59 protein-coding genes and 1 tRNA gene (1 of these 60 cut by a window edge) are annotated in these 57,671 nt (G+C 39.6%); 48 read left to right on the forward strand and 12 right to left on the reverse strand.

From position 1 onward, the window contains the following. On the forward strand, positions 1–750 hold the 3' portion of the coding sequence (gene fabI, locus AA980_RS01275; RefSeq protein WP_024030348.1) for an enoyl-ACP reductase FabI. 21 nt of this gene lie to the left of the window's left edge; 750 of the gene's 771 nt are visible here — the last part of the coding sequence; its start codon lies off the left edge, out of view; the stop codon is at positions 748–750. Positions 751–873: 123 nt separating this feature from the next. After that, positions 874–1,359 carry a CotO family spore coat protein gene (locus AA980_RS01280; protein WP_024030349.1) on the forward strand — a complete coding sequence of 162 codons (486 nt, stop codon included), beginning with the start codon at positions 874–876 and terminating at the stop codon, positions 1,357–1,359. Between the two features lie 43 nt (positions 1,360–1,402). Here the strand turns inward: AA980_RS01280 and AA980_RS01285 are convergent, their stop codons facing one another. After that, the gene (locus AA980_RS01285; RefSeq protein WP_024030350.1) at positions 1,403–1,912 is read right to left on the reverse strand and encodes a CotY/CotZ family spore coat protein; all 510 of its coding nucleotides are present in this window, start codon (positions 1,910–1,912) and stop codon (positions 1,403–1,405) included. 142 nt (positions 1,913–2,054) lie between these two features. Here AA980_RS01285 and AA980_RS01290 point away from each other — a divergent pair, with 142 nt between their 5' ends. The 7 genes from AA980_RS01290 to AA980_RS01320 all read left to right on the forward strand — a co-directional run bounded on the left by AA980_RS01290 (position 2,055) and on the right by AA980_RS01320 (position 5,708). Beyond that, entirely contained in the window at positions 2,055–2,411 is a 357-nt protein-coding gene (locus AA980_RS01290; RefSeq protein WP_024030351.1) for a DUF1360 domain-containing protein, read from the forward strand. Between the two features lie 320 nt (positions 2,412–2,731). Beyond that, a complete protein-coding gene (locus AA980_RS01295; RefSeq protein WP_034724820.1) occupies positions 2,732–3,199 on the forward strand; it encodes a YhcN/YlaJ family sporulation lipoprotein in 468 nt (155 codons plus the stop codon). Between the two features lie 16 nt (positions 3,200–3,215). After that, positions 3,216–3,698, forward strand: a complete 483-nt coding sequence (gene spoVAC / locus AA980_RS01300) for a stage V sporulation protein AC (protein ID WP_024030353.1) — start codon at positions 3,216–3,218, stop codon at positions 3,696–3,698. Continuing rightward, positions 3,699–4,724, forward strand: coding sequence for a stage V sporulation protein AD (gene spoVAD / locus AA980_RS01305; protein WP_024030354.1), 1,026 nt, complete (start codon positions 3,699–3,701; stop codon positions 4,722–4,724). Between the two features lie 4 nt (positions 4,725–4,728). Further along, positions 4,729–5,085, forward strand: coding sequence for a stage V sporulation protein AE (spoVAE, locus tag AA980_RS01310; protein ID WP_024030355.1), 357 nt, complete (start codon positions 4,729–4,731; stop codon positions 5,083–5,085). A 107-nt stretch (positions 5,086–5,192) separates the two neighbouring features. Further along, positions 5,193–5,321 carry a YjcZ family sporulation protein gene (locus tag AA980_RS26010; protein ID WP_034724821.1) on the forward strand — a complete coding sequence of 43 codons (129 nt, stop codon included), beginning with the start codon at positions 5,193–5,195 and terminating at the stop codon, positions 5,319–5,321. A 132-nt stretch (positions 5,322–5,453) separates the two neighbouring features. Next, complete coding sequence (locus AA980_RS01320) at positions 5,454–5,708, forward strand: stage VI sporulation protein F (protein ID WP_024030356.1); 255 nt, start codon at positions 5,454–5,456, stop codon at positions 5,706–5,708. A 24-nt stretch (positions 5,709–5,732) separates the two neighbouring features. Here the strand turns inward: AA980_RS01320 and AA980_RS01325 are convergent, their stop codons facing one another. From AA980_RS01325 to AA980_RS01345, 5 genes are all read right to left on the reverse strand, one after another. Further along, positions 5,733–8,033 carry a UvrD-helicase domain-containing protein gene (locus AA980_RS01325; protein ID WP_024030357.1) on the reverse strand — a complete coding sequence of 767 codons (2,301 nt, stop codon included), beginning with the start codon at positions 8,031–8,033 and terminating at the stop codon, positions 5,733–5,735. Positions 8,034–8,157: 124 nt separating this feature from the next. Beyond that, positions 8,158–8,586 carry a GNAT family N-acetyltransferase gene (locus AA980_RS01330; RefSeq protein ID WP_024030358.1) on the reverse strand — a complete coding sequence of 143 codons (429 nt, stop codon included), beginning with the start codon at positions 8,584–8,586 and terminating at the stop codon, positions 8,158–8,160. Between the two features lie 6 nt (positions 8,587–8,592). Next, on the reverse strand, positions 8,593–9,105 hold the full coding sequence (locus tag AA980_RS01335; protein ID WP_024030359.1) for a YjcG family protein: 513 nt from the start codon (positions 9,103–9,105) through the stop codon (positions 8,593–8,595). Positions 9,106–9,245: 140 nt separating this feature from the next. Beyond that, positions 9,246–9,968, reverse strand: coding sequence for an alpha/beta hydrolase (locus tag AA980_RS01340; protein WP_024030360.1), 723 nt, complete (start codon positions 9,966–9,968; stop codon positions 9,246–9,248). 339 nt (positions 9,969–10,307) lie between these two features. Next, the gene (locus tag AA980_RS01345; protein WP_024027654.1) at positions 10,308–10,532 is read right to left on the reverse strand and encodes a hypothetical protein; all 225 of its coding nucleotides are present in this window, start codon (positions 10,530–10,532) and stop codon (positions 10,308–10,310) included. 203 nt (positions 10,533–10,735) lie between these two features. Here AA980_RS01345 and AA980_RS01350 point away from each other — a divergent pair. Continuing rightward, positions 10,736–10,807, forward strand: a tRNA-Val gene (locus AA980_RS01350). Positions 10,808–10,974: 167 nt separating this feature from the next. Then, positions 10,975–11,583, forward strand: coding sequence for a flavin reductase family protein (locus AA980_RS01355; RefSeq protein WP_024027655.1), 609 nt, complete (start codon positions 10,975–10,977; stop codon positions 11,581–11,583). 106 nt (positions 11,584–11,689) lie between these two features. On the opposite strand, the gene AA980_RS01360 is transcribed toward AA980_RS01355, so the two are convergent. Next, on the reverse strand, positions 11,690–12,331 hold the full coding sequence (locus AA980_RS01360) for an endonuclease III domain-containing protein (protein WP_034723667.1): 642 nt from the start codon (positions 12,329–12,331) through the stop codon (positions 11,690–11,692). 16 nt (positions 12,332–12,347) lie between these two features. Then, positions 12,348–13,286 carry a DNA-3-methyladenine glycosylase family protein gene (locus AA980_RS01365; RefSeq protein WP_024027657.1) on the reverse strand — a complete coding sequence of 313 codons (939 nt, stop codon included), beginning with the start codon at positions 13,284–13,286 and terminating at the stop codon, positions 12,348–12,350. A gap of 210 nt (positions 13,287–13,496) precedes the next feature. On the opposite strand from AA980_RS01365, the gene AA980_RS01370 reads away from it, so the two are divergent. The 5 genes from AA980_RS01370 (at position 13,497) to AA980_RS01390 (ending at position 17,517) form a co-directional block, all read left to right on the forward strand. Then, positions 13,497–14,069 carry a bifunctional transcriptional activator/DNA repair enzyme AdaA gene (locus AA980_RS01370; RefSeq protein WP_024027658.1) on the forward strand — a complete coding sequence of 191 codons (573 nt, stop codon included), beginning with the start codon at positions 13,497–13,499 and terminating at the stop codon, positions 14,067–14,069. Then, complete coding sequence (locus tag AA980_RS01375) at positions 14,066–14,605, forward strand: methylated-DNA--[protein]-cysteine S-methyltransferase (protein WP_024027659.1); 540 nt, start codon at positions 14,066–14,068, stop codon at positions 14,603–14,605. Before AA980_RS01370 ends, AA980_RS01375 begins: the two co-directional genes overlap by 4 nt. 180 nt (positions 14,606–14,785) lie before the next feature. Beyond that, positions 14,786–15,586, forward strand: a complete 801-nt coding sequence (locus tag AA980_RS01380) for an ABC transporter ATP-binding protein (RefSeq protein ID WP_024027660.1) — start codon at positions 14,786–14,788, stop codon at positions 15,584–15,586. A gap of 94 nt (positions 15,587–15,680) precedes the next feature. After that, the gene (locus AA980_RS01385) at positions 15,681–16,607 is read left to right on the forward strand and encodes an aldo/keto reductase (RefSeq protein WP_024027661.1); all 927 of its coding nucleotides are present in this window, start codon (positions 15,681–15,683) and stop codon (positions 16,605–16,607) included. A gap of 37 nt (positions 16,608–16,644) precedes the next feature. Further along, positions 16,645–17,517: a GNAT family N-acetyltransferase gene (locus AA980_RS01390; protein WP_024027662.1), complete on the forward strand. Its 873-nt coding sequence runs from the start codon at positions 16,645–16,647 to the stop codon at positions 17,515–17,517. A gap of 56 nt (positions 17,518–17,573) precedes the next feature. Here the strand turns inward: AA980_RS01390 and AA980_RS01395 are convergent, their stop codons facing one another. Next, complete coding sequence (locus AA980_RS01395) at positions 17,574–19,148, reverse strand: MDR family MFS transporter (RefSeq protein WP_024027663.1); 1,575 nt, start codon at positions 19,146–19,148, stop codon at positions 17,574–17,576. A 261-nt stretch (positions 19,149–19,409) separates the two neighbouring features. Here AA980_RS01395 and AA980_RS01400 point away from each other — a divergent pair, with 261 nt between their 5' ends. From AA980_RS01400 to AA980_RS01425, 6 genes are all read left to right on the forward strand, one after another. After that, positions 19,410–20,081: a Yip1 family protein gene (locus tag AA980_RS01400; protein WP_024027664.1), complete on the forward strand. Its 672-nt coding sequence runs from the start codon at positions 19,410–19,412 to the stop codon at positions 20,079–20,081. After that, positions 20,081–21,208 carry an efflux RND transporter periplasmic adaptor subunit gene (locus AA980_RS01405; RefSeq protein WP_024027665.1) on the forward strand — a complete coding sequence of 376 codons (1,128 nt, stop codon included), beginning with the start codon at positions 20,081–20,083 and terminating at the stop codon, positions 21,206–21,208. Before AA980_RS01400 ends, AA980_RS01405 begins: the two co-directional genes overlap by 1 nt. Next, positions 21,205–21,897, forward strand: a complete 693-nt coding sequence (locus tag AA980_RS01410) for an ABC transporter ATP-binding protein (RefSeq protein WP_024027666.1) — start codon at positions 21,205–21,207, stop codon at positions 21,895–21,897. The genes AA980_RS01405 and AA980_RS01410 overlap by 4 nt, the downstream gene beginning before the upstream one ends. Further along, a complete protein-coding gene (locus AA980_RS01415) occupies positions 21,894–23,087 on the forward strand; it encodes an ABC transporter permease (RefSeq protein ID WP_024027667.1) in 1,194 nt (397 codons plus the stop codon). Before AA980_RS01410 ends, AA980_RS01415 begins: the two co-directional genes overlap by 4 nt. A 177-nt stretch (positions 23,088–23,264) precedes the next feature. Continuing rightward, entirely contained in the window at positions 23,265–24,434 is a 1,170-nt protein-coding gene (gene trpB / locus AA980_RS01420) for a tryptophan synthase subunit beta (protein WP_024027668.1), read from the forward strand. Between the two features lie 74 nt (positions 24,435–24,508). Beyond that, positions 24,509–25,132, forward strand: a complete 624-nt coding sequence (locus tag AA980_RS01425; RefSeq protein WP_034723665.1) for a YitT family protein — start codon at positions 24,509–24,511, stop codon at positions 25,130–25,132. Positions 25,133–25,226: 94 nt separating this feature from the next. Here the strand turns inward: AA980_RS01425 and AA980_RS01430 are convergent, their stop codons facing one another. After that, a complete protein-coding gene (locus tag AA980_RS01430; protein ID WP_024027670.1) occupies positions 25,227–26,030 on the reverse strand; it encodes an alpha/beta fold hydrolase in 804 nt (267 codons plus the stop codon). Between the two features lie 312 nt (positions 26,031–26,342). Between AA980_RS01430 and AA980_RS01435 the strand changes: the two genes are divergently transcribed. From AA980_RS01435 to AA980_RS01460, 6 genes are all read left to right on the forward strand, one after another. Further along, positions 26,343–26,783 (forward strand): hypothetical protein, encoded by a 441-nt coding sequence (locus AA980_RS01435; RefSeq protein ID WP_024027671.1) that lies wholly within the window; start codon positions 26,343–26,345, stop codon positions 26,781–26,783. Between the two features lie 26 nt (positions 26,784–26,809). Further along, on the forward strand, positions 26,810–27,433 hold the full coding sequence (locus tag AA980_RS01440; RefSeq protein WP_024027672.1) for a hypothetical protein: 624 nt from the start codon (positions 26,810–26,812) through the stop codon (positions 27,431–27,433). A gap of 14 nt (positions 27,434–27,447) precedes the next feature. Further along, entirely contained in the window at positions 27,448–27,855 is a 408-nt protein-coding gene (locus AA980_RS01445) for a poly(R)-hydroxyalkanoic acid synthase subunit PhaR (RefSeq protein ID WP_024027673.1), read from the forward strand. Positions 27,856–28,035: 180 nt separating this feature from the next. Beyond that, positions 28,036–29,103 (forward strand): alpha/beta fold hydrolase, encoded by a 1,068-nt coding sequence (locus tag AA980_RS01450; RefSeq protein WP_024027674.1) that lies wholly within the window; start codon positions 28,036–28,038, stop codon positions 29,101–29,103. 461 nt (positions 29,104–29,564) lie between these two features. Then, entirely contained in the window at positions 29,565–30,695 is a 1,131-nt protein-coding gene (locus AA980_RS01455) for a sensor histidine kinase (RefSeq protein WP_034723673.1), read from the forward strand. A gap of 2 nt (positions 30,696–30,697) precedes the next feature. Then, positions 30,698–31,297: a response regulator transcription factor gene (locus AA980_RS01460; RefSeq protein ID WP_024027677.1), complete on the forward strand. Its 600-nt coding sequence runs from the start codon at positions 30,698–30,700 to the stop codon at positions 31,295–31,297. Between the two features lie 243 nt (positions 31,298–31,540). Here the strand turns inward: AA980_RS01460 and AA980_RS01465 are convergent, their stop codons facing one another. Further along, complete coding sequence (locus tag AA980_RS01465; protein WP_024031078.1) at positions 31,541–32,386, reverse strand: alpha/beta fold hydrolase; 846 nt, start codon at positions 32,384–32,386, stop codon at positions 31,541–31,543. A gap of 208 nt (positions 32,387–32,594) precedes the next feature. Between AA980_RS01465 and AA980_RS01470 the strand changes: the two genes are divergently transcribed. The 18 genes from AA980_RS01470 to AA980_RS01555 all read left to right on the forward strand — a co-directional run bounded on the left by AA980_RS01470 (position 32,595) and on the right by AA980_RS01555 (position 55,359). Continuing rightward, a complete protein-coding gene (locus AA980_RS01470; RefSeq protein WP_024031079.1) occupies positions 32,595–32,789 on the forward strand; it encodes an IDEAL domain-containing protein in 195 nt (64 codons plus the stop codon). A gap of 241 nt (positions 32,790–33,030) precedes the next feature. Further along, on the forward strand, positions 33,031–34,005 hold the full coding sequence (locus tag AA980_RS01475; protein WP_024031080.1) for an ornithine cyclodeaminase family protein: 975 nt from the start codon (positions 33,031–33,033) through the stop codon (positions 34,003–34,005). Positions 34,006–34,015: 10 nt separating this feature from the next. Further along, the gene (locus tag AA980_RS25605) at positions 34,016–35,182 is read left to right on the forward strand and encodes a dipeptidase (RefSeq protein ID WP_082195591.1); all 1,167 of its coding nucleotides are present in this window, start codon (positions 34,016–34,018) and stop codon (positions 35,180–35,182) included. A 28-nt stretch (positions 35,183–35,210) separates the two neighbouring features. After that, positions 35,211–37,340, forward strand: coding sequence for a CocE/NonD family hydrolase (locus AA980_RS01485; RefSeq protein WP_024031082.1), 2,130 nt, complete (start codon positions 35,211–35,213; stop codon positions 37,338–37,340). A 29-nt stretch (positions 37,341–37,369) separates the two neighbouring features. After that, complete coding sequence (kynA, locus tag AA980_RS01490; protein WP_024031083.1) at positions 37,370–38,224, forward strand: tryptophan 2,3-dioxygenase; 855 nt, start codon at positions 37,370–37,372, stop codon at positions 38,222–38,224. 303 nt (positions 38,225–38,527) lie between these two features. Further along, positions 38,528–39,457, forward strand: coding sequence for a carbohydrate ABC transporter permease (locus tag AA980_RS01495; RefSeq protein ID WP_024031084.1), 930 nt, complete (start codon positions 38,528–38,530; stop codon positions 39,455–39,457). Positions 39,458–39,475: 18 nt separating this feature from the next. Further along, positions 39,476–40,306 carry a carbohydrate ABC transporter permease gene (locus AA980_RS01500; protein WP_024031085.1) on the forward strand — a complete coding sequence of 277 codons (831 nt, stop codon included), beginning with the start codon at positions 39,476–39,478 and terminating at the stop codon, positions 40,304–40,306. A gap of 14 nt (positions 40,307–40,320) precedes the next feature. Then, positions 40,321–41,619 carry an ABC transporter substrate-binding protein gene (locus AA980_RS01505; RefSeq protein WP_024031086.1) on the forward strand — a complete coding sequence of 433 codons (1,299 nt, stop codon included), beginning with the start codon at positions 40,321–40,323 and terminating at the stop codon, positions 41,617–41,619. Positions 41,620–41,840: 221 nt separating this feature from the next. Continuing rightward, the gene (locus AA980_RS01510) at positions 41,841–42,428 is read left to right on the forward strand and encodes a DeoR family transcriptional regulator (RefSeq protein ID WP_024031087.1); all 588 of its coding nucleotides are present in this window, start codon (positions 41,841–41,843) and stop codon (positions 42,426–42,428) included. 14 nt (positions 42,429–42,442) lie between these two features. Further along, entirely contained in the window at positions 42,443–44,092 is a 1,650-nt protein-coding gene (locus AA980_RS01515; protein WP_024031088.1) for a copper resistance CopC/CopD family protein, read from the forward strand. A gap of 32 nt (positions 44,093–44,124) precedes the next feature. Next, entirely contained in the window at positions 44,125–44,766 is a 642-nt protein-coding gene (locus AA980_RS01520) for a YcnI family copper-binding membrane protein (RefSeq protein ID WP_407937449.1), read from the forward strand. Between the two features lie 90 nt (positions 44,767–44,856). Then, positions 44,857–45,309 (forward strand): CoxG family protein, encoded by a 453-nt coding sequence (locus AA980_RS01525; protein WP_024031090.1) that lies wholly within the window; start codon positions 44,857–44,859, stop codon positions 45,307–45,309. A gap of 165 nt (positions 45,310–45,474) precedes the next feature. Continuing rightward, on the forward strand, positions 45,475–48,237 hold the full coding sequence (gene ppc, locus AA980_RS01530) for a phosphoenolpyruvate carboxylase (RefSeq protein ID WP_024031091.1): 2,763 nt from the start codon (positions 45,475–45,477) through the stop codon (positions 48,235–48,237). A 261-nt stretch (positions 48,238–48,498) separates the two neighbouring features. After that, a complete protein-coding gene (gene adhE / locus AA980_RS01535; RefSeq protein ID WP_024031092.1) occupies positions 48,499–51,102 on the forward strand; it encodes a bifunctional acetaldehyde-CoA/alcohol dehydrogenase in 2,604 nt (867 codons plus the stop codon). Positions 51,103–51,196: 94 nt separating this feature from the next. Beyond that, complete coding sequence (locus tag AA980_RS01540) at positions 51,197–52,828, forward strand: long-chain-fatty-acid--CoA ligase (RefSeq protein ID WP_024031093.1); 1,632 nt, start codon at positions 51,197–51,199, stop codon at positions 52,826–52,828. Between the two features lie 142 nt (positions 52,829–52,970). Next, a complete protein-coding gene (locus AA980_RS01545) occupies positions 52,971–53,588 on the forward strand; it encodes a hypothetical protein (protein WP_024031094.1) in 618 nt (205 codons plus the stop codon). Positions 53,589–53,608: 20 nt separating this feature from the next. Then, on the forward strand, positions 53,609–54,271 hold the full coding sequence (locus AA980_RS01550) for a hypothetical protein (RefSeq protein WP_024031095.1): 663 nt from the start codon (positions 53,609–53,611) through the stop codon (positions 54,269–54,271). 14 nt (positions 54,272–54,285) lie between these two features. Then, positions 54,286–55,359 (forward strand): alpha/beta fold hydrolase, encoded by a 1,074-nt coding sequence (locus tag AA980_RS01555; RefSeq protein ID WP_024031096.1) that lies wholly within the window; start codon positions 54,286–54,288, stop codon positions 55,357–55,359. 62 nt (positions 55,360–55,421) lie between these two features. On the opposite strand, the gene AA980_RS01560 is transcribed toward AA980_RS01555, so the two are convergent. Continuing rightward, on the reverse strand, positions 55,422–56,204 hold the full coding sequence (locus AA980_RS01560) for an alpha/beta fold hydrolase (protein WP_024031097.1): 783 nt from the start codon (positions 56,202–56,204) through the stop codon (positions 55,422–55,424). Positions 56,205–56,350: 146 nt separating this feature from the next. On the opposite strand from AA980_RS01560, the gene phaQ reads away from it, so the two are divergent. Together phaQ and AA980_RS01570 are read left to right on the forward strand one after the other, a co-directional pair. Then, entirely contained in the window at positions 56,351–56,806 is a 456-nt protein-coding gene (gene phaQ, locus AA980_RS01565; protein WP_024031098.1) for a poly-beta-hydroxybutyrate-responsive repressor, read from the forward strand. Beyond that, a complete protein-coding gene (locus tag AA980_RS01570) occupies positions 56,769–57,368 on the forward strand; it encodes a hypothetical protein (protein ID WP_024031099.1) in 600 nt (199 codons plus the stop codon). Before phaQ ends, AA980_RS01570 begins: the two co-directional genes overlap by 38 nt. Positions 57,369–57,671 lie beyond the last annotated feature (303 nt).

Below are 57,671 nucleotides of genomic sequence, written 5' to 3' on the forward strand. Positions count from 1 at the left end.
AAAACATATGTTGTTATGGGTGTCGCCAATAAACGCAGTATTGCATGGGGAATTGCGCGGTCATTGCATAATGCGGGAGCAAGATTAATTTTTACGTATGCAGGGGAAAGAATTGAGAGCAGTGTTCGTGATTTAGCCAATTCTTTAGAAGCGGAAGGAACGCTTGTCCTTCCATGTGATGTAACTAGCGATGAAGCAATTGCAACTTGTTTTGCAGAAATAAAAGAGGCAGTTGGAACGATTCATGGACTCGCACATTGCATTGCATTTGCAAAAACAGATGAGTTAAAAGGTGAATTTGTGAACACGTCTAGAGATGGATTCCTACTCGCACAAAATATCAGCTCCTATTCTCTAACGGCAGTGGCTAAAGAAGCCCGAGGATTGATGGCTGAAGGCGGCAGCATTGTGACATTAACCTATTTAGGCGGCGAGCGTGCCATTCCAAACTATAATGTCATGGGTGTAGCGAAAGCATCTTTAGATGCAAGCGTCCGTTATTTAGCAGCTGATCTCGGAAAAGACGGCATTCGTGTTAACTCGATTTCCGCTGGTCCAATCCGTACCTTATCAGCAAAAGCCATTGGAGAGTTTAATTCTATTTTAAATGAGATTGAAGAAAGAGCACCTTTACGTAGAACAACTACTCCGGAAGAAGTCGGTGACACAGCTCTATTCCTTTTCAGTGAACTTTCCCGAGGAATTACCGGCGAAAACATTCATGTTGATTCAGGATATCATATTTTGTAATTTCTTAAAGCCCGCAGCCATGCGGGCTTTTTATATTTAAGAAATTGAGAATTTGCTGTTAACGGTGATAGGCATTTCGCATACATATAAAGTGTAGGATTACGTAATTAGGAGGTGCTTTGCATGTCTAAAAAGAAAAGTCAACACCCGCTGCTATATGTGGATCAGTCATTTTCAAGGACTCCTTCTAACAACAACATGCAGGAAGTTTATACAAACAAGCGGGAACAAAAGCAAGGAGATGACATCAGAAGGAAGATTTCTCTTTCGAAGAAGGAGTCCATCGAACCGATACCAATCGAGATAAACAATTCAGAGGATTTTGAATCCTCATCATCTACTCAGCATCAAGAAAGAAACAAAACTGCATTTACGCGGGTAAGACCCTTCAAAGATATGGACCTAACTGAGCGCTTAGACTATTTAATCAACTTTCCAAAAGTCCTTCCCCCTGTGCCGTGTGTCTTTTATACAGCTGAAAGAAATTATCAGGGGTACTTAAAAGAGTACAACGGCAGCCAGGTAACCATCCAATTCCATGACCAATCGTCAAAAACATTTCCTATTGATGAATTAAAGAATGTCATTATGATTGGGATCAAAAAATAGTCAAAAAAAAAGCCAGCCGATTTATCCCGACTGGCTCATTTTTTTAATTGCATAATCCCAAGTTAACATCGGCAATACATTGAACGGCACAGAAGCACTTTAAATCAACTGTAATGCAGTCGTTGCTTGCGCGGAATCGCTCAACCTGGCACACTTTTGAAAGGTCAATACAACATTTGTCTCCACTGGAAACAAGGTTTACTGGAACAAAGTGTCCGCCTTCACGGCGTCCTGGCACTAACACACGAAGTGTTGCACAACAGTTGTCAAATACATCTTCTACGCGGAAGTAGATGGATACACAAGCATTGTGTTCGTTGCTGAAAAACGCATGAAATGGAGAACCGTCTTCCGTACTTAAAACAAACACACGAGTATCAACAGGCTCTCTCCTTGCTGGTGACACTAATGTTCCCAGCGGCTCTGTAAAACAACTGGAACACTCTGCACATTCTTCTTCAACAGCGGTGTCTTGAATATCTTTAATGGCACGAACTACTTCGCAGACACAGTTGCCACTGCGAAAATCGTCATTATTATTTCCACAACCCATTTATTTTTCCTCCTTAATCCGTGATATATATCTTACATTACTAACATATTTCACAGAGCCCTTTTGGGTTACGGACAATTGCCTTATTTGGCAAAATTAGGCGGGTATAAATCCAAAAATAAATTAGAGGAGATAATACTTAATGAAAATAACCGTTTTAAATTTGTTTATTTTATCGCTGGCGAGCTTCAGGCTGACAAGATTATTTGTTTATGACAAAATAACCGAATTTATCCGTGCCCCTTTTTTCGATGAGCTAACAGAGGAAAATGAAGATGGTGAAATGGAAGTTTATTACCTCCCGAAGAAATCAGGGGTACGAAGATTTTTGGGTGAACTTCTAAGCTGCTATTGGTGTACAGGTATTTGGGCTGCAGCAATAATAGTAGGGCTCTTTTATCTGTACCCGGTCTTTTCCACACCGGTTATCCTCATTTTAGCGGTTGCAGGAATTGCCGCAATTCTTGAATTAATCGTCCAGTATTTGCTGGAAATATAATGGATTTGCTGAGACAAGACTTGCATCTCGCTCATATTCTAACTAGAAAGAATTAATTAATTCAGAAGGAGAGAATAGGGTGAATAAGAAAAAGAAGAGCAAGGAAACAATGCAAACTAATCATCAAACTAATCAAACTACAAAATCGGTAAAGAAAAAAGGCTGCGGCTGCGGCAAAAAAAAGACATCAAGATAACAGATGAAACTGCTGGTTAACTGGCAGTTTTTTTATTATTAATCTTGTCATAATTTTTGCTAATGTCGAAAAAACTACATTGTAATAGTACTTATAAAAAATTGGAACAAGGAAAGGGAATAAAATGAGAGCTAGGTATCGACTGATATTATTCACTTGTGTATTTTTCTTGGCCGCCTGTAGTCATAATCAACCGGCCAAGGATAGTCAATTAGCCCTGATGAAAACGACGAATCCTAAACCAGTTGTTACGGATAAAAGTAAAAATCGTAATCGTATTGAAGAAATAAAAAAAGAAGTAAGCTCATTTCCTCAAATTTATGATGTTGCCGTAGTGAAAGGGAAAAAAGATACACTCGTTGCCTATAAGGTAAAGCATTTGCACCGATTTAGCATGAAAAAAATTGAAAAGAATCTAACCAAAATGCTTGAAGAAAAATATCCGAAAGAGAAGTTTACTGTTTCAAGTGATTATAAAATTTTTCTTGAAACGATTAGGTTGGATGAGCGAATGAAATCCCCTAAATTTTCTCACCGGGAAGCTGAAAAACGCTTTAAAGAAATCGTTAAGATGACAGAAGCTACGAAGTAGGAAAGGGCGAATGAGAATGGAAAGCAAGCAAAAAAAGCAAAACACGACGCTCCAGCAGCGGAACTATCAACAGCTGCAGCAAAAGCATGAAATAAAAAGACCAGTACTGAAGAATTGTATCAAAGCATTTTTTGTTGGCGGCCTCATTTGTTTTATTGGCCAAGCAGTCAGTTATTTTTACATATATTTTTTTAATTTTACTGAGCAAAGTGTCGGAAATCCGACAGTGGCGACAATGGTCTTCTTCTCCATGCTATTAACCGGGTTTGGAGTCTACGATCGGATTGGACAATTTGGAGGAGCAGGAAGTGCTGTGCCTGTTACTGGGTTTGGTAACGCTGTTATCTCTGCTGCTATTGAACATCGGACAGAAGGGTTTGTTCTAGGTGTTGGCGGGAATATGTTCAAGCTTGCCGGATCGGTGATTCTCTTCGGTGTGTTCTCAGCGTTTGTTGTGGCGTTGGTTAAAACGCTTCTTGTTATTTGGGGGGTTTTGTAATTGTTAAAAGGGCATCAATCATGGGTATTCGCTAACCGGCCAATGATTTCAGCAACGGGAGTAACAGGAGGGCCATTTGAAGCAAATGGGAAACTGGCGAATGATTTTGATTTATTATATGAAGATTTATGGATGGGAAAAGAGTCCTACGAAAAAGCCCATCGTTTATTGCTTGAAGAAGCAATTAAAATGGCCTTAAAAAAAGGAGAAGTCCAAAAAGAACAGGTACAATTTTTATTTGCCGGAGATCTAATTAATCAGATTACCCCTACAAGCTTTGCGGCTAGAACGATGCAGATTCCTTATTTCGGTCTTTTCGGGGCCTGCTCTACTTCTATGGAGGGCTTAGCACTCTCCTCATTTGTTGTTAATTACCAAGGAGCGAAATACGTGCTGACAGGTGCCTCAAGCCATAATGCAGCGGTAGAAAAGCAGTTTCGCTACCCAACAGAATATGGCGGTCAAAAACCGCCAACAGCACAATGGACCATTACAGGTGCGGGGGTTGCTCTTGTTCAGCCTAATGAGCCTGAGAAGTTGCACCCTGTAACAACATCAGCAACGATCGGAAAAGTTATCGATATGGGATTAACAGATCCGTTTAATATGGGTGGTGCAATGGCTCCGGCGGCAGCAGATACAATAATGGCTCATTTTCGTGACCTGAAATTAGACCCTTCGCACTATGATTTAATTGTTACGGGTGACCTAGGGAGAGTCGGTCACGATACGGCATTCGAATTGCTCAACAAAAGTGGTCTTAAAATGGAAAGGAAACAATTTCAGGATTGTGGCTTATTAATGTATAAAGATGATCAGCCGGTTCAATCCGGCGGCAGCGGTGCAGGGTGCTCTGCGACTGTCCTTTATGGACATCTACTAAACCAAATGAAGAAGGGTACATATCAACGGATGTTGGTAGTTGCGACCGGGGCATTGTTATCACCGCTCAGTTTTCAGCAAAGCGAATCAATTCCTTGTATTGCCCATGCTGTCGCCATAGAGATGAATGGAGAAAAGGGGTGAACCAATGCTAGCGATGTTTTTCTGGTCCTTTGTGATTGGCGGTTTGATTTGTGTCATCGGACAGTTATTATTTGATGTAGCTAAACTGACACCAGGGCACACCTTAAGTTTGCTCGTGGTCACAGGTGCGGTGCTGGATGGGTTTGGATTGTACGAGCCACTGGTTGATTTTGCTGGTGCGGGAGCGACCATTCCGATTACCAGCTTTGGCAATTCCTTAGTTCACGGGGCGCTTCAGGATGCCAAGGCACATGGAATCATTGGCGTGCTAACTGGTATGTTTCAGGTAACAAGTTCTGGAATCTCAGCAGCGATTGTTTTCGGGTTTATTGGCGCCCTTATTTTTAAACCTAAAGGGTAAAATGCACATTTTTCATGCTGGCTTTTGAATAGGTGGTCATGCCTGCACACACTAAAAAGTAATTTCATATGTTATTAATGAGATTACTTAAGTGAGGTGACTATTTTATGTGCTTTGGATATGGCGGCTGCGGTTACGGCTACGGCGGTGGCTACGGCTACGGCTACGGCTCAACATTTGTATTAATCGTTGTATTGTTCATCCTTTTAATCATTGTTGGTGCAAGCTTCTATTAATAAATAATATGCTTGTTTCAGGTGGAAGGGGTTGGCTCAAAAAGTGGCCAGCCCCTTTCTTGTTCCGACATTCACCATTTTCCTCTTCCATCATACAATAAAGTAGTTTATGAAGGAGTGTGATTTTTGAAAATGGATAATGGATTCTTTAAAAACATAGAAAAGAAAACGGGCGTTAATATGAAAGAAATATTTGAGTTAGCAAATTCACTGCAAAATGCCAATTTTAAAGATGAAAAAACGGTCCGTAATGTGATCAAAAGAGTTTCGCAAATTGCTAATAAACCGGTAAGTAAAGAAATGGAAGATCAAATTGTAAGATCGATCATTAATGACGGCAAGCAGCTTGACTTCAATACAATCTCGAAAATGATGAATAAAAAGTAAGAAAAGAAAGACCAACTCCTTTTTTTAGGAATCGGTCTTCTTTTTTTTATTTAAAGGAGCTAAAAACCGTGAGGGATTTGCTTTCTTTCCTCGCCTCTGTTGAGGTACTGAGATATAAAGCTGGTTCCGCGCGCGTGTCATCGCTACGTAAAATAATCTTCGCTCCTCTTCAATGGCAGTAAAATCACCATTTCGCTGCGCTTCTAAGGCAAAATCATGTGGCAGGCTGCCATCGACAGTCCCGATTATATAAACAGTTTTATATTCAAGCCCTTTAGCCCGGTGAATGGTGCTTAAGCTGATTGCATCTATAAAATGCTTACTTAGCTTCTTTATTTCTTTGTTCATTGCTGACATATGCTCGGAATGTGCAAGCAATGCCTCGATGGTTTCAAAGCTTTTTGCGGCAACTTTTAGGTCCTTAAGATCGTCCGAGCCTTTTTCGAGCTTGCTTGATTCGTTTCCCCGCTTCTTGAGGAAATCAAGAAAACCAAGATCTTTTTCGATTTTCTCAATCGCTATAATAGGGGACATATGCTTTAGTCCCCGAATAAGCGTCACAGCCTTTTTTAATTTTTTTTCTTGAAAGGCATGTGCCGTCTTTAAGTGTGATAATGCCTCAAGAAAACTGCAATCTTTCAGGATGCTCTGTGCTTTTAATTCTTTCAGTACCGCCTGCTTTAAAAATAAGAACGGCAGGATATCGGATAAGGCATGCGGGTCATCTTCATTCAAGCTAACCTTAAGAAAGGAGAGGGCACTTCTGACAATATACCGCTGATAAAAGCTTTCAGCATCTTGATCCATCTTAAAAGGAAGATTTGAACTTGCTAAGCGCTCAAAAATAGCACGGGAGCCAGCATTAGTCCGATAAAGAACCGCAAAGTCTGAGGGATTTTCCCCATTAGAAATTCGTTCCTGAATATCTGTGACAATCATTGTTGCTTCTTCCTCTTCATCAAAGGGAAAAAATAAGAGCGGCAGCAAGCCTGATGAAAATTGGGCCTTCATTCGCTTCATTCTTCTGACTTTATTAGCAGCAATCATTTGTGTGGATGCAGCGACAATTTCATGGGAAGAACGGTAATTTTGTTCAAGAATGACCAATTTGGCAGCAGGGAAGTCTTTTTCAAATTCCAGCAAATAGCTGGGGTCACTCCCTCGGAATGAATAAATCGCTTGGTCATCATCGCCGACTGCACAAACGTTTTGATGCTTTCCTGATAGGAGTTTGATGAGTTCATACTGCACCTTGTTTACATCCTGAAATTCATCAATTAAAAAATATTGAAAGCGGTCCTGATAGTGTGCTAGCAGGTCAGGGGAGGAATTCAAAAGTTGATAACAGCCAAGCAGCATGTCATCAAAGTCAAAAAGACCTTCTCGAAGCTTATATTCCTCATATTTTTTATATAGAAATACTGCCGTTTCATCCCACTCCGATGCGGGTCTCACTTCGTTTGGCATGAGGAGTGAGTTTTTCCAAAATCCAATTTGCTGTAGCGCCAGGTCAAAGGCAAATTCCTTTTCAGATAAGTTGATCTCTTTACCAGCTTCTTTAAGGATTTTATCCCGCTGCCATTCTTTCTTTAATAATTTGTCAGCAGACCAATTGGCTCCATCATGAAACATAAGTATCCGATAAAAAATACTGTGAAACGTACCCGTAACAAGTTGATTGATTTTTTCCCGTTTCATTTGTGGGTAGGAGAGCAATCGATCCTTCATTTCAGCGGCAGCTTTTGTCGTGAAGGTAACAAGCATAATCGTACGCGGATCAATCTGTTTATCATGGAGCATAAAAGCTGTTCGTACGGTTAACACTCGTGTTTTACCGCTCCCCGCACCAGCAAGGACTAGTACTGATCCTTCTGTATCCAGGACAGCCGCTGTTTGGCTTCGATCCAGGACAACTCCGCTTTCCGCTAGATCTAAGAGATAGGGCGGTCGTTTTTGCTGACAGCCTTCTGTTACCTGTTTAAATGGGATCAGGTATTCAATCGTTTTTGATGGTCTGAATAGTTCTACATTATTTGGGGTTTCTGTAATCGTTCTGCCTTTTGGCAATTTAAATCCGTTCTGAACGCTAAAGCTTGCTGAACCCTCGGTAACTGTGGTTACCGCAGGATCTGGGCAATGTATTTCCGGTTCTTGGGTATGAAAAAAATAAGGGCTCTCGTGAATTCCCAGTAACAATCGAACTTTCTGGGCGCATGTAGGGCAGTGGAGTTCACCATTTTTCCCAGCAAGAAAGATTTTTTGATATTGTTCTCTAGCTAAGTTGTCAAGAACAATATTTTGATGTTGATAGATAGCTGTTTTCATATATATAAACCTCTATTTCAATAGATAAGACATGTTCAATCATAACAAAACCAGCCGGGATCTGAAAGTGTTTTAATCTAGGAAGATAAAGAAGCACTTGCCAGGTTAACGGCAAGTGCTTCTTTTAAGTTAGTATTTCTTTAATCATTGTTTTATGAGGAATACCTGCATCCAAAAACTCGTCTGAGACGACCTCGTAACCAAGACCTTCATAGAAGGGAATGGCTTGTGTCTGGGCATTTAACTTTAATTTCTGTAACGAACAAGTTTGGGCGTGGTTCTCAATAGCATTCATGATCGATTTCCCTGCACCAGTTTTTCTTGCTTCTTTTAAAACACAAATGCGTTCAATCTTCCCGTATCCATCCACGACCCGGAATCTGCCAGCCCCGATAGGCGCATCTTCAAGATATAGGACAAAATGGGCGGCTTCATCTTCGTATTGGTCGATTTCCTCTTCAAGCGGGACGTTTTGCTCCTCCACGAAAACAATTTTTCTAATTGAAAAAGCATCTTCAAGTTCTTTTTGATTTTCTACAACTTTTACTTTCACGTAAACCTATTCCTTTCCAAGACGAAATGTTTCATAAACGGTCCAAGAACCATTTTCTAATTGATATAAAAGGTGGAAGCGGTCAATTGTTTCTTCATGATCAAGTTTGGTCATTCTAAGTGAACCTAAGACATCTGAGTGCTCGTCATCGGAAAGCTTTTGACCAATCGTAATATGTGGAACAAAGGCATAATCCGGGTTTTGTTCGCTATATTCTTGATTGACTTCGGAATGAAGGGCTGTAAGTTCTTCCGTTTTGTCCACTTTGAAATAGATGACATTATTTACAGGCTGAAACGAGCTGACTTTGGAAGTTTTTAATGCGAATGGGTTGGTATTTTTAGCGATTTGCTGTAATTTGTCTGCTAAATTCTTCGCATCCTCTTCTGTTGCTTCAAAGGCATTCTTTATCGTTAGGTGTGGAGGAATTAGAGCATAATGCGGATCATAGCGTTTGCGATAAGAATTCACCAGGTCTTGAAGCTTTTTTGACGGGAAAATAACAACTCCAAATTTCATACGTTTACCTCCGTTTATATAAAATTATTTTATTGGAAAACAAAGACTAATAAAAATCCTTCCTGCTATTATAGCAAATTTTCAAAATATATTAAATCACTTAAATCACACTTATGAAACTTGTGACAATAGTTGTAAGACTAAAATAACAGTTTAAGTGCTCGTCTTAAATCTGGCTGCCAGTATGTCCAGGTATGATTTCCGTTAAATTCTTCATAAAAATATGTAAAAGGTTTTGCTGAAATTACTTTTGAAAGTTCGCGGTTTGGACCAATGAAATCACTCACTTTTCCGTTAGTCATGTGTACTTCCGTTTCTTGATTGCCAATGACGTGATAAATTTCTAAAAGCTGCTCTTCAGTAAAGTTTCTTATTATTTCCACTACCTGGTTGTCAACGTAAGGCGACTGCAACAGCACTTTTCCAAATGTGTGCGGATATTGAATTGCCGTCATTAATGAGACGGTCGCGGCAAGCGAGTCGCCAATAAGTGCTCTCGTCGAACCCATATGATAAGTAGGAAACTCTTTGTCAAGAAAAGGAACTAACTCATGGGCAAGGAAGCGAATGTATTTTTGGTTTTCTGATCCTTTGGGATGGTATTTCCTGCGACGGTCCTCCACATCTTTATAGGGCACCCCAACAATTATTAAATTTTCAATTTCCCTTTTAGAAAGAAACTCGTCTGCTACTCGACCAATTCGGCCAAGCTGGAAATAATCGCGGCCATCCTGTGCGATTAACAACGAGTATTTATATAACGGCGAAAAGTTTGCTGGCAGATAAATAAGGAGCTGGATTTCTTCCCCTAGCTCAACGCTTTGAAAGGTAAGTTCTTTAATCGTGCCCTTTGGAAACTCCATACGACAAAACCCCCAATATTTCGATTAATACAACTGCATTTTATCATATATTAACAAGAAAAGCGCAAGCGCCTTGCTCAGCCCCGATATAGGGAGACTTAGTCGATTGGAAATCGGCTTAGTTTCCCTTAATGCGTACAGAAAGCGATAGCTTTCTGTAGCCAAGCACAAGACGAGCCGGCCGAAAGGTTGTTTTTTAACCTTTTGGACGGATTGGCTTGTGACCTCGAGGGGCGCTGGAGCTGGACAATTCTCAAATTTCAATGATATAAATTCTGATATTATTAGAAATGCTTTTCACAATAGGAAGGGAGGTTGGGGGTATCGGAAATTAGGGGTTTAGTGAAGGTATCGTTTTTTTAAACGGGTTTCTGGCATGATGGATAAAATGTTTTCCCGCTTAAAGGTGCGGACTTGTTTTCGAAGAAGACAATAGGCACGAATAAATTCTTCATTCACTTCCAGCACAATCAATTTCCGCTGAGATAACTCATGGTTATCGGCAAGATAAATTATTTCTAAGGGCATATTTTCTTCTATGGAACGGATAAAAAGCCCATCCATGTAAAATCCCTCCTTTCATTATTATAATATTATTATATCCGAACATTCGTTCTTTATTCGAAAAAAGTAGAACATCCATTCCTTTTTAGTGTTAAATGATTTATCGGTTTGAATGAATGGTAAGGAGGGTTATCCGAAAGAATGCTAAAAAATTATTGACATTCTAGAAAAATTTAATATAATTAAATTTGTACTTAATAAGCGATCTGATAGTTCAGCGGGAGAATACATCCTTGACAGGGATGGGGTCGGGGGTTCGAATCCCTCTCAGATCATCAAAAATCCTAACATCTAAATGATGTTAGGATTTTTTTATTCTATTTTAATTTATCCATGGTGACTGGCACTGTTCGATTAATTTATATTCTAAAACCTATATAGGGAATTGTATAATGAATCATAAAGAAGAGGGAGTTGAATAACCATGATGAAAAGTGAATCAATGCTTTCGATTGACCCATCTAAGAATACTGCGACTGAAAATTATAAATTGATGATTGGGAGTGTTATTCCAAGGCCAATTGCATTTGTGACCTCGTTAGCAAGTGATGGTACCTTAAATGCTGCTCCGTTTAGCTACTTCAATATTGCCTCATCAAAACCGCCGATGATTTCGATAGCGGTATTAAGAAAGGAAACGGGGCAAAAGGATACGGCACGCAACATTGTGGGTCTTAAGGAATTTGTCGTTCATATTGTCGATGAAGGGATTATCGCACAAGTGAATGAAACAGCGGCAAGCCTCCCGCCTGACCAAAGTGAAATGGAACTAACAAATTTTTCAGAAGTTAAGAGTACGAAAATTTCAGTCCCCGGAATCAAAGAGGCAAAGATCCGTATGGAGTGTATATTAGAGCATCATGTAATTTTAGGCGATGAAGATGCGCCCAGCAGTGATCTAATCATCGGAAGAGTGGTTCAATTTCATTTTGATCAGGAAATTTATGAGAATGGAAAAATCAATCAAACTGGCTTAGCTGCCGTCAGCAGGCTTGCAGGTCATAATTATGCAAAAATTGGTGAGGTTTTTGAGATTGTCAGACCGAAATAAGTGCCCGTATGGTAAATAAAAGAACTTTTCATTGCCCGAAATAAGAAAAACAGCTTCCCCAAGGTCAATGAAAAGTTCTTTAAAGATAAAATGGAGAAAATATATCTTAGTCCAGTCTTCGATAACAAATATCAAATAACGGGCAGCTATCACATATAGGCGTTGCTTTGCAATGCTCCTTCGCATGTTCAACGATAAGGGCGTGGAATTCATTATATTGCGCCAAGTCTCTTGGGATTTCATTTTCAACTTGTTTTCTAAAGGTGTCATATGATGCTGGCATATCATAGCCTAGACGATAGAAAATTCGCCGCGCATAGGCATCAACTACAAAAATTGGTATATCAAAGGCATAAAGCAGGATCACATCGGCCGTTTCAGGACCGATGCCCTTGATGCTTAATAGCTCAGTACGCAGTTTATGCCTGTCTACTTCTTTTATCAAAGGGATATCATAGTTATAGGTTTTAAACCATTCCATATAGGACTTGATCCGACTAGCCTTTATATTGAAAAAGCCGCTTGGCCTGATGAGCTGCGCGAGCTCATCAATTGATAACTTGTCTATTGCTTCAGGTTTCAAAAACGGCTTTAGATTATCTAAGGCCTTGTCGACATTGCGCCAACTTGTATTTTGAACAAGTATAGAGCCAATCATCATTTCAAACGGTGTCTCCGCTGGCCACCAGCCTTGAGGGCCGTAGTGTTTGTATAATTTGTTGTAAATTAATTGATAATCGTTCTTCATTTTATCACCGTTTCTCTTAGTAAAGGACCCGCCATAAATAAAACGTGGCATAGGCTTGCCAGCCCTCCCATCGTACTGAAAGCTTTAAAAGCTCTTCCTTCGCAGGCTTTTTCTCTGAATCGGTCAGATGTTTGATGGCGTTATGCAGCCCGACATCATCAATCGGATATGCCGAGGTAAAGTGCAAACAGCGCATTAACACATAATTCGCTGTCCATGGACCAATCCCACGAATCTTGATTAAACTCTTTTCAGCTTCTTTAAGGCTACCCATTCTCAATAATTTTTCCTTCGATAATTCTCCGCTGGCCATCAGTTGGGCAATGCCAATAATATATTCACTTTTTTTCAAAGTCATTTTAATATCTGCTAGATCTGCAGGTGTTAATTGAGCAATTTGTTCAAAGGAAGGGAACACCCAATAGTTCTTGCCATTCCACTCGATTGCATCACCAAATTTTTCAACAAATTGTCTTTTTAACCTGTAGGCGAACGCTAAGTTTATCTGCTGCCCTAAGACTCCCCAGCAGAGGGCCTCAAATAAATCGGGCACACCAATCACACGTAATCCGAAAAAATCCTCGACCGGCCCCTTAAGGAGAGGGTCTGCTTTTGCCATTTTGTAAAACGGCGTTAAATCACGGTCAAGATCAAACCACTCACGAATGTACTGGGCAACCTCAGCGCGCTCCGACTGATTATTCGGTCTAGAGTCTTTTAAAAATTTCACAATCATCTGATTAAATTTATTTACGTGTATTTTTACTAAGGTTTGGGTTTCTCCAACGGCAATCACCCTTGTAATCATTTCGTTTTCGACTTCAAACATACATTCGTTTTTGTTTCGTTCTAAATAGCCAAGATTTGCTTTAATATCGAAGTCTATAGGAAGATTAATGATGATTTCCTCATTGACTTCGTCCCAATCGCTTTGAGAATATTGTGCATCTACCATTTTCAAATCTCCACACCTTTTTCTTTTATTATCGCATAACCGTTTTTCCATTATCTTGCTACTTCATTTGAAAAAGCCCTATTTTTCAATAAAATTCGGTTATGAAGTGGTATATGATTCATCAGCAAAATGTTTCACTATCTTGCTTTTTAATTCCCAAATTGTAGATTCCGTTTTTTGGGGAGCTATAATAGGAGAAGAGGTGGTCAAATGACGAGTACTGAAATCATGACAGATGAAAAATGGCGGGCCATTGTTGAAAACGATGCAACGTACAATAATCAATTTTTCTATGCAGTTAAGACCACGGGGATTTTCTGTAAACCGTCATGTAAATCGCGGGTTCCTAAAAAAGAAAATGTCCGTATTTTTCAAAACGCTGAAGAAGCATTATCTGCTAATTTCCGTCCTTGTAAACGATGCAAACCCACTAATGAGCGCTTACCTGATAACGAATGGATTACTATCATTATAGAATACATTGATAAAAATTACCCTGACAAGCTCTCACTGGAAACATTAGCTGAAATAAGTCATGGAAGTCCGTATCATTTACAGCGGACATTTAAAAAGATTACCGGCATGACGCCTGTTGAATATATCCATCAGGTCAGAATAAATACAGCTAAAAAATATTTACTTCAATCGGATCGAGCGGTTTCAGATATAGCAAAGATGGTTGGTATCTCAAATACGCCTTATTTTATTACATTATTTAAAAAGATGATGGGCACTACACCCGCCCATTTCCGTCAATTACATGAATCGGAGGGAATAAAATGAAGTCACAAAATAATAAGACACTTGTTTATTGGTCACTGCTGAATTTTAAAGATTGGAATCTATATATTGCTGCGACAGAGAAGGGGCTTTGTTACGTCGGGTCACAGAACAAGCCGTTTGAGGAATTTTCGAAATGGGCAGAAAAACGGTTTCCAGGAAACCCTCTAGTGGAGGACAGGGAGATGCTGAACCCTTATGCAGCCGAACTAATGGAGTATTTTGATGGTAATCGGAAGAATTTTACTATCCCGTTTGATTATCATGGGACCGAGTTCCAAGTTGCTGTTTGGGACGCACTTTGTGAGATTCCGTTTGGAGAGACAAAATCGTATTCTGACATTGCAAAATATATCAATAAACCTGCTGCTGTTCGTGCAGTTGGGGCGGCTATTGGTGCTAATCCGGTGTTAATATCAGTGCCCTGCCACCGTGTTGTCGGGAAAAATGGCTCGCTGACTGGCTATCGTGGCGGATTAGAAATGAAGATACAACTCCTTGATTTGGAGAGGCAAGTAAAGCAGCTGCTGCCGATATGAAGAAGGGCACAGCTGCTTTACTTTGCTAAAGAGCTGCTTCGTGCCAAAGCAAAAGGAAAGGTAACTATTTTTATGTCATCAAGCACCGAAGCATAGATTACTATTACTGAATATTCAAAATAATATGGTAATCTAGAATAGTGATCATTTTACTAAGATTGATTGAAGGGAGTAATAAGAATGGTATTACATCTAGAAGCCGTTTCACTAAAGCGAGAAGGTAAGTGGATTTTGCAAAATATTAATTGGGAAGTAAAAAAAGGAGACCATTGGGTATTATTTGGGCTAAACGGTGCTGGAAAGACAGCTGTTTTAAATTTGCTCAATGCCTACTATTTTCCGACAAAGGGGAAAGTAACCGTTCTAGGGATGGAGTTCGGAGCAACTTACCTTGGGGAGAAACTTCGCAAACAGATAGGTTTCGTTTCATCGTCTCTTCAAGAAAAGTTTCACCAAGGAGATAATGCATTTGAGGTGGTTTTAAGCGGTGCCTTCGCTTCGATTGGTCTTTATGAAACACCAACCGATGAAATGCGGAAAAAGGCAATCTCCTTACTCGAGGATCTTGGTTGTATCGAGTATGCCAACCGGAACTATGAAACCTTGTCTCAAGGTGAAAAACAACGGGTTCTCATTTCCAGGGCTTTGATGGCCAATCCTTCGTTGCTCATTCTTGATGAGCCGACCAATGGATTGGATTTTATCGCTCGTGAAAAATTATTAGAATCTATTGAAACCATTACAAAAAATCCAATTGGTCCAACTATTATTTATGTCACACACCATGTGGAAGAAATTTTACCTATTTTCAACAAAACAATATTACTAAAAGAGGGACAAGTTTTTTCATCAGGAGATACGGTTGAGATGCTTGCAGATCAAAAGCTCACGCAGTTCTTAGGTGTTCCTGTTGAAGTGATATGGAAAAACAATCGGCCATTGCTTTCGAAGCTACAAGTGACAGAAAAGCTGTTGCAATAATTTTACTTGGTCTGTTTTTTAATTTTAAATGTGGGGAAAACTGCTAATTTAAAGTATAATGAGGTTGATGAATTTAAAAAAAGGAGGTAAAAAAATGAAGTTTATTAACATTGCAAATACTGATTTACAGGTTTCTAACATGATTATGGGTAATATGCGTTTAACACAGTTGTCTTTGCCTGAAGCGGAAAATTTAATTCGGACGGCAATGGATGTGGGCATTAATTTTTTTGATCATGCGGATATCTATGGAAAAGGGAAGTGTGAGGAGATTTTTTCTGAAGCAATTCAAATGAATCCAAGCATCCGTGAAAAAATGATTTTACAAAGTAAATGCGGCATACGCTCAGCTGAAGGCTATTTTGATTTTTCTAAGGAGCATATCCTTGGGTCGGTTAATGGTATTTTAAAGCGATTAAATACCGAATATCTTGATATTTTGCTGCTTCATCGTCCCGATCCATTAATGGAACCTTCTGAAGTGGCAGAGGCCTTTGAAGAACTACATAATAGTGGTAAGGTAAAATATTTTGGGGTATCGAACCATAATCCGGCGCAGATTGAACTGTTACAGAAATACATACCACATAAATTAGTTGTAAACCAACTACAGTTTAGTATTGCCCACACACCAATGATTGACTCGGGAATTACTTTGAATATGAAGGTTGATCAAGCCGTTAATCGAGATAGCAGCATTTTGGAATATTGCCGTCTGCATGATATCACGATGCAAGCCTGGTCACCTTACCAGCACGGTTTCTTTGAAGGGTCATTTTTAGGAGATTTGGAGCGTTTTCCAAAGTTGAATGAGGTAGTAGACAATATTGCTGAAAAATATGGCGTTACGAATACTGGTATAGCTACAGCGTGGATTACACGCCATCCAGCAAATATTCAAGTGGTGCTTGGTACGACCAATACAGAGCGGATGAAAGATGCTTGTAAAGGTGCAGAAATCACCATAACAAGAGAAGAATGGTATCAAATTTATAAGGCTGCCGGGAATATGGTTCCTTAATAGTAAACTTTCGGGAAACATGGGGAGTTGAATTATTTTGCAGGAATTATCTTTTGTGAAAAATTATAAAGAAAACTTTTCTTTAAGGACCAGCTTTAACCGGTTAGCTGCCAGCACTTTTGGCATTCAGTTTGAAACTTGGTATCAGCATGGTTTCTGGACTGAAAAATATCAGCCGTATTCATATGTTGATAATGGCCAAGTGATTGCGAATGTATCGGTTAATCTATTAACCCTGGTAATTAATAATGAGGAAAAACAAGCTGTGCAGATTGGTACGGTTATGACACACCCCGACTATCGAAATCAAGGGCTAGCAAGAAAGCTGATGGATAAGGTCTTAGCGGATTTCAGTCAAGTAGATTTCATCTATTTGTTTGCTAATCAAACGGTATTAGACTTTTATCCGAAATTTGGGTTTGCTCCTGTGGAAGAAGTACAGTTTTCCATGGACTATTGCCACATTCCAGCTGAGCAATTAGGGGTGAGAAAATTAGATGGGAGTAAGCCAGACGATTTAACGTTTGTTCACACATTAGCCGCTGAACGGATTTCAGGTTCGAAGCATTTTGGAACAAAGGGCAGTGAGGAATTACTGATGTTTTATTGTCTTATGGTTTTCAATCAGGATCTCTACTATCTTGAAGAGGAAAAGTGTTTGGTTATCTGCCAGCGTGAAAATACTGTTTTACATCTTTATGATGTAATAAGTGAAGAGAAAGTTGTGTTGAAGGATATTTTACGTAAAATTGCTGATAATAGTATTACTAAAATTATCCTTCACTATCATCCTGATGATAATGAGGTTAAGCTTGACAAACAGCCTTACCAATCTAAATTATTTGTAAAAAATATGACAGGTGTTAAACTGCCAAAGGAGTTTAAACACCCGTTTACATCGCAGGCTTAACATGTTAATAATTAAAACACCCCGCAGATTTTTGAATCATGCGGGGGTGTTTTAGGTTAGGATTCAGTTGCACCTGAACCAGCAGGTTGACTGTCGCGTTTAATCCGTCCCTTGCCTACAGATAAAGCAACAAGGATACCGATTGAAATAAAAATAAGACCGGTTAAAAAGACGGTTGAAAAGGATTCAGTCCAAGCAGTTTGAATGCCATGAATGACGATTTTTTGAACTTCTTCCGGCAGTTTTAACAGACTTGGATGAAGAAGAAGACTAAATAGTGAATCTGTTTTTTCAGAAAGAGTCTTTAGTGCTTCATGTGCGATTGGATTTTCAGTTTCTTTCGCCGATTGAATCATTTTTGTTCCAAGCGAATGGTTCATGACAGAATTTAAAACAGTAATCCCAATGGTACCGCCGATTGAACGGAAAAAGGTTGATGCAGCGGTAACAGTTCCGAGTTGTGACTTTGGATATTCATTTTGAATGGCAATCATTAATGTCGGCATTACTAATCCCATTCCCAGCCCTAAAACCACCATATAGGCGTAAGCGTTTAACACACTTGATTCCAATCCCATTGTACTCATTAGGTAAAAGCCAAGTGATGCGAGGACCATTCCGGTTGTTAAAACAGTACGGAACTTGAACCGAAGCAGCAGCTGCCCGCCTACAACACTAGCGACAATCATGGCAATCATCATCGGTGTCATGGTAGATCCGGCTTTGGTTGGTGAAACACCGAGAATTCCCTGCATAAACATTGGTACGAACATAATTGCACCAAACATTCCAAGCCCCAATAAGAATCCTAATCCATTCATCGTCGCAAAAATGCGATTTTTAAATAAGGAGAGATCTAAAATAGGCTCAGCAGCTTTCTTTTCAATAAATCCAAATACAATGAATAGCAGCAAGGACCCGCCGAAAATTAAGAAAGATGTGATGGATGCCCATGCAAATTTATCGCCGCCAAAGGTAAGCCCAAGTAATAGTAAAACGATCGAGGGAATTAATGTAATTATGCCTAAATAATCGATATTCACTTTGTCTTTTTTCGCAATTGTTTCATGCTTAAGTCCGGTAAAGATTAATAGAGCGGATAGCAGTCCAAATGGTACATTAATCAGGAAAACCCAGTGCCAGCTGATATGGTCGACAATCAGACCGCCCAAAAAAGGTCCGATAACAGAACTTAAGCCAAACAGGGCACCAAAGATTCCCTGCCATTTAGCTCGTTGTTCAGCCGTAAAGATGTCCCCGATGATTGTTTGCGATAGCGGCATAATCATCCCGCCGCCGATTCCTTGAATGCCTCTGTAAATGACCAACTGTTCCATGGAAGATGCAGTCGCACACAAACCGGATGCAATAATAAAGATAACCGTACCTAATAGGTAAAGAAACCGTCTGCCGTATAGGTCTGATAATTTCCCAACAATCGGTACAACCGTGGTGGAGGTAATCATATAAGCAGTTGTAACCCAGGCGAAAATGGTAAAGCCGTTTAATTCCGAAATAATCGTCGGCATCGCTGTACCGACGATGGTTTGTTCAAGCGCACTAAAGAACATCCCGATAATAAGACCGGTTAAGACTAGTTTTGTATTTATACTTTTTTCTTGTATTTCCATAGTTAAATTCTCCTATCAAGGTTTTTTAGATTTATTCACATGACTCCTGCTTAAGCTCTAAAAAGAGTAATTGGATTAATTTGCCCTAATTCCTGCTGAATCATTTTATAATTGAGTGACCAGTCAGTCAATCATTTTTTTAGAAAAAATGATGGTGTCAGGCACCGTTGAAAGACGCCGCTGAATAAAATGAAACTTTCTGTAATCTTTATCGTATAATTAATAGGAATCTTTTACATAATTGGATAGGGGTGTTTTTCGATGGAAATGGAGACAGAGTTGACCACGAAGAAAGAGAGCCCGAAGTTATTGGGCATGTTTACAAGTCCGGGTTTACAGTTTGAGAGGATCAAGCAAAATCCAAAAATCTGGGTGCCGCTAATTATTATTAGCATCATCTATGCTGTCGGAATGACGTTAATGGCACTATCAATGGACGCAGAAACGTTGGTTGGTTCCGGAATACCAGAAGATCAGGCAGAAATATTTTTAGTTGTTACAAAGGTCATTACCGCGATAACTGGTATATTCGCGCCGATTATTACAATTGTTATCAGCAGTGCGATTCATTTGATCATAGCAAAAATCGCCAATTCACCGGTTTCCTTTAAACAGTTATTTTCCATGAATACCTACATTACGATTATTGCCGCAGTAGGACTGATTATCAATATGACGGTTAGATTTGTCATCGGCGGTGACCCTAGGATAAATATTACTAGCTTAGCAGGGTTACTGAATCAAGATAAAGTAGGTGTTTTAAGCTTCATTGAGGTGTTTGGAATATGGGGAGTTATCCTGACAGCACTTGGGCTTCATAAAACAGCTCAATTTTCTAAAGGGCTGGCCTGGACGATTGCGATTGCCTTCTTCTTAATTGGGATAGGCTTTGGCTTGGTTGGGACTCTATTTCAAGGAGCTGCAAAATTATAATGAAAAAGAAAACATGGATTGCAGTTGGTGTTGTCAGCTTAGTTATCATCATGATTTCTGTCAGTGTATACCGGCAGGTTTTGGCCAAAGGACCTTCGGTTAAAACAACAGAAATCCAGCAGGAGGAAATATCCTCACTGTTGATGGTACCAGGTACAGTAAAACTGCAAGAGGAACAAATCGTTTATGCCTCACCCGATAAAGGGGAGCTGAAGGAACTGCTGGTCGAAGAGGGGCAGACAGTGAAGAAAGGGACCGTTTTGGCTAAACTGCAAAATCCTCAGCTAGAATTAGAAATAGAGCAAAATGAAATCGCGATTGAATCAGCTAATTTGAAGATTAATCAAATCGATAAGAAAATAAAGCAGCTTAAGGACAAGGAAAAGGATCTTGCTGACCAGGTTGGAAAAGATGAGGCGAAAAAACAGCTTGCACCGGAACTCGAACAGCTGGAGATGGAAAAGAAATTAGCCAATCTGGATTTGAAGCAAACGGGACTCCAAAAGGATTTGATAGCCAAGCGCCAAGCTGAATTAGAGATTAAGAGTACAATAGACGGTGTCATTTTGACTGCAAAAAAGCCTGACTCAGTTTCTAGTACAGGAGCAATGGCTGATCCGATTTTACATATCGGCAAGCTTGAAGGCATGACAGCATCGGGACTGTTATCTGAATACGACACATTAAAGGTGAATAGCGGGCAGAAGGTTATTTTAAAATCAGATGCAGTACAGGGGCAAGAATGGCAGGGGGAAATCACCAAGATTGCGATTCTCCCAGAGCAAAGCCAAGCGGGCATGCAAAGCGGCAGCCAGGCGGTACAGTACCCTTTTGCCGTGAAAATATCCGGAGACACAAAGACCTTAAAACCAGGCTTCCAGGTGATTATGGAAATTGAAACAGATAAAAAGTCTGCAATGGTGCTCCCTCTCGATGCAGTCCATGATGATGGTGACAAGCCTTATGTATTTATCGTAAAGGATGGAAAAGCCCAGAAGCAGAAGGTGAAAACGGGAATTACTTCAGGAGAGAAGATTGAAATCCTGGAGGGGGTTTCCCAAGGGGACAAAGTGATTGTGAATGGGCCCGGCAACCTTAAGAATGGGCTGGAAGTGACAGTTAAATGATTAAGCTAGAATCGATTACTAAATCGTTTTTACTTGGAAAAGAAAGTGTGCATGTGTTAAACGGGATTAGCCTTGATATCGAGGCAGGTGAATTTGTTGCCATTATGGGTCCTTCAGGCTCCGGGAAATCAACCCTGATGAATATTATTGGCTGTTTGGACAAACCAACTGAGGGAGAGTACTATTTAGGTGGCGAAAATGTTTCACATTATCATGATAAGGAATTGGCCCGGGTTCGAAACCAATCGATCGGCTTTGTTTTTCAACAATTCCATTTATTACCAAGACTTACAGCGTTGAAAAATGTTGAACTGCCGATGATTTATGCAGGTATATCCAAAAAAGAGCGGCAGGCCCGGGCAGAAGCGGCATTATTAAAAGTGGGGCTTGGAGACAGGATGGATCACCTCCCCAATGCTCTATCTGGCGGACAGAAACAGCGGGTGGCCATCGCCCGGTCGATTGTTAATAAGCCGAAACTAATTTTAGCAGATGAACCGACAGGGGCGCTTGATTCGAAAACAAGTACGGATATCATGGAACAATTTCGCGAGCTAAATAGCGAAGGCGTTACGGTTATCGTCGTAACTCATGAGTCTGAAGTGGCGGAATATGCAAACCGGACGATTATGGTGAGGGATGGGTTGCTCCAGCCCCCTGCAGTGATGGAAAGGGGGCGGCTGCGATGAGTTTTATCGAAAATCTTGGCATGGCATTAAGTTCTCTTAAAGCCCATAAGATGCGCAGTATTTTGACAATGCTGGGGATCATTATTGGTGTCGGTGCCGTTATTATCGTTGTGGCAATCGGGCAGGGTGGTGAGGCAATGCTAAAGTCACAAATTACCGGCCCAGGGAATACAATTGAAATGTTTTATCAGCCGTCGGACGAAGAAATACGGTCAAACCCTAATGTCTTCCAGCAGTCCCCATTTAAACAAGAGGACATCCGAGTCCTTGAACAATTACCGGAAATTAAGCGGGTAGTCGCATCAAGTACGAAATTATCAACTGCTCGATTACAAACGGAATCCGCCGATGTGTCGACAACGGGAATTAATCAGGCCTACCTGCAATTGAATGAGTTGAAAGTAGAAAAGGGAAGAGGCTTCTCTTCTGCTGATTTTCTCGGCGGCCGTCGTGCGGGGATTATTAGCAATAAATTGCAAGAGAAGTTATTTAAAGAGGAGAATCCTGTTGGGAAAATCATCATGGTTTCCAATCAGCCGATTGAAATTATCGGTGTCTTAGAAAAGCCGACTGGTTTGCTGGCGTTTGGCTCCATGGAGGTTTATCTTCCTTTCCAAACATGGAGAAATATTTTTGGAAGCAGTGACTTTACCCAGGTAACTCTTCAAGCAGCTTCCGCTGAGCAGCTCCAAGTGGCGGGTAAAAAGGCGGCTAAACTTTTAAATAATTTGCATAATACGGAAAAGTCCTATCAAGTTATTAATATGGAAGAAATCGCTCAAGGAGTCGGTCAGGTTACTAAAATAATGACGCTGATTATTGGGAGCATTGCTGGTATCTCCTTATTTGTTGGCGGAATTGGTGTCATGAATATTATGCTTGTTTCCGTGACGGAACGGACAAGGGAAATCGGGATCCGTATGGCACTAGGGGCAACTCGTGGACAGGTGTTGACACAATTTTTAATTGAATCGATGACCTTAACCTTAATCGGCGGTATCCTTGGAATTTTTCTCGGCTGGGGAACGTCCACAATTGTCAGCTACTTTGCCGGCTGGCCATCCTTGGTATCCTGGCAGGTTGTAGTAGGCGGCGTGTTGTTTTCGATGATTATTGGAGTCTTGTTTGGACTCCTTCCAGCCAATAAGGCAGCCAAGCTTGACCCGATTGATTCACTAAGATACGAATAACGAAAACAAAATCTAGCAGGAAGTAGTGTGGCATATGCTTTTTATGCCACACTTTTAATTTTTTGTTTAAAAAGTTTGCAGAAATAGAATAAGGTGATAAAATTAATTCTAATATTCAGTCAACTATATTGGTTTTGACTGAATCAATTTAATAGCTTAGAAGGAGTCGAGATGAGAATGGAAAGAGTGAGCGTAGAGAGTAAAGGTTATTTTGGAGAGTTTGGCGGCAGTTTTATCCCTGAGGACCTGCAGCAGGTAATGAACGAGTTGGAGAGACAGTTTTTAAAGTATAAAGACGATCCGGAGTTCATTGAAGAATTCAACTATTATTTAAAAGAATATATTGGCCGGGAAAACCCGTTAACGTTTGCTGAAAATTTAACGAAGCAGATGGGCGGAGCGAAAATTTATTTGAAACGGGAAGATTTAAACCATACAGGTGCGCATAAAATTAATAATGCAATTGGTCAAATATTATTAGCTAAACGGATGGGTGTGAAGCGGATCATTGCCGAAACGGGTGCCGGTCAGCACGGTGTAGCAACGGCAACTGCCTGTGCGATGTTTGGGATGGAATGTATTATTTATATGGGCAAACTGGATACCGAACGCCAAGCGCTGAATGTCTTTCGAATGGAGTTATTAGGGGCCAAGGTTGTTCCTGTCACAAAGGGGCAGGGCCGCTTAAAGGATGCTGTCGATGAAGCATTAGGTGATCTGGTTCAAAACTATAAAAATACCTTTTACCTGCTGGGATCGGCGGTTGGTCCGCATCCATATCCAACAATGGTTAAGCATTTTCAAGCAATCATTAGTAAAGAATCCAAACGCCAAGTGCTTGAAAAAGAAGGAAAGCTGCCCACTGCGGTAATCGCCTGTGCAGGCGGCGGCAGTAATGCTATCGGTGCCTTTGCTCACTATATTGATGAAAAAAATGTTCGCTTAATTGGGGTCGAACCGGCGGAAGCTCCCACATTGACAGAAGGTGTTCCCGCAGTTATCCACGGGTTTAAATGTTTAACATTGTTGGATGAGTCTGGTGAACCTAGACCAACTTATTCGATTGCTGCCGGGTTGGATTATCCTGGTGTAGGACCGGAGCACAGCTACTTGAAAACAAGCGGAAGAGCGGAGTATGTGACAATTACTGGACAAAAAGCATTGGAGGCGTTTCAACTATTAAGCAAAACAGAGGGCATCATCCCCGCATTGGAGAGCTCCCATGCCGTTGCCTACGCAATGAAGCTAGCAAAAGAGCTAGCAGCGGATGATGTGCTAATCGTAAACCTATCAGGCCGCGGCGATAAAGACGTTGAGCAAGTGTTTCATATGTTAAAGGAGAAGTAGACTTTGGTGTTTTAAACTATGGGTGTCAGGTACTGAAACCCATAAAATGTAAAATGGTGCTAAAGGGGAAAGGAATGTATAGGAGAAGAGTTAAATGCTATATTGGTTATAGTAGAACAAGTGATATGTCATTTTATAAGCGAGGTTGTTTTGTTTTTTTCGGCTCCTCGCTTGTCGCTTTGTCCCTACAGTTATTTTTGGTGAAAAACTTTGTTATTGATGGGGGAATTATCGGGATAAGCATTATTCTTTCTCATGTTACTAGTCAGGAAGTGGGCCTGTTTCTTTTGCTTTTGAATACTCCGTTTTTCTTAATCGCCTATTCATTCTTAGGGAGAAGGTTCCTAATCCTAAGCGTTTTCGCCATTCTTGTCTTATCGTTGGAAACGTATTTATTAGAACCTTTTCCCGTTTTAACAAATAATACATTTGTAGTGATAATCCTCGGCGGCATTGCTTTAGGCTTAGGGGTAGGAATAACCATTCGATTTGGCGGCTGTTTAGATGGGACTGAGGTACTAGCAATCCTGTTTAGTAAACGTTCCCCTTTTTCCATTGGACAATATGTACTATTTTTTAATATCTTTATTTTTGGAAGCTCGATTTTCATATTTGGTTTAAATGAAGCCGTCTACTCATTGGCAACTTTTATAGTTGCATATAAAACGATTGACTTTTCCATTCAGTCGCATTTGTGATTGTATGCAAAGAACCTTGGATAACACGGTATCCAAGGTTCTTTTTTACTTTTCAAAACTAGAGTCTCGGTCTAGATGGGCATTTTTTCAAAAGTTATTTATTTTTTAAAAAATCCAGCACTCTATTATTCACTATATCATTTGCTTCCGTTACATAAATGTGACCAGCACCTTGGATGGTCATGAATTCAGCATTTGGAATTTTCTCTGCTAAGGTCACCCCATTTTCATAAGGTACAAGTTTATCTTCTTCACCATGAATGACAAGAGTCGAAACCTTAATCTGTTCCATCTCATGATAGGTATCATGGGCTAAGCATGCTTGAAGCTGGAGCATGTAAGCGTATGGAAGAATAGGCATCTCAATTCGTTTTTGAATATCCTCGGCGACTAGTTCACGTTGATTTTCTATAAAAGCTTGGCTATAAAGGATTGGTGAAGTCGCCCAGGCCATTTCTTCCGGTGTTGCGATAGAAGAGGCCCTTGAGAGCATGAGCATTGAGACATCAGCAGCTGGTTGGACATGATTCTCACCGCCGGAGGTTGTACATCCTAGGATTAGAGAACGGACCCTTTCAGGATATTTAATTGCCAGCCTCTGGGCAATCATGCCGCCCATGGAAACACCATATACATGGGCTGATTCAACTTCAGCAGCATCCAAGACAGCTCGGGCATCTTCCGCCATAAGCTCAATCGAGTATGGGGTATTTGGTTTACCGCTTAAGCCTACTCCCCGGTTATCAAAAATAATTACTTTGTATTGTTCACTGAGAGCAGGCAGAGTTCTGAACCATGACTTTGAATTGAGCGACAAACCCATAATTAATAATAGCGGTTCCCCCTCCCCGTGAATCTCATAATAAAGATCAATACCATTTGCATTGGTAGATGGCATATATGACACTCCTTTTCATCCGATAATAGTAGATTATATGATGGTGTGTATGCACAAAGAACAAAGAAGGGAAGGGGATTGCCCCTAACCGCTAACAGACCTTTGTATGCTTTCTCAAAAAGTTGCGAAATCAAATGTAACGAAATACTTCCAGTGTCCACCCCACGTGGACAAATGTCTTTTTATGGTGCCTGACACCCACTCATTATTACCATTTCTGAAACTTTTCTGAATTTCGCTGTAATGGTCTTGTTGGCTTCCAATTATTGTGTTTAGATGAACGTACCAACCAGTCAGTTAAGAGGAGGTTGTATGGATTTCATGCACGATGATTCAGTAACCTACTATAAAGAACTTGAAGCGGAAATCAATAAAAGAATCCATGCCCCTACAAACTGTCGAAGCTTTATGTTGGCTTTTGGGAAGGCACTTGAGCTGCATTTGAAACGAGTTAGGATTCAAAGAAGGGTAACAACTAGATGGTTAAAACGTTTAGACCTTCCGAATAAGGATGATATGGCCGCCATATCTGTCAGAATCGTAGATTGTGAGGAAAAATTAGATCTCCTGGATGACACAATCTACACCATCATCCGAAAGCAGCAAGAAAATCAACAACAGATACGTGAACTTAGAGAATCCTCGGAAGAATTGTTAGCGGTTTTGGCAAATGAAGTAAGGAGGGAAATAATAGGAGCGAACATTAAATCATTGGAAAAAGTCCTGTTGGACTTAAAGCAATTATTTCATTAACAATCTAATGATGGAGGCGATTTACAATGACTGAAAAAAAGGTATTAGAAGTAGAAGTTGAAAAGCAAGAATCCGAGATTGAAGAAAAACAATTTTCAAGTCTTGACCTCATTTGGAAGCTGGGATTTGATGAATTAGATGCATGGGCAGCACGGTATAACAAGCGGGATGAAATTTTCCTAGAAGCAGCAAAGAGCTATGTCGATAGGATTAAACAAAATCAAGAAAGTATCCTCACGATTGCTGGGCAATTTACGATGGAACTAAAGGATTGGGAACAAGCTGCCCGGGAGGAATTATTAGCGACAACAACGACACTGCAGCATTTCTTCCCGATTAAATCGTATGAAGAATTCAATCAAGTAGTGGAAGATATCCAAAATAAAACTGCATCTCTATTAGTAACTCCTCTTAGTAAGGTAACGATTGGTCAAATTGAAGCTCTGGAGAAGTATTTGGCAGCAGTCGATCAATATATTTCTTTAAGAAAAAAGGGCAGAGAGAATTATGTAAACAGTGTCAAGAAAACGACGAATGTACTATACGAAAATCAAAAATTGTTTTTGAATTTATTTTCAAAGCAAGTGAAAACAGCGATGCTGCCATTTCAAAAATACATGAAAAGTGTAACAGAAGTAACAAAATCATAATGAGGTGAAGGCAGATGTCGGATAAAATATCATTCGATCCATATGAAACTCTGCATAAGTTTAGTTTATTATGGGAAAAGCAGGTAAATGATTTCATTTATCTTTGGACAAATAACAAGGAATTTGTCCAAATGACCAATTTAGGCACTGAAATCCATGCCCGCTATCTTGAAACTTTTAAAAAGAATCACGAGGCACTTGCTGGTGTGCTGAATTTGCCCACGAAAAGTGACGTTATCAATGTTGCAAACTTAACCATACAAGCGGAAGAAAAAATTGAAGCACTTGAAGAGCATATGTGGAACCTCCAGGATTCCATGGAATCGCAAAGCAAGGATATTGAAAGTGTAGTCGAAGTATCGAAGGAAATCATTAAACTTACAAAACAGTTAAAATCAGAGTTTGTAAAAACGAAAAAATAATTGGCCGAATCTAAGGATTTATATGCAGAGCTTCAAGAAATGAAATCTGAGCTAGTAAAACTTAATAATTTTAAGGATGAATTTGAATCGCTAAGAAGCTTGATTAAAAAAGGGAATAAAGCTGGACGTGAGCTGAATGTGGCAGGTTCCCCTAAATAAAAATAGGAAGGAGGGGGAATAATGGCGACAGAAACACCTCTAAAAGGGTTCATTCCTGAATGGGATTATGAAAAGGAAATGAAACGCTGGGCTCATCTGTTCAAAACCTTAAATGAACCGGAGCCAAAGGTGGTCCATTCTCCTAGAAATGAAGTATGGCGAAAAAATAAATCCGTATTATGGCATTACCCATCCAAGCACAAAAAATACGAGATTCCATTATTTTTTGTTTACTCCCTTTTTAATAAGCCATACATTCTAGACATCGCTCCAAAGACAAGTGTCATAGAGGGGCTAACTAACATGGGCTATGAAGTCTATTTACTAGATTGGGGTTCACCTGGCTATGAAGACAATAAGATTGGTCTCGATACATACATCGAGAAATATTTAAGAACAGCTGTTAAGCGAGCAATTCGCCATTCGGGAGCGGAGGAAATTACACTTGTAGGCTATTGTTTAGGTGGGACGATTGCATCCATCTACGCCTCGATTGCCGAAGAGCCAATCAAAAATTTAATCGTTGTGACTGTTCCAATTGACTTCCAACCTTTTATGGGACCGGATAAATGGGCGGAGGGTTTGCGCGATGGTGATATGAACATTGACCACTTTATTGACATGTATGGAGTTGTCCCGCCCCAATTAGTGGATGGAATGTTCAGGGCAATAGGAGCTCCGGTTTATTTTACTAACTATACGATGCTTCTTAGCCGTGCTCATGACCAGCGGTACGTTGAAAAGTGGCGCAGAATGAATAAATGGACACTTGATCAAGTTCCTTTCGCTGGAGAGGCATTTAGACAATTAGCGAATGATCTTTTTAAAGAGAATAAGCTCATTAAAGGGGAACTAATAATAGGAAACAAAAAAGCAGATTTGAACAATATTAAGGCAAATCTGTTTGTTGTTTCAGGGTCTAAGGACAATTTAATTTTAGAAGAGCAAAGTAAGCCGATTATGGACTTAGTCTCAAGTGTGGATAAAACGTATGTTGTCGTGGAAACGGGTCATGTCGGATTAGCATTATCAGGATTATTCGCAAAAATGGTCGATCAATGGGTTTCAAGCAGATCGAAGCAGCTATAAAAGAATGGAGGAATAAAGTTCCATGCGAGGTTCTCCCTTTTTTTATGGCTTAGAAATGGTGTTGAGGAAGGAATCGCCCCTTCCTCTCTGACTTGCCTTATTGTGTTTATTTAAAAAGTTTCCAAGTACTTTATTATTTGTTTTCCGTGCGTGATTGATGATATGTTAATAATAATTTTCCCAACCCTCCTTAATTTCTCCAAGACCATGGATTAAAACCAACGGCTCACCGGCGCCAAGACGTAAATAAGGAATTCTAGAGCAATTATGGAATACTTCACTCAAAATTCATTCCTCCAAAGGGTTTTTAATTTACCATGTTCCCATTATTTGTATGGTATAATCATTTCTTAGATATAATTTATTGTATTTTTACCGCGATAAAACATTACCTATAAATGTAAATTACAGGTAGTAAATAAAGTTGAATGATTAATTCAATTGAAAAAGAGGTTTCGTTGATGATAAAAAGGTATTTGACCTTCGAAAAAAACAATGGGATTGCTCCTTATATTTGGACTATTCTTTGCATCTTACCGTTTTACTTTATTTTTCAATCTCCTTCAACGATCCAAATCGTTGTTGGGATTTTACTAACTCTAGTGTTCTTTATCCTTTACCGGATTGCATTTATTTCAAAAGGCTGGCCGGTATATTTATGGACGCTGATCTTGATTGGGATTTCAATTACAGCCTCCAGCCTTTTCAGCTATGTTTACTTTGCTTTTTTCCTAGCTTATTTTATTGGCAATATTAAGGACCGGATTGCCTTTCTTACCTTATATTTTATTCATTTGATAAGTACATCCGCTGCGATTAACTATAATATTGTCACGCATGAGAAATTATTTCTCCAGCAATTACCCTTTGTTATCATCATTTGGATTAGTGTCATCCTCCTTCCGTTCAGCATTCATAATCGGAAGGAAAGAGGCCAGCTTGAGGAGAAGCTTGAGGATGCAAATAAGCGAATTTCTGAACTTGTCAAAGCAGAGGAGCGGCAGCGGATTGCCCGAGACCTTCACGATACGCTTGGACAAAAGCTTTCCTTAATTGGCTTGAAGTCGGATTTGGCCCGAAGACTTATTTCGAAAGATCCCGAGCAGGCACGAATGGAATTGAAGGATGTTCAGCAAACAGCACGAACAGCATTAAGCGAAGTTCGAAAAATGGTGTCCTCAATGCGTGGAATTCGCTTGAAGGATGAGATTCTTCGCGTTAATCAAATGCTTGATGCGGCTCAAATTAAGTTTGTAGGTGAAGGCGAATTTACGCTGACAAATGTTTCGCTGTTAACCGAGAATATATTAAGTATGTGTTTGAAAGAGGCCGTAAACAATGTGGTCAAACATAGCGGAGCAACATCCTGTTTTATTTCTATTGAGCAATCATGGAAAGAAACGGTGCTGACGATACGCGATGACGGTTTGTTTAAAGGAGAAAAGGAAATGTTGATTGAAGGACACGGGTTAATTGGCATGAAAGAACGGCTGGAATTTATTAATGGCAGTCTGGAGCTATTGACAAAAGAAGGAACAACATTAATTATTAGGGTACCGAATGACGCTAAGCTGAGTTTGAAGGAGGAGTGAAAGTGATTAAAATTGTTATAGCCGAAGATCAGCAAATGCTTTTAGGTGCCTTTGGGTCGCTGCTAAACTTGGAAGAGGATATGGAAGTAGTTGGCAAGGCTTCAAACGGGGAAGAGGCGGTAGCGCTTGTCAGAAAGTTTAAACCTGATGTTTGTATCATGGATATCGAAATGCCTGGAAAGAGCGGTCTTGAAGCAGCAGAAGAGCTTAAAGGTCTTGGCTGTAAAGTGATTATTTTAACGACTTTCGCTCGGACAGGTTATTTTCAACGGGCGCTAAAGGCGGGTGTAAGCGGCTATTTGCTGAAGGATAGTCCAAGTGAAGAACTGGCGGGGTCCATCCGTAGTGTGATGGCAGGCAGACGAATTTATGCTCCCGAACTTATGGATGATGTCTATGGCGAAGAAAATCCATTGACTGACAGGGAGAAAGAAGTGCTGGAACTCGTCGCTGATGGTAAGAACACGAAAGAAATCGCTGAAGAGCTCAGCATCAAAACTGGAACCGTCCGGAACTACATTTCCATCATCTTAGACAAACTAGAAGTAAAAAATCGCATCGAAGCAATCACCCAATCGAAAGAAAAGGGTTGGTTTAAATAAGATTATTAAATAAAGGTTAGTGTTTTTTTTAAAACAGGGCTGTGTTATAGCACATTGTTGATTACGAGCAAAATGTTGATTGGAGTGGAAGGCGCGAGACTCCTGCGGGAGCAGCGGGACAGGTGAGACCCCGCAGGCGCGCAATTCGCCGAGGAGGCTCACCGCCCGCCCCGCGGAAAGCGAAGTGCCTGGAACGGAAATCAACATTTCTTTTAACACAGCCAAAAACAGAAAGAACAAATGCTAATCAGCCGCCATTTGAAAATTCCCTAAAAAATTTTTTATATATTCGTACACCTCGTTAGGACGTTCTTCAGGGAGGGCATGGCCAGTCTCTTTTAAGACAATCAGCTCAGAGTTAACCAAGTCCTTGTTAAGCTTTTCCCCAACTTTTAGCGGCATCGAATTATCATGATCACCCCATAATAGTAAGCATGGAGTTTTGATTTGCTGAAGGACCTCAGCAGGAAGATCCCCCTCGCGGTGTCGAATCATTCTAGTTAGAGCCACGAAAATGTCATCCTCCAAAAAGGGCTGCAGGTAGCCATTAATCATTTCATCATTAATAATGGAGTGGTTATAGAGGGCGTCCTGGAGATTTTTCTTCACGCCTGTTCGAGCAAACCAGTATTTCACAAAAAGGTGGAAATACGGAATATAACTAGTAAGGATTAGAGGCAATTTTGACCGTTTTAGGTATGCGGAGCTGCAAAGTAAAATTGCTTTGTCAGCGAGCTCTGGCATCATGTGAAGAATATTTAAAACAATTTGACCACCCATTGAGTGACCGATAAAGGTCATTTTCTTTAACCCGAAAGATTCAGTTAGTTTGATGACAGTTTGGGCAAGGTTTTTATAAGAGTAAACATATTGATTGCATTTCGCACTTTTTCCGAAGGGGGGAAGATCAACAGATAGCACTTGATACTCCTTTTTCAAAAGTGAAATTAAGTGGCGAAATGTGAAGGTGGAAGACAGAAACCCATGCAATAAAACAAACGTTTTATCAGATGTTTGATTAGGATAAAATTCATAATATACATTAATGTTATTTATCGGCAGATAACCAATTGATTCAGTTTGTTCCATCAGATTTTTCCTCCTTCTAGGTTCAAAAATAGTTGAATTTAATATTCCCTAATTTTAGGTCCTTACACTTAAAATGTTGGTATTTTAAAAGAGAAAAAGAAAAAATGATGTTCCTATTACCAAATTTTTTTTGAATTTCCAAAATAAAATATTTGAATTTTTAGAAAACTCCTTGTATAATGGAAAAAAGCTTAAGGAGTTGATTTCCATGGAAAAGAAATTATTAAATTCACCACAACATTCGGATGAGAATGAAGATTCTGTAGTTGCAGAAATGTTCCTTAACAATGCCCTCCTTGAATTCAAAAAGGAAAAAATCCGCAAGGAAATCGACCAAACATTACAAGACGGAAATAAAGAGCTATTCCTTAAACTAACAGAGGAATTAAAGAAAATTTCCTAAATTAGTTACGATCGCACCTACTAATTTTTCAAAAAAACATTAACCCGAAAGATGGACACGATGAAAATCATGTCTTTTTTTCGGGTTTTTCTATGACTTCTAAATTTTATAAGATTCTTTGCAAGATTCGATATTCTCGAAATGAAATGTAATTTTCGGAAAACTAAGTATATAATGAATTAAAATGAAAAAAGCTAGAACTAATAAATAATTTATTGACTGCGAGCTAGGAGTGAGTTTTATGTTAGTAATTAGTAAAGGAGAAGTACAAGAGTTATTGACAATAAAATCCTGTATGAATGTATTGGAAACCGTTTTGGCAGATTTAACGAGGAACGAAGCGATACAAGAATTACGGTCTGTTTTCCCGATTGAACAGGGAAATGTTTTAGGGCAAATGCCGGGATATTGGAAGAGAGAAAAAGTAGTAGGCACAAAAGTAATAACGGTTTATGCGGAAAATAATAAAAAGGGGCTGCCTTCACATCAGGGAGCAGTATTAATTTTTGACTCATCTAACGGCAGGTTAAAAGCGATTGTAGATGGGGAAAAAATAACCGCAATCAGAACGGCAGCGGTTAGCGCCATTGCCACCAATTATTTAGCAAGGGAGAATTCTGAGGTATTAAGTATTTTGGGAACAGGCGAGCAGGCTAGGAGTCATCTCGAAGCAATGTTGTTAGTTCGGCCTATCAAACTAGTAAAAGTTTGGGGTCCTACGAAAGAAAAAACGCTATTATTTCAAGAAGAAATGATTCAAAAATTCAAGGTCCCAATTCAAGTTTGTGATTCAGTAAAGGAGGCGGTTTATGATGCCGATATCATCTGTACGGTGACCGCCTCAAAAGTACCAATCCTAATGGGAGATTGGGTGAAGGAAGGTTCGCATGTGAATGCAGTTGGGGCTTGTCAGCCAAAAGATAGAGAACTAGCCACAGATTTAGTGGAAAAATCAAAGTTCTATGTGGATAGGCAAGAATCCGCAATTAGTGAATCAGGAGATTTTCTTATCCCTTTAAAAGAGGGAGTGATTGATCAAACCCATATGATTGGCGAAATTGGAGAGCTGTTAACCAAACAGATTGAAGGGAGAAAATCCGAGAACTGGATTACCATTTTTGAATCGCTCGGACTTGCAATTGAAGACTTAGCAGCAGCTAATTTCATTTACCAAGAGGCAGTAAGGTTAAATAAAGGAACTAAAATCTCGATATAAGGGGGTATGAATGATGATTGATTGTAAACAAGGATTGTTCAAATTTGACTTAACAAATGAAGAAGAAGAACGTGCAAGGCTGCTTCATGAAAACGCGATTATTATCGATATGCTATTTCAAGGTCCGTTATCACCCAGTGCAATTCCACAAGAAATTTCAAACAAATTAAAGGATCGCTGCGAACCATTTAAAGACGACATGATGACATATAGTGGTATGTCTAGTAAGTTAATTTCAAGAATGTCTGTGAACGATGAGATTCCCGAATTTAAAAATGAATGGTACCAGTCAGGAATTACCGCAGGGAATAGACAATTAAATTTATCAAGTCCTGAAAGTATCATTATGAGTATGGCCGAAGTACAACAACAGTTTGATTCATTTGCTTGGTTAATAAAAGCGGTAAGCGCGAATGAGATTAGAGCAGCTAAACAATATGACCTCAAAGCAGGTATTATTACCGCCCAAGAAACACATGGGTTAGGAACAAACTTAGAATTACTAGAGGCACTCTATGACTTTGGCTTGAGGGTCCTCCAATTAACATATAATACACAAAATTACATAGGGGCGGGTTGTGCAGAAAAATCAAATGCCGGGATTACCAACTTTGGTATTACTTTTATCGAACGGCTTAACGAGCTCGGGATTATCGTTGACACGGGTCATTGTGGAAAACAAACGACTCTTGACGCTTGCCGGTATTCCAAGAAACCTGTGATTGCTTCTCATACTGGGGTTGAAAATATTTTTACTCATATGCGCTGTAAAAGCGATGAGGAGATAATGGCGATTGCAAATACGGGTGGGGTGATTGGCGTCTTTGCAATGCCGTGGTTTGTTCACGACGATCCTAATCAAACGACAATCAACCATGTATTAGATCATATAGATTACATCGTTAACTTGGTTGGCGTTGATCACGTTGGGATTGGCACGGATTGGCCGATGAGTGATGTAACATGGTCATTGATCTACTTTAAAGAAAACATTGCTCCGAAATTAGGGTTTGCAAAGGGAAATGGACCGTCAACAGAAAGCATTATCGGATTTGAAAAATACAGCTACTTTATCAATTTTACTAGAGGGCTGCTTGCTAGAGGCTATTCAGATGCAGAAATCCAAAAAATTATCGGCGGGAATTGGTTAAGAGTATTTGAAGAAGTCTGTGGATGAATCAAGGAAAACAGGAGGAATTGGAAGCATGAGCAGTTATTTAAATACAACGATTTTTAATTATTATTGCGCAGGTGTATTTGAGGGGAAAATTCACTTCACTGAAAAAAACATCATGCATGCGAAAGTGGATCGGCGTCAAAGGACACAAATGCAGGAAGATGTAATTGCTGCAAACCTTAAAGCAAATATTCCTTTTCAAAAAATCTATGAAAATATCAATCATTATATAAAGGCGCAATGGACAGAAGATGAAGTTGTCCTAGAAAATGGCGATTTATATAAAAGTCATCTTACCTATCAAGCAGCTATCGAAGGGCAACAGCTAACATCACAGGTTTGGGCATTTAGAAATGGTACAGCGTTAGATATCGTCACGGTGGAAGGAGAAATCATTGCCTTTGTCTGTCCAAATCGAAATGGGATGGAAATCATCGTAAAGGAAGGATTTGAAAAACTGACACCTCTAGTTGTTTACGATGACCCGTTGTTATCAAAAGCTGATTATGGAATTAATGATTGTGGAACCTATTTAATCCCAATGAGAGATGGGATTAAATTAGCGACAGATGTCTATCTGCCGGAGGGGATTGAAAAGGGTCAAAAGATACCAACCATTTTAATAAGATCGTGTTATGACCGGAATGGGAAAAAGGAATTTTTAATGAGATGGGTTAATAAAGGTTATGCCGTAGTGAACCAGGATGTAAGGGGCCGTGCTGATTCGGAAGGAGAATTGGTGCCATTTTATCACGAACGAGATGACGGGAGTGACACAATCGATTGGATCATCAAACAAGAATGGTCAGATGGGAATGTTGGGATGTGGGGGGCTTCTTATTTAGGATATGTTGTTGTGTCGGCGGCAACAAGCGGTCATCCCAATTTAAAGGCAGTGGTTGATGAAGTAAATGTTGGTTCACCCTTCATTGATACAGTAAGACGTGGTGGAACCGTTTGCTCCTGGCCATTGTTAAGTTGGACATTGGCACAATCGGTTGGTACGAGAACGGATTTTGAAATATTTGCGGGGCAAACAGTGAGCGTTGAAGAAGCTGTCGATGCTAGGCCAATAAAGGAAATTCCGCAAAAAATCATTGGGAAGAATTCTGGCCCGTGGGATATTTGGAGTGAACACCCCGAGTATGACGAGTTTTGGGAGAATTGTACGTTTTCCAAACGAGGGGACCAAGTAAAAGTTCCTATGTTTGTTATTTCCGGTTGGTATGATGGCGATAGCCCGGGCGTGTCTGAAACATGGAGAATGTTAACCGAACACGATGTAGCAAATCGAAAAATCTGGCTCGGACCTTGGGAGCATAATCCAAATAGGGCGAGAGATTATCAAGGTGCCAGTTTTAGCAATGATGCCGTTGTTTATGATTATGATGTTATGGTGCTTAGATGGTTTGACCGCTTTTTAAAAGGAATTGAAAATGGGATTGATCATGAACCAAGAGCAACCTACTATGTTGTTGGCGATAATGAATGGAAGACGTCCAATAATTGGACACCAGAAGAGGCGACTGTAACAAAAATTTATTTAGCTAGTAATGGGCATGCGAATTCCAGTTATGGCGATGGTGTGTTACGTACGTCCCCGCCAGCAGATTCACCAGCAGATTCATTTATTTATAATCCCAATAACCCGTTTGAATTTAGCGGAGAAAGAGAGCCGGAAATTCTCAATAAATTTGAACTTAGAAATGATATTCTTGTTTATACAAGCGAGGCTTTAGGGGGAGACGTGGCGGTTGCCGGGGAACTATCTGCTGAAATTTATGCTTCAAGTACGGGGATGGATACGGATTGGGTTGTGACCTTGAGTGAGGTTGATGAAGCCGGAAATTCGATTCGCCTTTCCGATTATATTGTCAGGGCAAAATACCGTAATGGCTACGATGCTCCTGAACTGCTAACTCCAGGGAAAATTGAGAAATACACCATTTTTCTGCAAAACATTGCTCATACTTTTAAAAAGGGTCGTAAAATTCGGTTTTCAATTACCTCTTCTAGTAAGTTTGTTGCTTTTCCGAATACCAATACAGGAAAGAATCCATACGAAGATTCTGAAACAATGATTGTACAGCAATCTATTTTCCATAATGAACAATACCAAAGTTATATTAACTTACCTGTATTATATGGGGTGTTATAAACGCAATATCATTTAAGGGGTGAATAGACTTGAATGAAAAGAAGGGTAATGAGAAATCCGCAGTTGATGCTGAAAAAAATATTCATACTGATTTTTTAAACACGATGACCTACGGGGAATATTTATCTTTAGACAAAATTTTGTCTAGTCAGGTTAGATTATCAGATCATCATGATGAACTGCTTTTTATTATCATCCACCAGGTAAGCGAGCTTTGGATGAAGCTCATTCTCCATGAGGTAAATTCAGCTATCGAATGCATACAACGGGATGAATTATCAACTGCTTTTAAGCGATTAGCGCGGGTATCCAAAATTCAAGCCCAAATCATATCTGCCTGGGATGTCCTTTCCACGTTAACCCCATCAGAATATATGGAATTTAGGGATTCATTGGGTCAGGCGTCTGGTTTCCAATCCTATCAATATCGAATGATTGAATTTGCCCTTGGCTATAAAACAAGCCATATTTTAAAGATCTATAAAAAGGACCCTAGTCTTTACAGTCAGTTAGAAAAAGCCTTTCATGCGCCAAGTATTTATGATGTATCCATTAAAGCGCTCGCTAAAGCAGGATTCGATATTAATCCAGAGGTCCTTAATCGAGACTATTCGATTCCCTACAAAAACGATGCGTCTGTTAAAAAGGCGTGGCTGGAAGTATACAAAAATGTTGATCAGTATTGGGATTTGTATCAATTGGCTGAAAAGCTTGTAGACATAGAAGACTGGTTACAGCAATGGCGTTTTCGCCATATGAAGACGGTTGAGCGCATCATCGGATTCAAGCCGGGAACTGGTGGATCATCCGGCGTAAATTATTTGAAAAAGGTACTTGATCATCGGTTCTTCTCTGAATTATGGGATATCCGGACTGAATTATGAGTACTCCTGCCACTTAAAGAAGTCCATCATGAGTGATGTTTTTTTCGGTGTTAAAATAACAACCGGAATACAACGGCTTTTGGAAGCGCGAAGAATCTTAAAATCATAAAACAATAAGTTAAAACCGCTTGGGTGCCCAGGCGGTTTTTTATTTTTTTCCATTTGACAAGCAATACAGAAAATATGACAATTTTTTAAAATTTTTATTTACATAAAAGGGAACCATTGTTATGATGAAAATGCATTCAATAAATGAATATATAATCTATTTTAATGTTCATAAATTGAAAGGAGTGGTCGACAATGGGTGTCCCTGCTGCAAAGCTAAAGTCAAATAAGCAGTTATTAGCGATAAAAAGACCGAGAAGAAAATTATCCCTCACACCTTTATTGTTTATTCTGCCTGCTATCATTCCGCTCATCATATTTTGGATTTATCCTATGGGTAAATCACTGTACATTAGCTTTACTGATTGGGACTACATCAGCCCGGAATATGATTTTGTTGGATTCAGTAATTATACTGACTTGCTAACCGACCCGGGGTTTTATTCAGTACTAGTAAATACAGTGGTTTTTTCGATGGGAGTGGTCATTCCTTGTGTTGCGGGAGGCCTAATGCTTGCTTTATTAGTCAGCGGAAATGGTAAAGGAATGGGGATATACCGGACATTAATCTTTTCACCTTGGGTTACTCCGACTGTTGCGGTTTCGATTGTTTGGTCGTGGATTTATGAGCCGAATGTAGGCTTAGCGAATTGGGTCCTGAACCTTCTTCAACTTCCCGCACTTGGATGGACATCAAGCTCGACTTGGGCAATGCCGGCGGTCATTATCGTGAGTATCTGGAAAGGTGTCGGCTGGGCGATGATTTTTTATTTGAATGCCTTGAAAAAAGTTCCTGTCAGCCTTTATGAAGCCGCTTCGTTGGATGGGGCAAGCAAATGGCGCCAATTTTTACATATTACAATCCCATTTATTTCACCAACGACGCTGTTTTTGATTGTGATTACGTCCATTGATGCGCTCCAGGCCTATGACCAGATTCAGGTTTTAACACAGGGAGGTCCAGCAGGAAGTACAAGAACAATGCTTTATTTCTACTATCAAACGGCATTTGAAGAATTTAATATGGGGAAAGCCACTGCGACTGCCATCTTGTTAGTAGTGATTACAGCAGCATTTTCATTTTTCCAGTTTATTTTTTCAAAACGATGGGTTCACTACCAATAGCAAAAAGGGGGCTAGGTATTGAAAAAGGCACCTGTTTTATGGGTAAAGCACATAGTGTTAATTTTCTTCAGCTTGTCGATGGTCTTTCCTTTTTTGTGGATGGTGATCAGTGCCCTGAAAACGAAGGATGAAATTTGGCAATTTCCTCCGACGTTATGGCCGAATAAGCCGATGTGGCACCATTTTGCCGATGCGTGGGCAATGGCACCATTTAATCAGTATATTTTTAATAGCATTTTTACGGCAAGTGCAATTGTGTTGATTCAAGTGGTAAATTCGGCCCTAATTGCTTACGCCGTCACGCAATTAAGGTTTAAAGGAAGAAACCTGCTATTTTCGATTATTTTGATTACCTATATGCTGCCAGTTGCGGCCACATACGTACCAAGTTATGTCATTTTAGCTGACTTTAATTTACTAGATACGTATTCAGGCTTGATTTTATCCAATGCCGCCAGCGTATTCGGGATCTTCCTGTTTAGGCAGGCGTTCCTTCAAGTTCCGAAAGAGTTAATTGAGGCAGCACGGGTTGACGGTGCAAGGCACTGGACGATCATTTGGAAAATTATTTTTCCAACTACAAAAGCAACATTTATTACTTTTTCGTTAATTAGTTTTGTGCAAAACTATAATAATTACCTTTGGCCAACATTGATTACCAGGAGTGAAAGTAAGTATTTGATTACTACTGGGCTGAGACAGTTTTTCATTCAAGAGGGTGCATATGGAATGCAATGGCCGCTCATTATGGCTGCAAGCGCTTTTACAGTGCTGCCGCTGTTAATTTTGTTTGTGTTTGTTCAAAAATGGATTATCTCTGGCATAAGTGACCAGGGGTTAAAAGGATAAAGGGGGAAAATGATATGTTAACAAAAAAGCTTATCTCATTTACTGCGATTATTATACTACTAGTGTCCATGATTTCCGGTTGCTCCTCAGCGAAATCGTCTGCGGATGGACCCGTTGAAATTGAGTTTTGGTATGGCCTCGGCGGAAAGCTTGGCGAAAGTGTTGAAAATAGAATTAAAGAATTTAACAAAAGCCAGAATGAAGTGAAAGTAATCGGTGTAGCGCAAGGGTCATATGATGAAACACTGCAGAAGCTGCAGGCGGCAATTGCAGCGAAAAAAGTCCCGGCAGCTTTCCTGATTAAAAACGACCCGATGAATGCCTTTGCGAAAAAAGGAACGTTAGCGTCAATGACAAAATACATCAAAGACGATGCCGACTTCAAACCAGAAGATTTTATTGATGCATTTTATCAGCAGGGTACGATTAACGGTGAACAGTACGCATTGCCACTTTACGGAACCACACAAGTTCTTTATTACCGAAAGGATATGTTTGAACAAGCAGGCATTTCCCAGGATAAGCTGAATACGTGGGAATCGCTTGCGGAAGCAGCAAAACAGTTAACAAAGAACAATGGAGGCAAAACAGAAGTTTATGGATGGGAGCCAATGTGGGGACCAGACAATCTGATTGATGCCGCGCTTAGTAATGGAGCGAAATATTTAAGCAAAGATGGCAAGAAAGTGTTAATTGATTCTCCAGAATGGATTGATTCCTGGGAATTCTTTAGAAAAGGAATTCATGATGATAAAACAATGGCGATTCACCACGATGGCCAGGGCTGGGAATATTGGTACAAAACGATTGATGACGTCATCCAAGGCCGCGCAGCCGGTTACACTGGCTCAAGTGGCGACCAAGGAGATTTAGACTTCTCCATCCTCGCTGCAACACCGCAGCCTGGCTGGGAAGGGAAACAGGCAGCCCCGCACGCGGCGGCCCATTTGGGAGCCATTCCGGCCCTTGCTTCAGAAAAAGAAAAGAAAGCAGCATTTAAATGGTTGAAGTTTTTTACAAATGCCGAAAACATGGCTGACTGGTCGATTAATTCTGGTTATATTCCAGTGAGAAAGTCAGCAGAGGAAGTTTCAGCCTACAAAGAGTTTGCTGAAAAGAATCCGCAAATTAAAGTACCGCTCCAACAGGCACAGATTGCAACTCCGCCTTTTGTTGACCCTACAGGCGGAAAAATATATGATGCCCTCGTAAAGGCAGCAGACAAAGTAGAAATTGAAGGGATTTCCGCTGAGAAGGCATTGAAGGAAGCGCAAAAAGAAGCTCAGCGCGCCTTAGATAAGATCAAAAAATAAGCAGTTGAAGACGGTCCTTATAGGCACCGTCTTTTTCTTTGTTGCTTGTTTAAAAAGTTTCAAAAAGGTAAAAGATATTAAAAAAATGTTATTTTATGTTTGAAAATGTGAATGTTCAACAATTATTCACAAATTACTCCTATTAATATATTGTGTATGTTACTAATGTTGATTAAACTAAAGAACAAGGAGGGAGAAATGTAGAAAGAAAGGGGATAAACATGTTACCGATTGAGCGAAGGCAGCAAATTATAAAATGGTTGGATAAAGAAGGATCATTACCAATTTCGGAAATTAGCACTCGGCTGCATGTATCTGAAATGACGGTGTATCGAGATATAAAGCCCTTATTAGAAGAAAATGTGATTAGCAAAACTTCCGGCGGAATTTCTTTAGCACCTATCGTGAATCCTCCTTCGAATGTCTGCAGTTATTGTTTGAAGGAATTACATAACCGTCACCCGATTCAAATTATTACCAATGATTCAAGAGTAGAGCAGCTATGCTGCCCTCATTGCGGGTTACTAAGATACAAGAATATCGAAAAGGAAGTTTCGCAAATTATTTGCCGTGATTTCCTTCAGAATTCAACGATTAGTGCAAAAATGGCCTATTACTTAATGGATACTGATTTTAACTTGAATTGTTGCCAGCCACAAGTATTAACATTTGGATCTCTGAAACAAACGGAACAATTTCAAAGGGGATTTGGCGGGATTATTTTACGTTTTGATGAGGCAATAGAAGAAATTGAAAAACGGATGAATGGCAGCAAAGGCTGTTCTTGTAGTCATGAACGCCTAAATTAAAGGGGATTGATAGATTGAATATAAAAATAAAAATTAGTACATTCATTGTGATCATTTCTCTTTTTCTATTTTTATTTCCGACTATCTTTTCTGCACACGCTTATATAAAAAAATCGACACCATTTGAAGATGAGATTCTTGAAAAAGCGCCTACCGAGGTAATGATTCAATTTAATGAATCGATCCAGCCAACTTTTAATTCAATCAAGGTGTTTGATTCGCAAGGAAATCGAGTGGATAAAGAAAATGGAGGGGTTGATCCAAGTCAACCTGCAATCCTAAAGAGCGGATTAAAGCCGAATCTTCCTGATGGTACATATCGAATTAAGTGGAAGGCTGTTTCAAGCGACGGCCACCCTGTTCAGGGAGTAATTGGCTTTCAAGTTGGTGCTGAAGTTATTGATTCAACTGCTGGAATTAATGAAACGCAAGGCTATACACCCAAGGGAGACCTTATTATTATTCGTTGGCTGCAATACATAAGTAATGCTTGCTATCTCGGGCTATTGTTTTTTTACATGTTAATTGTACCAAAAGCGATTCAGGATAACAGATTAGTTAATAATAAATTCCTACGGGGCATCATTACGAGCTTCGTCGCGCTTTTTCTAAGTATTATGTTAAGCCTTCCATTGGAAGCAACAATTGAGGCTGGTTTACCTTGGAATGAAGTACTTAGCTTTCAATTCTTAGGAAATATTATCGGAAACACGACGTTTGGTCAAACCTGGATTTTTCAAGTAATAATCCTTCTAACGCTGGGCTATATGACGTCATTTATCTGGATGGCAGAAGCTATTAAACGAAGTGTTTTGTGGGTCTGCTTCTGTTTAGGGGCAGGGTTACTGTTAACAAAGGCGTTCACAAGTCATGCCGCCACACAAATCAACCCGTTACTGACGATATCCATGGACTTTATCCATTTACTAGCTGCATCGATTTGGATAGGAAGTTTAATCGGGTTTGTAGTTTTACTGCCATTGCGAAAAAACACTGAAACAAAGGAATATTTTTTCCTAATGATAAAAAGATTCTCTAATTGGGGGATTACCCTAGTACTTTTGTTAACCTTGACGGGAGTTTTTAGCAGCTTGCTCCATGTTCCCAACGCTTCGACCCTTATTCAAACGGACTATGGAAAGGTTTTATCTAGTAAAGTTATTTTGTTTCTATTGATGCTTCTCCTTGCAGCAGTGAATTTTATAAAAGGAAAAAGGGATAAGAATAAAGGACTGAAAGTATCATTATGGGGTGAACTTTCTATTGGTTTGGTTATCCTTGTTATTTCCGTCGTTTTAACCAATTTACCAACTGCGATGCAATCCCCCGGGCCATTTAAAGAAACAAAAACGCTGATTCATGGTAATCAAGTGACATTAAGTGCAACCCCTAATATTGTTGGTGAAAATTTATTTGAAGTTTCCTTAAAAGACCGTCAAGGACGGGCAATCAAGGATGTTGAGCAAATTCACTTAACCTTTACGATGCTTGATATGGACATGGGGGAAGAAACAGTTGACTTAAAAAAAGTTGCTGAAGGCAAGTACGAAGCACAAGGTTTGCATTTCACCATGGCTGGTCATTGGGACATTCATGTACACGTTCTGACAAAGTCATTGGAAAGCATTGATACCGATTTCCGCTGTTTGGTGGGAAGTCAATAAAAAAACATTCGAGGAGAATAGAAATGAAAAAAATGATGGTTAACGTTTCGAAAGTATTTATTCCAGCAGTAATTAGTTTGTTTTTCTTTTCAAATATTGCCAGCGCTCATGTGACGGTGGCACCGAAAACTTCTGCAACCGGTGCCTGGGAAACCTATACGTTAAAGGTTCCTGTTGAAAAAGATATTGCTACAACAAAGGTAACAGTAAAGGCTCCAGAGGGAGTAGAGGTTATGTCTTATCAACCGGTTCCAGGCTGGACTTATACGGCTGACAAGGATGCCAGTGGTAAAGTAAAATCCTTTACATTTGAAGCAACAGGAGAAGGGATTCTACCTGGGCAATTCCAACAATTTGTGTTTGTGGCAAAAAATCCTGATAAAGCTGCAAAAGCTGCCTGGGATGCATTTCAATATTACAAAGATGGCAGTATCGTAGAGTGGACAGGCGAGGAAGGTTCTGATTCCCCACATTCGGTTACGGATATTGTGACTTCGACATCAAGCGACCATCATGATACGGCGACAACAGAACATGCTGAAAAAACAGATAAGGCAAAAACATCTGAGGCAGAGAAAGAGGAAGAAACGTCCGATTCTCTTCCGCTTATATTATCAGGTGCAGCAGCATTACTCTCACTAGTGGCCTTAGTTCTTGCCTTCCGTAAAAAATAAATTCTATAATCACATAAATCATCATATATCTTATTAAAAGACCTTCAATCATTGAAGGTCTTTTATTTCGAAACTGAAAGAGGGATATAAATGCCAAGTGATTTACAACAAGTAGAATTAGATATCCCAATTGAGGTGATTTGGGACTTTATTAGGGATGAAGATAATTGGGCACCACTTGTACCTGGTTATATTTATCATGAAAAAATTAATGACCGCCAAATCACTTGGGAGTTTAAGAGCAGCCTCGGCATTATGAAAAAAAAGGTTAACTTATTGATTGATATAAAAGAGTGGAATGAACCAGCAAGAATAAGCTTTGATTTAAAAAGGTCGAATGAAAAGTATATTGGTGAGGGGTATTTTGAAGCAAAAGCAATTAACAAAAATAAAACACGGATAACAGGCTTCATCGACATTAATGCCAGCGGGACCCTGGGGACATTAGCGAACTCACTTTTTAAAACCGCAATTCCTAAAACTGCAGAAGAAGTGGCTGCAGCCATCTCTTCAAAGTTAGAAGAATTTAAAAGAAGAACATGAAGGGACAGATAGTAAAAGTAAGATGAAAAACCTGCTGGACGCGCAGGTTTTTCTATTTTGGCTTAAAATGATAAAGTAAGTTAACTATTGAACATGTTTCATAAGATATGTTATATTAATAGTTAAAAATTAAGCGAATCTTTTGATAAAGAGAAGGTGAAAGATATGGCAGCAGATTTGAAATTAAATGACAGCAGTCTTCCATTGCGTCGCGATGTAAAATTACTTGGAAAAATACTCGGCGAAATTCTTGTCAATCATGGCGGTTTAGAACTATTTGACAAGGTCGAGAAAATACGATTGATGTGTAAAACACTAAGGACTGATTTTGACCAAGAAATTTATGATGCCTTAAAAGAAGAAATTTCTGGCATAAATCCTCCTATGAGAAAACAAGTGATTCGAGCCTTTTCAATGTATTTCCATTTAATTAACGCGGCAGAGCAGAATCACCGAATTCGGAGGAGGAGACATTACCATCTTCAAGACGATTCTGTTGTGCAGCCAGCCTCAATTGAGAGCGCGGTAGTTGCACTTAAAGAGAACAATATTAAAGAAGATAGGATTCAAAATATCCTCGATACATTGTCTCTTGAATTAGTTATTACGGCTCACCCCACTGAGGCAACAAAGCGCTCTATTCTTGAAATACAGCAGCGAATTGCTGTTATTTTAAAAAATCTGGACCATCCGTTACTTACGAACAGAGAACAAAAAAAGCTGGAAGAGAGCTTGTTTAATGAAGTGACTATTCTTTGGCAGACGGATGAATTACGGCACCATAAGCCAACCGTTTTGGACGAGGTCCGTAACGGACTGTATTATTTTGACCAAACCCTTTTTGATGTACTGCCGGAAATTCATCAGGAAGTAGCAAATTGTCTTGAAAAAAATTATTCGCAGTCTTCGTGGGAGGTTCCTAATTTCCTTCGGTTTGGATCATGGATTGGCGGTGATCGTGATGGAAATCCCAACGTTACCCATGATGTGACATGGGAAACATTAGAACGGCAAAGAAGACTTGTTCTAAAAAAATATAAAAATGTTTTAGTTGATTTAATGAAACGATATAGCCATTCGACAACAAGGGTTGAGGTTAGCGAGGAGCTTCTCGCTTTTCTCGAGAGCAAAGAGGATTTATTTTTAAGCGAAGAGAAAATATGGCCAGTAAAAACAGAAGTCTATCGCCGTGCCTTTGCCATAATGATTGAGCGGGTAAAGCAAGCAGGGAAATCAGACTTAGGCTATCAATCTGCTGAAGAATTATTAGAGGATTTATCCATCATTAATAGAAGCTTAAATCAACATCACCCAGCTGCCCATGAACTAAAAACGATTCAAAAGCTGATTCGTCAAGTTCAGCTATTTGGATTTCACTTAGCGACACTGGATATCCGCAACCATAGCGGTGAGCATGAGGCAGCAATCACAGAAATACTGCGTAAAGTCCGTCTTTCTGAAAATTATGCACTACTTTCTGAAGATGAAAAAGTAGAGATTTTGCAAAAAGTCCTCTTGGATCCGCGCCCGCTCCTATTATTGAATGAGGATTACTCAGCGGAAACACAGGAAATGATTAAAGTGTTCCAAATGATAAAGAAGGCTCATGATGAATTCGGAAAACGGTCGATTTCCGTTTACCTTGTCAGTATGACAAAATCACCAAGCGACCTGTTAGAGGTGCTTGTTTTAGCAAAAGAGGCAGGCATCTACCGTCTCCATGCAGATGGAATATTGGAAAGCCATTTACATGTTGCACCATTACTAGAAACAATTGACGATTTAAGCGCAGGTCCAAAAATCATGGAAACGCTATTCGAGATGCCGGTTTATCGAAATCATTTACAAATACTGGGCGACCAGCAGGAGATAATGCTTGGTTATTCGGACGGAAGTAAAGACGGCGGGACGTTAACTGCCAACTGGAAGCTGTATAAAGCGCAAATTGAAATTCACGAAATGGCGAAAAGATATCAAATTGCACTGAAATTCTTCCATGGCCGCGGCGGTTCGTTAGGACGCGGCGGCGGTCCATTAAATAAAAGTATCTTATCCAAACCAGCGGAAACAATCGGGGATGGAGTCAAAATTACCGAACAAGGTGAGGTCTTATCTTCAAGGTATCTGCTTGAGGATATTGCTTATCGCAGCTTGGAGCAAGCGACATCTACCTTGCTTCTGGCAGCAGCGCATGTCTCTAAAGAATCAGCACATGGGCAGCTTCGTGAACCAGATTGGGAAGAGGCAATTGAGGAAATTTCAGCTGCTGCGTTGGCTAAATATCAATCGCTTGTGTTTGGCGACCCAGATTTCCTTACCTACTTTACGGAAGCTACCCCTTTAAGGGAATTAGGCGATTTAAATATTGGCTCACGACCGATGAGCCGGAAAAATCGCGGCCGATTTGAAGACTTAAGAGCGATTCCATGGGTATTTGCTTGGACACAAAGTCGTCAATTGCTTCCGGCTTGGTATGCTGCTGGTACAGGACTGGCCAGTTTTGCTTCGAAAGGGAATCAAAATTTGCAGCAACTGCAGGAAATGTATGTGAAGTGGCCATTCTTTCAATCGACGATTGATAATCTTCAGATGGCATTAATGAAAGCAGATATAACAACTGCTAAAGAATATTTAACACTTGTTGAGGATCCCGCAATTGCTGAAAGGATATTTAATAATATTCACGAAGAGTTTGAAAGAACAAAAGATATTTTACTTCAGATTACAGGCGATAATGAATTACTTGATCATACCCCAAATATCCAAGAATCAGTGTATCGGCGAAATCCGTATGTTGACCCGTTAAACTTTTTACAGGTAGAACTAATTAAAGAATTGCGCAAACAAGATGAGCCAAATGATGAACTTCTAACCGAAGTATTGCTAACAATTAGCGGCATATCCGCGGGGTTACGCAATACTGGTTGATAAGGCTTTTTAAACCCACAAACTCTTAATCGTTAAGAGTTTGTGGGTTTTTTGTTATTGGAAAGTATGAACATTTAATGAATTTTTGAAAAATGAATGGTTATTCATTCATTTGTGTTCAAATTTCGACAATTTTCGGAATAGTATACATGATATATTTTATCCAGATTGGAAAAGGAGTGAAGGAAAATAGTTTAACAGGCGTTCAAATGCCAACATAATGTTATTTTTAAAAGATTGATAATCCTGGAGGGATGTTCGATGGCAGTAAAGGAAAAAGTTTTACATGAGAACCTTAATATCGCTGCGATGATTGATGTCTTGGCGAAAAACGGAGCAATGGCTTTGAGGGAATTCCGTTGCTACAACCAGGAAATGGTTGACGAAATAGTTAAACAGACGGCACTAACCGCTCTTGAAAACCATAGGGAGTTAGCTAAGCTAGCAGTAGAAGAAACAAAAAGAGGCGTTTATGAGGATAAAGTTTTCAAAAATATGTTTGCTACAGAATGTATTTACAACAATATTAGGGATATGAAAACGGTGGGCGTAATAAGTGAAAATGAGAACGAGGATATGGTTGAGATGGCCGAGCCAGTAGGTGTCATTGCAGGAGTTATCCCAATTACAAATCCAACTTCCACTGTCATCTTTAAATCTTTGATTTCACTTAAAACGAGAAATCCAATCATCTTTGCCTTTCCTAAATATGCGCAAAAATGCTGCGTGATTACAGCCAAGCTGCTAAGAGAAGCTGCAATAAAGGCTGGTGCTCCTGAGAACTGCATCCAGTGGATTGAAATACCATCCCATGAAGCTTTCCAAACCTTAATGAAACATCCAAAGATTTCACTCATCCTTGCAACTGGAGGGCCGAATCTAGTTACAGCCGCTTACAGTTCCGGGAAACCTGCACTTGGCGTTGGCGCCGGAAACGTGCCTTGTTATATTGAAAAAACGGCCAATATTAAACGCGCAGTCAACGACCTTATATTATCGAAAACCTTTGACAACGGCATGATCTGTGCTTCGGAACAAGCACTTATTATTGATAACGAGATTTATCAGGAAGTAAGAAATGAATTAGTAATGAACAACTGTTATTTCCTAAATGAAGAAGAGCGGAAAATGTTAGAGCGAATTGCCATTGACTCAAAAACGTCTTCCCTTAACCCGATGATTGTCGGATTACCGGCGTTTATGATTGCCAAAATGGCTGGGATAAATGTCCCTGTAAAAACGAAGATTTTAATCGCAGAATTAGAAGGAGTAGGACCGAAATACCCGTTATCGTGTGAAAAGTTAAGCCCAATTTTAGCGTGTTATAAGGTGAATAGTTTTGCTGAAGGTCTCCTTATTGCTGAAGAAACGTTGGAATATGGAGGTCTTGGTCACTCTGCCGCCATCCATACCTCTGATCAGGATGTGATTGATAGTTTCGCTGCAAGGATGAAAGCGGGCCGAATTATTGTCAATACACCATCCACACATGGAGCAATCGGGGATATATATAACACATCTTTACCGTCCTTAACAATTGGGTGCGGGACCTATGGAGGGAACTCTGTGTCACAGAATGTTGGAGCAGCAAATTTAATTAATATCAAGAAAGTCGCAAAACGAAGAACGATAACTCAATGGTTTAAAATCCCTTCACAAGTATTCTTTGAGAGAAACTCAATTCAGACGCTTGCTGCTATTCCTGGAATTTCGCGGGCGTTTATTGTTACAAGTGGAAGCTCGATGAAAAACGGCTATGTTGATAAAGTCCAATATTATTTAAAAATGAATCCAAACCACATCCAATCTGAGGTTTTCTTTGATATTGAACCTGAACCTTGCATCGAAACCGTTATGAATGGGGCGGAACGGATGAGGAAGTTTCAGCCTGACTTTATCATTGCCCTTGGCGGAGGTTCAGTCATGGATGCAGCAAAAGCGATGTGGCTGTTTTACGAACACCCTGATACCGACTTTAAAAGATTAACGCAAAAATTCTTTGACCCGAGTAAGAGAGTAGTAAAGTTTCCTGCCCTGCGTAATAAGGCAAATTTCATTGCCATTCCGACAACTTCTGGAACAGGATCAGAGGTTACGGCCTTCTCCGTTATTTCGGATAAAAAGGCAAATAGGAAGTATCCGCTTGCTGACTTTCAACTGACACCAGATGTAGCAATCATCGATCCGCAATTTGTAATGACAGTTCCCAAATCTGTAACTGCTGACACTGGGATGGATGTTTTAACCCATGCGATTGAGGCGTACGTTTCAGTGTTGGCAAATGATTATACCGATGGTCTGGCTTTAAAAGCAATTCAGCTTGTTTTTGAATATTTGCCAAGAGCTTATCGGGATGGCAGCGATGAACTGGCACGTGAAAAAATGCATAACGCATCGACGATTGCGGGAATGGCATTTGCGAATTCCTTCTTAGGGATTAACCATAGCCTTGCCCATGTTCTAGGTGCCGAGTTTAATATTCCACACGGACGAGCAAATGCAATCCTGCTCCCGCATGTCATTCGCTTTAACTCAATAAAACCAAATAAATTTATGACCTTCCCTAAATATGAGCATTTCATTGCTGATAAACGCTATGCAGAAATTGCTAAAATGCTAGGTTTGCCTGCAAGTACGACAGAGGAAGGAATAAATAGCCTAATCGATAAGATTATTGAACTTGCCAAGGAAATGAATATTTCAATGAGCATCAAAGCGAATGGTATCGATGAGATAGAATTCGTAAGTAAGGTCGACGTCCTTGCGGAACATGCCTTTGACGACCAAGATACGATTGCCAATCCGAAAATGCCGCTAGTAGCCGAACTTGCAGAAATTTACCGTCAAGCTTATAAAGGGATTTAGTAAAAAAATAAAAAATCCTTTTAATTCTTCTAAATTAAAGATGATATCGCTCTCATTGTTTGGGATTTGAAGGAAAAATAAGGAGGGGAAAAATATGGATTATCAGAAAAAACCATGGTTAAAATTTTATGATCCAAGAATTAGTGCAGATGTTTCAAATGAGTATGATTCGTTATTCGATCTTTTGAAACAGGCGGCAAATATTCATAATGAAAAGCCGGCACTGACCTTTTTCGGGAGGTCATGGAGCTATAAAGAAACGAGAATGATATCTGAATGGCTTGCTGCTTCATTATATCGAGTTGGATTTAAAAAGGGTGACAGAATGGCGATTATGCTGCCGAACTGCCCACATTATATTTTTAGTTTATTTGCCTCATTTCGATTAGGCGGTGTTGCCGTGCAAGTAAATCCGATGTATGTGGAACGAGAAATTGAATATGTCCTAAATGATTCCGAGGCAGAATACATGGTTGTATTTGAAGCTCTTTATCCTAGAGTAAAACAAGTTCAGCCAAGGACTTCATTGAAAAAGGTAATTGTCGTAGGTTTTGGCGGTAATAAAGTTGAACTTGCAGACGGAGACCTGTATTTTGAAGACTTTCTGACACATGACAATCTAATTCCTGAAATTCCGATAGATATAAATGAAGATGTTGCCATTTTACAATATACCGGCGGCACAACGGGGGTTTCAAAAGGGGTGATGTTGACCCATCATAACCTTTTGGCCAATATTATTCAGGTATGTGACTTCACCTATAATGCTGTCGAGGAAAAACCAGAAAACTTTAAAATTGTCAGTGTCCTGCCGATGTTTCATGTTTACGGGCTCTCTTGTAATGCTTTATCGGGAATAAGAATTGGCGGTAACCAGCTCATCTTGCCTCGCTTTGATGTTAAAGAAGTACTAGAACTGATCAAACGGGAAAAGCCATTCCAAATGACGGCTGTTCCAACGATGATATTTGCTCTGAATAGCCACCCTGATTTAGAAGATAGCAATATTGCCGATATTTATTATTTGAGCAGCGGTGGTGCACCACTTCCTGTTGAACAGGTTAAATCCTTTGAAAAGAGAGTAGGCAAACAATTAGCAGATGGCTATGGACTTTCAGAGACGGCTCCATCTGCAATCTCTACTCCTCCATTTTTACCGCGCAAATTAGGAAGTGTAGGGATTCCCTTACCTGGAACAGAAGCGAGAATTGTAACGGAAACGGCTGAAGGCATTGTCGACGTTCCTGTCGGCGAAGCAGGTGAGTTAATTTTGCGCGGTCCGCAGGTGATGAAAGGGTATTGGAAACGCCCAGGTGATACCGAGATGGTGTTAAAAGAAGGCTGGCTCTTTACCGGTGATATAGCCAAAATGGATGAAGATGGCTATTTCTATATATTAGATCGCAAGAAAGACATTATTATTGCCAGCGGCTATAACGTTTACCCTCGCGAGATTGAAGAAGTATTGTACCAGCATGATGGGGTCGAGGAGGCTATTGTTGTTGGTATTCCTGACACATATCGCGGAGAAACAGTAAAAGCATTTGTAAAGGTTAAGGCAGGAATCTCAATTACACCAGACAAACTAATCGCTTTTGCGAAAATTAACCTCGCTCCATATAAAGTACCGAGAGAAATCGAAATTCTGGATGATCTCCCTAAATCCTCAGTTGGTAAATTGTTAAGGAGAATGCTCCGGAATGAGGAAGAAAAAGTTAAAGCTTAAATTTAAAATCTATTCCAACCACACACTAGAAGCAGCTTGAGAAGTTGTTTACACCCTCTACAGAAAAAACTTCATAGAAAATCACCAGATACCATCGAAGCGCAAAATGAGACAATATTACCTTTGAAGGGATGCAAATAATATGGAAGACAAAAATGAAAAAGAAGTAGTTGAAAACATAGTAGTTGAAAATGAAGGGGAAGAACAGCTTACCAGCTTAGATATTTTATGGGGGCATGTTTTCGGCGAGTTAGACCAATGGGCAAAACACGCTGATTACCGCGATGAGATTTTTCTGAACGAAGCGAAGTACTTTGCTGAAAGTGTAAAGAGAAATCAGGGAAATATGAAAGAAATCGCAGAGCAATTTAATAAGGAATTTGCTGAATGGGAAAGAACGGCCAGAGAAGAATTTTTAATGTCAACTACCACCATGCAGCATTTCTTCCCGATTAAATCCTATGAGGAAATAAATGCCCAGATTGATCACTTCCAAAAGAAAACAATGTCGATTCTTACTGCACCATGTCAAACCATATCAAAAAACCTGACAATGGATAGGTATCTTGCAATTATCGATCAATATATTGCGCTTCGGAAAAAAAGCAGGTTGCAATATATTAAAACCGTTAAGCAGGCTGGAAATCTAGTCTATGAAAATCAAAAAGGATTCGTCAATCTGTTTGCAAGACAAATCAAAACGTTGATGTTCCCGTTTAATAAATATTTAGAAAAAGCTGAAGAACTTACAAAATCATAAAACCAAGGGGGGCTTACATCATGTCTGCAGGAAAAACATATGATCCATTCGAAGGCTTACAGCTTGTTAGTGAGATGTGGGAGAAACAATTAAATGGTCTATTATACAAGTTGACTGATAATAAGGAATTTGTTCAAACCGCCAATATCGGACTTGATGTCTATTCCCGTTACCTGGAGCGATTTAGGAAAAACCAAGAGCATATTGCGGCTTTAATGAATATTCCTACCAAAAAAGATATTGCAAATGCAGCAAAACTATCGATACAGGCCGAAGAAAAAATCGACAATCTAGAAGAGCAAATTTGGAGTTTACAAGATGGTCTTAGCTTGGCAAATAAAGGGAATTTAGAAATGTTTCAAGAAATGGTGCGTATTGTCAAGCAGCTGCAGACTGAATTTCAAACTATCGCACAAGAGGTTTCGGAAACCAAAATAATGAAAGCTGACCTTCAGGAAATACGCCAGGGTCTTGTCGACATGAAGATCATTCAAGTAAACCTTCAGGAATTACGCAAGGAAATAGACGGACTTAAAAGCCTTAAGGCAGATAGTCAGACAGAGCCTGCCGCTGCTATGAAGACCGGTATCAAAAAAGAGAAACCAAAGCAGAAGAAAGAACAGGAAAAAAAGCAGAATAAAGAACTAGTGCTCACCGGAGCTGAACCATCTAAAAAACATTGAAAGGAGCAAAGTAAATGAGCACTAATGCATTAGGAAATATCCAGAGTCCACTGCTAAAAAGAGAAGCTAAACGGTGGAATCAGCTTTATAAAATTATGACCGAACCAAAGCCCGATATCGTTCCTACACCAAGAGAGTGTGTTTGGAAAAGGAATAAAACAAGCTTGTGGTTTCACCCCGCGAAAGAGAAAAGATATGAAACTCCAATATTTTTAGTCTATTCGCTATTGAATAAAGTCTACATTCTAGACGTCGGTGAAGGGAGTAGTGTGGTTGGGGGTCTTACAGAACTTGGCTACGATGTCTATCTTTTAGATTGGGGTTCCCCTGGGCTTGAAGATAGGGAACTTACACTAGATAATTATATAGTTGATTATTTAGAAAATGCAGTTAAACGGGCATTAAGGCATTCCCAGACAAAAGATATAACAATGGCCGGATATTGTTTAGGAGGTACAACTGCGGCCATTTTGACTTCAATTACTAAACTGCCTATAAAGAATTTAGTTCTTGCGGCTGTTCCAATTGATTTTAGTATCGGTATCGTGCCTGATAAGTGGCTGGAAGGAATTCAAAAGGGCCAGCTTAGTTTTGATAGGTTTGCTGAGGCACATGAAACAATTCCATCAGAATTTCTGTATTTGATGTTTAGGATGCTCTCACCCGTTTATGGAAGTCCGAAAATAAATCTGATTACCCGGGCACATGATGAAAAATATGTAGAAAAGTGGCGCAGGATGGACAAGTGGACAAAGGATACGGCCTCGTTTGCTGGAGCTGCCTTTAAGCAAATGTTTAATGATCTTTATAAAGATAACAAACTTCTAAAGGGAGAATTAATGATTGGCGGCAGGAAAGTAGAATTGAAAAATATCAAGTGCCCACTTTTTGTCTTCTCATGTTCGCGCGACAATCTTATTTTGGAGCAGCAAAGCCTTCCTGTCATGAATCTGGTTTCGAGTGAGGATAAGACATATAAGGTTTTTGAAGGGGGCCATGTATCGCTGGCATTGACCGGAGCTTTTGCGGGAATTATGGACCCATGGCTTTCCTCTCATTCAGAAGAAATTCATCAAGTACACTCATAAATGGTGTGTTAAAGATAAAATTATTAGCGGGAAGGACCGCCATCCTTCCCGTTAATAATACATTATGAAGCAATTGTTTGCTGATTGAGGAATTTCCGCAGCAGCTGATTAAACCGGTCTTTTGCTTCCAGTTTGGCAATATGACCGGTATTCCTCAATATAATAAATTCTGAGTGGGGAATTAGCTTGTGCATACGAGCTTGAATCCAAACAGGCAAAACGGAGTCATATTGTGAACCAATAATAAGGGTTGGTATATTTACCATTGGTAATAATGTTAAATTATTGACCTCGAGACATGCTTCAAAGGATTTAATAAATATTTGCTGTTTAGGTATAAAAAAGTCAGCAAACTTTTCAACAGTGTCTTTTTTCCAAGAATATAGTGCCATCCGTGAAAGATAATCATTTTGTTTGCCTTTTGCAGAAAGAGCTTCAAACTTTGCCTTATGTTTTTTTAATAATAAAGCCTTGATTATATTTGGCAAATAGTGAAAAGAGCTAATCAAAATAAGAGAACTGCATAGATCGGGAGCCTGTCGGTAAATTTCCTGTGCCACGGCTCCGCCCATCGAAAGACCAAGGATGTGAGCGCTTTCAAACCTTAACTCTTTCAACAAGCTAATCACATCAGCAGCAAAATTTTGAATAGAAATTCCATCCGTTTTTGTACACGCACCATGACCTCGTAAATCAGGAATAATCAACTCATACTGATCAGCTAATTCATATTGATTTTGCCATCCTTCTTTTACCTCACCTAAACCATGAATCAATACTACTGGTTCCCCGGTACCAAAATGTAAATATGGGATGCCTGCTTTACTTATTTTTGCCTTTTCCATTTTACACCACCTTCTTGTTTTATTTAGTTTATTACTATGTTTTCTAAATTGTAAACTCTAAAGTGTTGCTTTAAATGATATTTATTTAATATCTTGAAAAATATTACTTATAGGTGTAAAATACATATAGGTGAGGTGATAAAGATATGGTAAACCAAGATAATCAATCAATCAATCCATCCAAAAATTTTGTGCTGCCATTTATTTTATTGCTTCTTAGCAAAGTTTCTCTACATGGGTATGAAATTAGCCAAAGATTAGAGGCATTCGGGTTTAAGACACTTGATCAGGGGAATTTGTACAGAACGTTAAGACAGTTGGAAAAGGACGAACTGCTATCATCAGAATGGGATACAACGGGAAGTGGTCCTGCAAAAAGAAGATATTCCATTACAAAAGCTGGTATTACATACTTAAAAGGCTATGCCAATCAACTAGAAACCTATCAATCATTATTAGATCAATTCTTCAAGATGTATACTAGTTTCTTTGAGCTCTATATTCCTTCATTTCAGAAGAAGGATCCAATAGAGAAAGTAAATAATAGTAGGAGGAGGAAAGACGATGGCACAGAAGAAAATGGAAACGGCTCCAGCCCCTGATGAAAAGGTGATTCCGGTAGCGGAGGAACCGATTGCTGCTGGTTCATTCGTAAACACATTTTGGGATCAGTTTGAGCAATCGCGTGAACGTGCACTCAAGCTTCGGGAAAATCGAGAGGATGCCTATATTAATGCATTAAGGGAGGTCATCAAGTTCAATAAGCAATACCGAAAGTCGATTGGCAAATTGTATGAACAGGCCAAAAAGACAAATATGAATATGGTTGCAGAACTGATGCCTCAATTTAATGGCGGAAAAGAAGATTTGCAAGAAGAGGGCGTTCCCGTTAATGACCGAGAGGAACTTAAACAACAGTTGAAAGAGGTTTCTAGACAATTGGAAAAGTTAGCCCTTACACCAATAAGATCTATTTTCCATATTGTTGACCTGCTAGAGGATAATTTTGAAAGAAATGCTGAATCTAGTGCAGCCTATGCACGTGAACGAAGAAACGCATGGTTTCAAGTTAGAAAGGAATATGTTAAATTAGCGAGAAACACTCATTTAAATCTTGTTAGTCGCGGTCGTAATAGTTTTAAAGAACTAGTAAAAACACAATAACCCTTAGTTGTATAAAAAGGAGAAGAAACAGCATTGATTCACAAAAGAATCCTTGAAAAAAGTTAGAACCACAATTTTCTTTTAAAATAAAGAGATTGTGGTTTTTCTATTATTAGTGAATTTTTTGTTAAAGGTCAACTAAAAAAACTTTTGAAATGTAACTGTAATCTAATAATAACTTGTTTGACAAATTTAGATGATATACTTCTCATGGAGATAAAATAGGTTTATATTGGATATTATTTGTGAAATTTGGCTTACATAAGATAAATGACCAGCTATACTAAAGGGCTATAATACATA

It is taken from the genome of Neobacillus vireti, assembly GCF_001026695.1.
Taxonomy (GTDB): Bacteria; Bacillota; Bacilli; order Bacillales; family Cytobacillaceae; genus Neobacillus; species Neobacillus vireti.

Coding starts and splice junctions, on each gene's coding strand:
- AA980_RS01280 (WP_024030349.1), top strand. CDS start 874: ATGTCTAAAAAGAAAAGTCAACACCCGCTGCTATATGTGGATCAGTCA.
- AA980_RS01285 (WP_024030350.1), bottom strand. CDS start 1,912: ATGGGTTGTGGAAATAATAATGACGATTTTCGCAGTGGCAACTGTGTC.
- AA980_RS01290 (WP_024030351.1), top strand. CDS start 2,055: ATGAAAATAACCGTTTTAAATTTGTTTATTTTATCGCTGGCGAGCTTC.
- AA980_RS01295 (WP_034724820.1), top strand. CDS start 2,732: ATGAGAGCTAGGTATCGACTGATATTATTCACTTGTGTATTTTTCTTG.
- spoVAC (WP_024030353.1), top strand. CDS start 3,216: ATGGAAAGCAAGCAAAAAAAGCAAAACACGACGCTCCAGCAGCGGAAC.
- spoVAE (WP_024030355.1), top strand. CDS start 4,729: ATGCTAGCGATGTTTTTCTGGTCCTTTGTGATTGGCGGTTTGATTTGT.
- AA980_RS26010 (WP_034724821.1), top strand. CDS start 5,193: ATGTGCTTTGGATATGGCGGCTGCGGTTACGGCTACGGCGGTGGCTAC.
- AA980_RS01320 (WP_024030356.1), top strand. CDS start 5,454: ATGGATAATGGATTCTTTAAAAACATAGAAAAGAAAACGGGCGTTAAT.
- AA980_RS01325 (WP_024030357.1), bottom strand. CDS start 8,033: ATGAAAACAGCTATCTATCAACATCAAAATATTGTTCTTGACAACTTA.
- AA980_RS01335 (WP_024030359.1), bottom strand. CDS start 9,105: ATGAAATTTGGAGTTGTTATTTTCCCGTCAAAAAAGCTTCAAGACCTG.
- AA980_RS01340 (WP_024030360.1), bottom strand. CDS start 9,968: ATGGAGTTTCCAAAGGGCACGATTAAAGAACTTACCTTTCAAAGCGTT.
- AA980_RS01345 (WP_024027654.1), bottom strand. CDS start 10,532: ATGGATGGGCTTTTTATCCGTTCCATAGAAGAAAATATGCCCTTAGAA.
- AA980_RS01355 (WP_024027655.1), top strand. CDS start 10,975: ATGCTTTCGATTGACCCATCTAAGAATACTGCGACTGAAAATTATAAA.
- AA980_RS01360 (WP_034723667.1), bottom strand. CDS start 12,331: ATGAAGAACGATTATCAATTAATTTACAACAAATTATACAAACACTAC.
- AA980_RS01365 (WP_024027657.1), bottom strand. CDS start 13,286: ATGGTAGATGCACAATATTCTCAAAGCGATTGGGACGAAGTCAATGAG.
- AA980_RS01370 (WP_024027658.1), top strand. CDS start 13,497: ATGACGAGTACTGAAATCATGACAGATGAAAAATGGCGGGCCATTGTT.
- AA980_RS01375 (WP_024027659.1), top strand. CDS start 14,066: ATGAAGTCACAAAATAATAAGACACTTGTTTATTGGTCACTGCTGAAT.
- AA980_RS01380 (WP_024027660.1), top strand. CDS start 14,786: ATGGTATTACATCTAGAAGCCGTTTCACTAAAGCGAGAAGGTAAGTGG.
- AA980_RS01385 (WP_024027661.1), top strand. CDS start 15,681: ATGAAGTTTATTAACATTGCAAATACTGATTTACAGGTTTCTAACATG.
- AA980_RS01395 (WP_024027663.1), bottom strand. CDS start 19,148: ATGGAAATACAAGAAAAAAGTATAAATACAAAACTAGTCTTAACCGGT.
- AA980_RS01400 (WP_024027664.1), top strand. CDS start 19,410: ATGGAAATGGAGACAGAGTTGACCACGAAGAAAGAGAGCCCGAAGTTA.
- AA980_RS01405 (WP_024027665.1), top strand. CDS start 20,081: ATGAAAAAGAAAACATGGATTGCAGTTGGTGTTGTCAGCTTAGTTATC.
- AA980_RS01410 (WP_024027666.1), top strand. CDS start 21,205: ATGATTAAGCTAGAATCGATTACTAAATCGTTTTTACTTGGAAAAGAA.
- AA980_RS01415 (WP_024027667.1), top strand. CDS start 21,894: ATGAGTTTTATCGAAAATCTTGGCATGGCATTAAGTTCTCTTAAAGCC.
- trpB (WP_024027668.1), top strand. CDS start 23,265: ATGGAAAGAGTGAGCGTAGAGAGTAAAGGTTATTTTGGAGAGTTTGGC.
- AA980_RS01425 (WP_034723665.1), top strand. CDS start 24,509: ATGTATAGGAGAAGAGTTAAATGCTATATTGGTTATAGTAGAACAAGT.
- AA980_RS01430 (WP_024027670.1), bottom strand. CDS start 26,030: ATGCCATCTACCAATGCAAATGGTATTGATCTTTATTATGAGATTCAC.
- AA980_RS01435 (WP_024027671.1), top strand. CDS start 26,343: ATGGATTTCATGCACGATGATTCAGTAACCTACTATAAAGAACTTGAA.
- AA980_RS01440 (WP_024027672.1), top strand. CDS start 26,810: ATGACTGAAAAAAAGGTATTAGAAGTAGAAGTTGAAAAGCAAGAATCC.
- AA980_RS01445 (WP_024027673.1), top strand. CDS start 27,448: ATGTCGGATAAAATATCATTCGATCCATATGAAACTCTGCATAAGTTT.
- AA980_RS01450 (WP_024027674.1), top strand. CDS start 28,036: ATGGCGACAGAAACACCTCTAAAAGGGTTCATTCCTGAATGGGATTAT.
- AA980_RS01455 (WP_034723673.1), top strand. CDS start 29,565: ATGATAAAAAGGTATTTGACCTTCGAAAAAAACAATGGGATTGCTCCT.
- AA980_RS01465 (WP_024031078.1), bottom strand. CDS start 32,386: ATGGAACAAACTGAATCAATTGGTTATCTGCCGATAAATAACATTAAT.
- AA980_RS01470 (WP_024031079.1), top strand. CDS start 32,595: ATGGAAAAGAAATTATTAAATTCACCACAACATTCGGATGAGAATGAA.
- AA980_RS01475 (WP_024031080.1), top strand. CDS start 33,031: ATGTTAGTAATTAGTAAAGGAGAAGTACAAGAGTTATTGACAATAAAA.
- AA980_RS25605 (WP_082195591.1), top strand. CDS start 34,016: ATGATGATTGATTGTAAACAAGGATTGTTCAAATTTGACTTAACAAAT.
- AA980_RS01485 (WP_024031082.1), top strand. CDS start 35,211: ATGAGCAGTTATTTAAATACAACGATTTTTAATTATTATTGCGCAGGT.
- AA980_RS01495 (WP_024031084.1), top strand. CDS start 38,528: ATGGGTGTCCCTGCTGCAAAGCTAAAGTCAAATAAGCAGTTATTAGCG.
- AA980_RS01505 (WP_024031086.1), top strand. CDS start 40,321: ATGTTAACAAAAAAGCTTATCTCATTTACTGCGATTATTATACTACTA.
- AA980_RS01510 (WP_024031087.1), top strand. CDS start 41,841: ATGTTACCGATTGAGCGAAGGCAGCAAATTATAAAATGGTTGGATAAA.
- AA980_RS01520 (WP_407937449.1), top strand. CDS start 44,125: ATGATGGTTAACGTTTCGAAAGTATTTATTCCAGCAGTAATTAGTTTG.
- AA980_RS01525 (WP_024031090.1), top strand. CDS start 44,857: ATGCCAAGTGATTTACAACAAGTAGAATTAGATATCCCAATTGAGGTG.
- ppc (WP_024031091.1), top strand. CDS start 45,475: ATGGCAGCAGATTTGAAATTAAATGACAGCAGTCTTCCATTGCGTCGC.
- adhE (WP_024031092.1), top strand. CDS start 48,499: ATGGCAGTAAAGGAAAAAGTTTTACATGAGAACCTTAATATCGCTGCG.
- AA980_RS01540 (WP_024031093.1), top strand. CDS start 51,197: ATGGATTATCAGAAAAAACCATGGTTAAAATTTTATGATCCAAGAATT.
- AA980_RS01545 (WP_024031094.1), top strand. CDS start 52,971: ATGGAAGACAAAAATGAAAAAGAAGTAGTTGAAAACATAGTAGTTGAA.
- AA980_RS01550 (WP_024031095.1), top strand. CDS start 53,609: ATGTCTGCAGGAAAAACATATGATCCATTCGAAGGCTTACAGCTTGTT.
- AA980_RS01555 (WP_024031096.1), top strand. CDS start 54,286: ATGAGCACTAATGCATTAGGAAATATCCAGAGTCCACTGCTAAAAAGA.
- AA980_RS01560 (WP_024031097.1), bottom strand. CDS start 56,204: ATGGAAAAGGCAAAAATAAGTAAAGCAGGCATCCCATATTTACATTTT.
- phaQ (WP_024031098.1), top strand. CDS start 56,351: ATGGTAAACCAAGATAATCAATCAATCAATCCATCCAAAAATTTTGTG.
- AA980_RS01570 (WP_024031099.1), top strand. CDS start 56,769: ATGGCACAGAAGAAAATGGAAACGGCTCCAGCCCCTGATGAAAAGGTG.